Source organism: Caballeronia sp. LjRoot29 (genome assembly GCF_964252755.1).
Taxonomy (GTDB): Bacteria; Pseudomonadota; Gammaproteobacteria; order Burkholderiales; family Burkholderiaceae; genus Caballeronia.
Genome location: NZ_CAXUPU020000014.1, coordinates 112,858 through 157,497 on the forward strand (window position 1 = coordinate 112,858; position 44,640 = coordinate 157,497).

39 protein-coding genes and 1 other RNA gene (1 of these 40 only partly in view) are annotated in these 44,640 nt (G+C 59.7%); 32 read left to right on the forward strand and 8 right to left on the reverse strand.

Going from position 1 to position 44,640, the window contains the following annotated elements; all coding sequences use genetic code 11:
- The 4 genes in view from queF to ACSQ83_RS17480 are tightly spaced (at most 49 nt apart) and all read right to left on the reverse strand, a layout consistent with a single transcriptional unit that may run on beyond the window.
- Nucleotides 1-530, reverse strand: the 5' portion of a protein-coding gene (gene queF / locus ACSQ83_RS17465; RefSeq protein WP_436228994.1) for an NADPH-dependent 7-cyano-7-deazaguanine reductase QueF. 301 nt of this gene lie to the left of the window's left edge; the window shows 530 of its 831 coding nt (coding positions 1-530); its start codon is at nt 528-530; the stop codon falls past the left edge of the window.
- Complete coding sequence (locus tag ACSQ83_RS17470) at nt 527-1,435, reverse strand: 5'-nucleotidase (protein ID WP_414969033.1); 909 nt, start codon at nt 1,433-1,435, stop codon at nt 527-529. The genes queF and ACSQ83_RS17470 overlap by 4 nt, the downstream gene beginning before the upstream one ends.
- Nucleotides 1,436-1,441: 6 nt before the next feature.
- Nucleotides 1,442-2,965 carry a threonine ammonia-lyase, biosynthetic gene (gene ilvA, locus ACSQ83_RS17475; RefSeq protein ID WP_436228995.1) on the reverse strand — a complete coding sequence of 508 codons (1,524 nt, stop codon included), beginning with the start codon at nt 2,963-2,965 and terminating at the stop codon, nt 1,442-1,444.
- Between the two features lie 49 nt (nt 2,966-3,014).
- A complete protein-coding gene (locus ACSQ83_RS17480; protein ID WP_436228996.1) occupies nt 3,015-3,326 on the reverse strand; it encodes a hypothetical protein in 312 nt (103 codons plus the stop codon).
- 268 nt (nt 3,327-3,594) lie between these two features.
- Between ACSQ83_RS17480 and ACSQ83_RS17485 the strand changes: the two genes are divergently transcribed.
- From ACSQ83_RS17485 to ACSQ83_RS17575, 19 genes are all read left to right on the forward strand, one after another.
- On the forward strand, nt 3,595-7,686 hold the full coding sequence (locus ACSQ83_RS17485; protein ID WP_436228997.1) for a DUF3683 domain-containing protein: 4,092 nt from the start codon (nt 3,595-3,597) through the stop codon (nt 7,684-7,686).
- A 36-nt stretch (nt 7,687-7,722) separates the two neighbouring features.
- Nucleotides 7,723-8,151, forward strand: a complete 429-nt coding sequence (locus tag ACSQ83_RS17490; RefSeq protein ID WP_414949673.1) for an HIT family protein — start codon at nt 7,723-7,725, stop codon at nt 8,149-8,151.
- A 64-nt stretch (nt 8,152-8,215) separates the two neighbouring features.
- Entirely contained in the window at nt 8,216-8,626 is a 411-nt protein-coding gene (locus tag ACSQ83_RS17495) for a gamma-butyrobetaine hydroxylase-like domain-containing protein (protein WP_436228998.1), read from the forward strand.
- A gap of 97 nt (nt 8,627-8,723) precedes the next feature.
- Nucleotides 8,724-9,455: a bifunctional demethylmenaquinone methyltransferase/2-methoxy-6-polyprenyl-1,4-benzoquinol methylase UbiE gene (gene ubiE, locus ACSQ83_RS17500; protein ID WP_436228999.1), complete on the forward strand. Its 732-nt coding sequence runs from the start codon at nt 8,724-8,726 to the stop codon at nt 9,453-9,455.
- A gap of 25 nt (nt 9,456-9,480) precedes the next feature.
- Nucleotides 9,481-10,500 carry a Tim44 domain-containing protein gene (locus ACSQ83_RS17505; protein WP_436229000.1) on the forward strand — a complete coding sequence of 340 codons (1,020 nt, stop codon included), beginning with the start codon at nt 9,481-9,483 and terminating at the stop codon, nt 10,498-10,500.
- Nucleotides 10,501-10,670: 170 nt separating this feature from the next.
- Nucleotides 10,671-11,372, forward strand: coding sequence for a ubiquinone biosynthesis accessory factor UbiJ (locus tag ACSQ83_RS17510; RefSeq protein ID WP_414949469.1), 702 nt, complete (start codon nt 10,671-10,673; stop codon nt 11,370-11,372).
- Between the two features lie 11 nt (nt 11,373-11,383).
- Nucleotides 11,384-12,961, forward strand: coding sequence for a ubiquinone biosynthesis regulatory protein kinase UbiB (gene ubiB / locus ACSQ83_RS17515; protein WP_436229001.1), 1,578 nt, complete (start codon nt 11,384-11,386; stop codon nt 12,959-12,961).
- 7 nt (nt 12,962-12,968) lie between these two features.
- Nucleotides 12,969-13,607: a methyltransferase domain-containing protein gene (locus ACSQ83_RS17520; protein ID WP_436229002.1), complete on the forward strand. Its 639-nt coding sequence runs from the start codon at nt 12,969-12,971 to the stop codon at nt 13,605-13,607.
- A 181-nt stretch (nt 13,608-13,788) separates the two neighbouring features.
- Nucleotides 13,789-14,211 carry an FmdB family zinc ribbon protein gene (locus ACSQ83_RS17525; protein WP_414949466.1) on the forward strand — a complete coding sequence of 141 codons (423 nt, stop codon included), beginning with the start codon at nt 13,789-13,791 and terminating at the stop codon, nt 14,209-14,211.
- Complete coding sequence (locus tag ACSQ83_RS17530; protein WP_436229003.1) at nt 14,208-14,342, forward strand: hypothetical protein; 135 nt, start codon at nt 14,208-14,210, stop codon at nt 14,340-14,342. Before ACSQ83_RS17525 ends, ACSQ83_RS17530 begins: the two co-directional genes overlap by 4 nt.
- Nucleotides 14,343-14,409: 67 nt before the next feature.
- Entirely contained in the window at nt 14,410-15,066 is a 657-nt protein-coding gene (locus tag ACSQ83_RS17535) for a DUF502 domain-containing protein (protein WP_414949465.1), read from the forward strand.
- A gap of 77 nt (nt 15,067-15,143) precedes the next feature.
- Nucleotides 15,144-16,946, forward strand: a complete 1,803-nt coding sequence (aspS, locus tag ACSQ83_RS17540; protein ID WP_414949464.1) for an aspartate--tRNA ligase — start codon at nt 15,144-15,146, stop codon at nt 16,944-16,946.
- 807 nt (nt 16,947-17,753) lie between these two features.
- Nucleotides 17,754-18,230 carry a dihydroneopterin triphosphate diphosphatase gene (gene nudB / locus ACSQ83_RS17545; RefSeq protein ID WP_414949463.1) on the forward strand — a complete coding sequence of 159 codons (477 nt, stop codon included), beginning with the start codon at nt 17,754-17,756 and terminating at the stop codon, nt 18,228-18,230.
- Nucleotides 18,227-19,507 (forward strand): phospholipase D-like domain-containing protein, encoded by a 1,281-nt coding sequence (locus tag ACSQ83_RS17550; RefSeq protein ID WP_436229004.1) that lies wholly within the window; start codon nt 18,227-18,229, stop codon nt 19,505-19,507. Before nudB ends, ACSQ83_RS17550 begins: the two co-directional genes overlap by 4 nt.
- 204 nt (nt 19,508-19,711) lie before the next feature.
- Nucleotides 19,712-20,311: a TetR/AcrR family transcriptional regulator gene (locus ACSQ83_RS17555; RefSeq protein ID WP_158937231.1), complete on the forward strand. Its 600-nt coding sequence runs from the start codon at nt 19,712-19,714 to the stop codon at nt 20,309-20,311.
- An 87-nt stretch (nt 20,312-20,398) separates the two neighbouring features.
- A complete protein-coding gene (locus ACSQ83_RS17560; RefSeq protein ID WP_436229005.1) occupies nt 20,399-22,186 on the forward strand; it encodes an acyl-CoA dehydrogenase C-terminal domain-containing protein in 1,788 nt (595 codons plus the stop codon).
- A 76-nt stretch (nt 22,187-22,262) separates the two neighbouring features.
- Nucleotides 22,263-24,698, forward strand: a complete 2,436-nt coding sequence (locus ACSQ83_RS17565) for a 3-hydroxyacyl-CoA dehydrogenase/enoyl-CoA hydratase family protein (RefSeq protein WP_436229006.1) — start codon at nt 22,263-22,265, stop codon at nt 24,696-24,698.
- A 24-nt stretch (nt 24,699-24,722) separates the two neighbouring features.
- Nucleotides 24,723-25,922 (forward strand): acetyl-CoA C-acyltransferase, encoded by a 1,200-nt coding sequence (locus ACSQ83_RS17570; RefSeq protein WP_436229007.1) that lies wholly within the window; start codon nt 24,723-24,725, stop codon nt 25,920-25,922.
- Nucleotides 25,923-26,010: 88 nt separating this feature from the next.
- Nucleotides 26,011-26,775, forward strand: a complete 765-nt coding sequence (locus ACSQ83_RS17575; protein WP_436229008.1) for an enoyl-CoA hydratase — start codon at nt 26,011-26,013, stop codon at nt 26,773-26,775.
- A 58-nt stretch (nt 26,776-26,833) separates the two neighbouring features.
- Here ACSQ83_RS17575 and fdhD read toward each other — a convergent pair whose 3' ends face one another.
- On the reverse strand, nt 26,834-27,682 hold the full coding sequence (gene fdhD, locus ACSQ83_RS17580) for a formate dehydrogenase accessory sulfurtransferase FdhD (RefSeq protein WP_436229009.1): 849 nt from the start codon (nt 27,680-27,682) through the stop codon (nt 26,834-26,836).
- A 194-nt stretch (nt 27,683-27,876) separates the two neighbouring features.
- Here fdhD and ACSQ83_RS17585 point away from each other — a divergent pair, with 194 nt between their 5' ends.
- Nucleotides 27,877-28,353: a nitrate reductase associated protein gene (locus ACSQ83_RS17585; protein WP_414949454.1), complete on the forward strand. Its 477-nt coding sequence runs from the start codon at nt 27,877-27,879 to the stop codon at nt 28,351-28,353.
- A 311-nt stretch (nt 28,354-28,664) separates the two neighbouring features.
- Entirely contained in the window at nt 28,665-31,868 is a 3,204-nt protein-coding gene (locus tag ACSQ83_RS17590; protein ID WP_436229010.1) for a sensor domain-containing protein, read from the forward strand.
- On the opposite strand, the gene ACSQ83_RS17595 is transcribed toward ACSQ83_RS17590, so the two are convergent.
- Nucleotides 31,814-32,209: an acyl-CoA thioesterase gene (locus ACSQ83_RS17595; protein ID WP_165086138.1), complete on the reverse strand. Its 396-nt coding sequence runs from the start codon at nt 32,207-32,209 to the stop codon at nt 31,814-31,816. The two genes, ACSQ83_RS17590 and ACSQ83_RS17595, sit on opposite strands and share 55 nt — an antisense overlap.
- Nucleotides 32,210-32,504: 295 nt before the next feature.
- On the opposite strand from ACSQ83_RS17595, the gene ACSQ83_RS17600 reads away from it, so the two are divergent.
- The 7 genes from ACSQ83_RS17600 to ACSQ83_RS17630 all read left to right on the forward strand — a co-directional run bounded on the left by ACSQ83_RS17600 (nt 32,505) and on the right by ACSQ83_RS17630 (nt 40,272).
- The gene (locus ACSQ83_RS17600) at nt 32,505-34,400 is read left to right on the forward strand and encodes an ABCB family ABC transporter ATP-binding protein/permease (protein WP_436229011.1); all 1,896 of its coding nucleotides are present in this window, start codon (nt 32,505-32,507) and stop codon (nt 34,398-34,400) included.
- Between the two features lie 84 nt (nt 34,401-34,484).
- Nucleotides 34,485-35,453, forward strand: coding sequence for a LysR family transcriptional regulator (locus tag ACSQ83_RS17605; protein ID WP_436229012.1), 969 nt, complete (start codon nt 34,485-34,487; stop codon nt 35,451-35,453).
- Between the two features lie 109 nt (nt 35,454-35,562).
- Complete coding sequence (locus ACSQ83_RS17610; RefSeq protein WP_436229013.1) at nt 35,563-36,885, forward strand: Glu/Leu/Phe/Val family dehydrogenase; 1,323 nt, start codon at nt 35,563-35,565, stop codon at nt 36,883-36,885.
- Between the two features lie 284 nt (nt 36,886-37,169).
- Complete coding sequence (locus ACSQ83_RS17615) at nt 37,170-38,063, forward strand: glutamate/aspartate ABC transporter substrate-binding protein (RefSeq protein WP_414969044.1); 894 nt, start codon at nt 37,170-37,172, stop codon at nt 38,061-38,063.
- Nucleotides 38,064-38,132: 69 nt separating this feature from the next.
- Nucleotides 38,133-38,873, forward strand: coding sequence for an amino acid ABC transporter permease (locus tag ACSQ83_RS17620; RefSeq protein WP_414949445.1), 741 nt, complete (start codon nt 38,133-38,135; stop codon nt 38,871-38,873).
- On the forward strand, nt 38,873-39,550 hold the full coding sequence (gene gltK / locus ACSQ83_RS17625; RefSeq protein ID WP_414949443.1) for a glutamate/aspartate ABC transporter permease GltK: 678 nt from the start codon (nt 38,873-38,875) through the stop codon (nt 39,548-39,550). The genes ACSQ83_RS17620 and gltK overlap by 1 nt, the downstream gene beginning before the upstream one ends.
- Nucleotides 39,547-40,272 (forward strand): amino acid ABC transporter ATP-binding protein, encoded by a 726-nt coding sequence (locus ACSQ83_RS17630; protein ID WP_299718117.1) that lies wholly within the window; start codon nt 39,547-39,549, stop codon nt 40,270-40,272. Before gltK ends, ACSQ83_RS17630 begins: the two co-directional genes overlap by 4 nt.
- A 149-nt stretch (nt 40,273-40,421) precedes the next feature.
- Here ACSQ83_RS17630 and ACSQ83_RS17635 read toward each other — a convergent pair whose 3' ends face one another.
- Complete coding sequence (locus tag ACSQ83_RS17635; RefSeq protein WP_436229014.1) at nt 40,422-40,775, reverse strand: YegP family protein; 354 nt, start codon at nt 40,773-40,775, stop codon at nt 40,422-40,424.
- 71 nt (nt 40,776-40,846) lie between these two features.
- A complete protein-coding gene (locus ACSQ83_RS17640; RefSeq protein WP_436229015.1) occupies nt 40,847-41,749 on the reverse strand; it encodes a class II glutamine amidotransferase in 903 nt (300 codons plus the stop codon).
- 108 nt (nt 41,750-41,857) lie between these two features.
- Here ACSQ83_RS17640 and ACSQ83_RS17645 point away from each other — a divergent pair, with 108 nt between their 5' ends.
- The 4 genes from ACSQ83_RS17645 to rnpB all read left to right on the forward strand — a co-directional run bounded on the left by ACSQ83_RS17645 (nt 41,858) and on the right by rnpB (nt 44,605).
- A complete protein-coding gene (locus ACSQ83_RS17645) occupies nt 41,858-42,145 on the forward strand; it encodes a hypothetical protein (protein ID WP_436229016.1) in 288 nt (95 codons plus the stop codon).
- Nucleotides 42,108-43,190, forward strand: a complete 1,083-nt coding sequence (gene pyrC / locus ACSQ83_RS17650; protein ID WP_436229017.1) for a dihydroorotase — start codon at nt 42,108-42,110, stop codon at nt 43,188-43,190. Before ACSQ83_RS17645 ends, pyrC begins: the two co-directional genes overlap by 38 nt.
- A gap of 143 nt (nt 43,191-43,333) precedes the next feature.
- A complete protein-coding gene (locus ACSQ83_RS17655; RefSeq protein WP_436229024.1) occupies nt 43,334-44,128 on the forward strand; it encodes a DUF3025 domain-containing protein in 795 nt (264 codons plus the stop codon).
- Between the two features lie 59 nt (nt 44,129-44,187).
- Nucleotides 44,188-44,605, forward strand: an RNA gene (gene rnpB / locus ACSQ83_RS17660) — RNase P RNA component class A.
- Nucleotides 44,606-44,640 lie beyond the last annotated feature (35 nt).

Consider the following 44,640-nt stretch of genomic DNA (forward strand, 5'->3'; position numbering starts at 1 on the left):
TTGGAAAACAGCGTTTCATCCACCGGCGATTCGCCAAAAGACGCCCGTAATAGCGATGGATCCGGTGAATAAACTTCAGCATCCAGATCCAGCCGATCCAGCGATAACCCCTCAAACTCCTCCATCTTCAGCTTCACGCCAAACTCATAAGGCGCGACAAGCTGCACGGAAACATTCGCCCCGCACACCGCGGAAACGTCCTTGCGAATGGCCGCTCGAACATCATCGATAGAATCAAACGCGGTCTGCGAGAAAGATCCCAGATACAGCTTGAACGACTTCGACTCGACAATATTGGGCGAATCCGCTGGCACGATAAAAGTCGCCACCGCGATCTGCGGTTTGCCCTTCTTGTTCAGCCACGAGAGCTCGTAGGCATTCCAGATATCGGTGCCGAAGAACGGCAACGCGCCGGTGAGTCCGAGCGCGTCGCGCCCCGGCCTTCTATCGATGAGAAAGAGCAGCGCCGGATCGTACCGTTCGGTGTACTGGACCGGCTTGCCAAGAGGAGAGTGTTCGGGCGTATTCATGATGAGGCGTTCGATATGCCACTCGGAACATGCCCCGTCGCTGTCACAACGCGAGCCGATTCAATATGGCCAATTTGGTCGTCGAAGAAAAAGTCGGGTTCGAACTTGCCCAGGAACGGGCCTTTGTTCAATCCACCGAGGAACATCGCTTCGTCGATTTCGATGTTCCAGGCCATCAACGTCCGGATCGCCCGCTCGTGCGCGGGCGCCGATCGCGCCGTGACAAGCGCCGTGCGAATCCGCATCCGCGATGTGGCATGGCTAAGTTTTTGCAGCTTGTGAAGTGCTTCCAGCAACGGCTTCAACGGCCCGTTCGCCAACGCCAGGTCCTTCTTGCCGACTTCATGCTCCACAAACGCCGGCAAGCCCTGCGCCTGGAACACCTGCTCGGCTTCGTCGGAGAAAAGCACGGCATCGCCGTCGAAAGCGATTCGAATTTCGTCAGGATACCGGCTCGCGGCAAGCGGCGCTCGCGGCACGACCGTCGCGGCGGGAAAGCCGGCGGCGAGGGCATCGCGGACATCGGCTGAATTCGCCGACAAGAATAACGACGCGCGAAACGGTTCCAGGTAGCCAAACGGTGATCGGCCACGCGTGAACACCCCGCGTTCGATCACCAGTCCATGCTCCTTGCACGAACTGAACGCCCGCAGACCGCTGATAGGATCGCTGCGCGACAGGATCACGACTTCCACGCGACGTTCGCCGTCCACGTTCAACGCGAGCAACTTCTCGATCAGCGAGAACGCAATGCCGGGTTTAGCCGGAACATGAAGCCGCGAGCGCTGCAGCGCCTCGTATTCGCGCGAGTCGCCGGCTTCGTAGACTTCGTTTTCTTCTTCGAAATCAAACAGCGCGCGCGATGAAATCGCGACCACCAGCTTGTCGTCCAGCGTGAAGGCCATGCGGCGTCAGGCCAGGAATAGCTTGTAGACGGGGTTCGCACCTTCGTCCCACCACGGATAACCCAAGGTCGCGAGGAATTGCCCGAAGGCCGCGTTGTCCGATGCCGGGACCTGGACGCCAACGAGAATTGAGCTGGTGTCCGCGCCCTGGTTCCGGTAATGGAACAGGCTGATATTCCAGTTTGGCGCCATCGACGAAAGGAATTTCATCAGCGCGCCCGGACGCTCGGGGAATTCGAAGCGCAGCAGGCGTTCGTCTTGCGCGAGCGGCGAATGGCCGCCGACCATGTAACGAATATGTTGCTTCGAGAGTTCGTCGTGGCTGAGATCGACCGTAGCAAATCCATGTTCGATAAACGCATTCGCCATCTGCACCGCTTCGCCGCGCGTCTTGATCTGCACACCGACGAAGATATGGGCGGCGTGGGCATCGGCTATCCGGTAGTTGAATTCGGTCACGCTGCGTGTGCCGACCAGTTCGCAGAAGCGCTTAAAACTGCCGCGTTCTTCCGGAATGGTCACCGCGAACACCGCTTCGCGCGCTTCACCCACTTCTGCCCGTTCGGCCACAAAACGCATGCGGTCGAAGTTCATGTTCGCGCCGGACGTCACGGCGACCAGCGTCTTTGCTTCGAGCCCGTCGCGCTCGGCGTAGAGTTTTGCACCCGCAACCGCCAGCGCGCCCGACGGTTCCAGCACGCTGCGCGTGTCCTGGAAAACGTCCTTGATTGCGGCGCAGAGGGCGTCGGTATCTACCGTAATGACTTCGTCGAGCAACTCGCGGCACAGCCGGAATGTCTCCTCGCCGACGAGTTTTACCGCCGTGCCGTCGGCAAAGAGACCGACTTCAGCCAGCGTGACGCGCTCGCCTGCCTCGATGGATTGCTTCATCGCGCACGAATCGATGGCTTGCACGCCAATCACGCGAATCTCCGGGCGCACGGCCTTGACGTACGCTGCAACGCCTGCCGCGAGCCCGCCGCCGCCGATAGGAACAAAAATGGCGTGGATCGGGCCTTGATGCTGGCGCAGGATTTCCATCGCGACGGTGCCCTGGCCGGCGATCACGTCGGGGTCATCGAAAGGATGAACGAAGGTCAGGCCGCGCTGTTCCTGCAACTTGACGGCGTGGCCGTACGCGTCGCTATAGGATTCGCCGTGCTGGACGATCTCCACGGTCGGGCCGCCGAACGCACGCATGGCGTCAATCTTGACCTGGGGCGTGGTGACCGGCACGACAATGACGGCCTTGCAGCCAAGCCGCGTGGCCGAATAAGCGACGCCTTGCGCATGATTTCCCGCCGATGCCGTGATCACGCCGCGTGCCAGCACGTCAGCGGAAAGCTGCACCATCTTGTTGTACGCGCCGCGAATCTTGAACGAGAAAACCGGCTGGTTGTCTTCGCGTTTCAGGTAGACCGAGTTGTGCAGCCGCGCGGACAAATTGCGGGCGGGTTCGAGCTCGCTTTCGCGGGCGACGTCGTAGACGCGCGCGGTCAGGACTTTCTTGAGGTAATCGGGGTGTGTCATTCCGGAGCCGTTCGCGCGGCTGTGCGCGCCATTTTTGAGAGCGAAAGCATCAATAATAGCGCAGGGGGTCGGTGGAACGGGTTTCCGGCGTTCGATGGCTGCTGGTACGCCGGAACGGGCAATCGGCCATCGGTCCCAACTGCCCACAAGAAATCCGGCCGCCGCGCTCCGGCCCCAATGCCCGCGAAATCCCCAATCCGCCGGCGAAAAAACCATCAAAAATGCGTCGAAATTTGGCAGGCATAAAGCCCTTCAACCCGCTACCGCCTGCGAACGGCAAACATCCTGATGAGTTAGAATTCCTTTTTCGATACAGGATCGGAAGATGCAACGGCAGTCCCGGACCGGCTTTTTGACGCATGTTCCCCGCGACGCTCTACGCGAGTGCTGCGCGCTCTGCTGCGCTACCCACGCGGCTTCGGAACGACATGCGCGTCATCAGCGATCGTGGCGCTGATTCCGGCCTCTCGAAGGTTTTGCATCGCTCGCCACCCTCTGTCACTTCCTGCCGGCGAGCACCTTCACAAAAAGTATCACTCGAAAATCTGCGCCTCCCCGCGCAATGCCGGCTATAGCGCTGCTCGTGATCTCATTGTCAGCGTAAGCGCCGGCTCACCGAACTGTCGAATATGAACGCACCCCAAGCCTTCGATCCGAACGGCGCCGCGCATGCCGTGGCCCTGGATACCGAGCCGCGCCTGCGCGAAATTCCCTATAACTACACCTCGTTTTCCGATCGCGAAATCGTCATTCGCCTGCTCGGCGAGGAAGCTTGGGCAGCGCTGGCCATTCTGCGCAGCGAGCGCCGCACGGGCCGCTCGGCTCGGATGCTCTATGAAGTCCTCGGCGATATCTGGGTCGTGCGCCGTAATCCGTATCTGCAAGACGATCTGCTCGATAACCCCAAACGCCGCGCATTGCTGATCGAAGCGTTGAATCACCGTCTGGGCGATATCGAAAAGCGCCGCAAAGCGGATCTTTCGCAACATCAGGACGATGCCGGCCGGGATCGCGCGGCGCGGGTGGAATTGCTGATCAGCGCCGCTTGCCGCGCGGTCGAAGATTTCAAGAAAGAGTTCGAGCAAACCTACGATCTGCGCAAGAAGGCATCGAAGGTCTTGGGAAAGGTCACTGAAAAAGACAACATCAAGTTCGATGGCCTGTCGCGCGTCTCCCACGTGACCGATGCAACGGACTGGCGCGTCGAATACCCGTTCGTCGTGTTGACGCCGGATACCGAAGCGGAAATTGCCGGGATGATCAAGGCGTGCTTCGAACTCGGGCTGACCGTGATCCCGCGCGGAGGCGGCACGGGATATACCGGCGGCGCAATTCCGTTGACGCCGTTCGCGGCCGTTATCAACACCGAAAAGCTCGAACAGCTTGGCCCCGTCGAAATGACGGATCTGCCGGGCGTCGACCATAAAGTCGCGACCATTTTTTCGGGCGCGGGCGTGGTTACGCGGCGGGTGACCGAAGCCGCCGAACACGCTGGTTTCGTGTTCGCGGTCGACCCAACGTCGCTGGATGCATCGTGTGTCGGCGGCAATGTCGCGATGAACGCCGGCGGCAAGAAGGCCGTGCTGTGGGGCACGGCGCTCGACAATCTGGCCTGGTGGCGCATGGTCGATCCGCAGGGCGACTGGCTCGAAGTCACGCGCCTGGATCACAACTGCGGCAAGATTCACGACATCCCCGTGGCGCGTTTCCGGCTCGACTGGTTCGACGGATCGCGTGCGCCGGGCGAGAAATTACTGCGTACCGAATCGCTCGATATTGCCGGCAGCAAGTTCCGCAAGGAAGGGCTTGGCAAGGACGTGACGGATAAATTCCTGTCGGGTCTGCCGGGCGTACAGAAGGAAGGGTGCGACGGGCTGATTACATCGGCGCGATGGATCCTGCACAAGATGCCCGCGCATACGCGCACCGTCTGCCTCGAGTTTTTCGGCCAGGCGCGCGATGCCATTCCGAGCATTGTGGAAATCAAGGATTACTTGTTCGAGACATCGAAGCAGGGCGGCGCGATTCTCGCCGGCCTTGAACATCTCGATGAACGCTATCTGCGCGCGGTCGGTTACGCGACCAAGAGCAAGCGCAACGCGTTTCCGAAGATGGTGCTGATTGGCGATATCGTCGGTAACGATCCAGATGCTGTGGCTCAAGCGACGTCCGAAGTCGTCCGCATGGCGAACGGCAAGAGCGGCGAAGGGTTTGTCGCGGTGAACGCCGAAGCGCGCAAACGCTTCTGGCTCGATCGCTCGCGCACGGCTGCTATCGCCAAGCATACGAACGCGTTCAAGATCAACGAAGACGTCGTGATCCCGCTGAACCGTATGGGCGAGTACACCGATGGGATCGAGCGGATCAATATCGAGTTGTCGATCAAGAACAAGCTGAAACTTGTCGATGCGCTCGAAACGTTCTTCAAGACGGGCAAGCTGCCGCTCGGAAAGAGCGATGACGCCAACGAGATTCCCAGCGCCGAATTGCTCGAAGACCGTGTGCAGCATGCGCTTGAGCTGCTTCAAAAAGTGCGCGAACGCTGGACGTTCATCGGTGAAAAGCTGGATCTGCCGTTGCGGGAAGCGCAGCACTACATGGTTCAGCTTGGCTACGAAGGACTGGCCGAGAAGATGGCGGATCGCGTGGATTCGCAGCCGGGCGTACGTGTGTTCGACGTCGCGCAAGACCGCATTATCCGTATCTCCTGGAAGCAGGAAATCCGCGCCGAATTGCGGCACATTTTCAGTGGCGGCGAGTTCAAGCCGATCCTCGAAGAAGCGCAGAACATTCACAAAGCAGTGCTGCGCGGCCGCGTGTTTGTCGCGCTGCACATGCACGCGGGCGACGGCAACGTCCACACGAACCTCCCGGTCAACTCCGACAACTACGAGATGCTGCAGGACGCGCACGTCGCGGTCGCACGCATCATGAAGCTGGCGCGCGATCTGGACGGCGTGATTTCGGGCGAACACGGCATCGGCATCACGAAGCTGGAATTCCTGACCGAAGACGAGATCTCGGAATTTCGCGAGTACAAACAACGCGTTGATCCGGAAGGCCGTTTCAACGCGGGCAAGCTGCTCGCGGGCGCCGATCTGCGCAACGCCTACACGCCGAGCTTCGGTTTGATGGGTTATGAATCGCTGATCATGCAGCAGTCGGATATTGGCGCGATCGCGGATTCCATCAAGGACTGTCTGCGATGCGGCAAGTGCAAGCCGGTCTGCGCGACGCATGTGCCGCGCGCCAATCTGCTATACAGCCCGCGTAACAAGATTCTCGCGACATCGCTGCTGGTCGAAGCGTTCTTGTACGAAGAGCAGACGCGGCGTGGAGTATCCATCAAGCATTGGGACGAATTCAACGACGTCGCTGACCACTGCACCGTCTGTCACAAGTGCGTGACGCCGTGCCCGGTGAAGATCGATTTCGGCGATGTCACCATGAACATGCGCAACCTGCTGCGCAAGATGGGCAAGAAGAAGTTCAACGCGGGCAATGCGGCCGGCATGTTCTTCCTCAACGCGACGAATCCGCAGACCATCAACCTGGCCCGCACGGCGATGATGGGCGTCGGCTACAAGGCGCAGCGGCTGGGCAATGAAGTGCTGAAGAAATTTGCGAAGAAGCAGACGGCGAAACCACCGGCAACGGTCGGCAAGCCGCCGGTGACGCAGCAAGTCATTCACTTCATGAACAAGAAGATGCCGGGTAACTTGCCGAAGAAGACGGCGCGGGCGTTGCTCGACATTGAGGACAACAAGATTGTCCCGATTATCCGTAATCCGAAGACGACGACATCGGATACGGAAGCCGTCTTCTACTTCCCGGGCTGCGGCTCGGAGCGCCTGTTCTCGCAAGTCGGCCTCGCCACGCAAGCCATGCTGTGGGAAGCGGGCGTGCAGACGGTGTTGCCGCCGGGTTACCTGTGCTGCGGTTATCCGCAACGCGGCGCCGGGCAATTCGATAAAGCCGAGAAGATCGTCACCGATAACCGCGTGCTATTCCATCGCGTGGCCAATACGCTGAACTATCTGGATATCAAGACGGTGGTGGTGTCGTGCGGAACTTGCTACGACCAACTGGCCGGATACGAGTTCGAGAAGATTTTCCCGGGCTGCCGGATTATCGATATCCACGAATTCCTGCTGGAAAAAAACATCAGGCTGGAAGGCGTGACCGGGACGCGTTACATGTATCACGACCCTTGCCATTCACCGATCAAAACAATGGACCCGATCAAGCTCGTGAATGAAATCATGGGTTCGGCGAACGACGGCTACAAGATCGAGAAGAATGACCGATGCTGCGGCGAATCAGGCACGCTCGCCGTCACGCGTCCGGACATTTCGACGCAAGTCCGATTCCGCAAGGAAGAGGAAATCCGCAAGGGCGCGGCGAAGTTGCGCGACATTCCGCTGGTGGGCGAGGCGGGCTCGAACGCGGTGAATATGGCGAACGCGTCGGCGGGAACGGCGGGTGCTGCACCAGGTTCGGTGCTAAAAGCAGGTGATGGCGTTCAATCCGCCGGAACCGACGTCAAGATTCTCACGAGCTGCCCGTCCTGCCTGCAGGGTTTGTCGCGCTATAACGAGGACGCGAACATCGAAGCGGACTATATCGTCGTGGAAATCGCCCGCAAGGTGCTCGGCGCGAGCTGGATGGAAGATTACGTGGCGCGCGCTAACGATGGCGGTATCGAGCGCGTGCTGGTGTAATAGCGGAATCGGGGCTTGTTTCGCTAGAGGAAAATGATGGACTGTGTTTTTTGCCGTGAAGACGGCGGAGAGGTCTTGTGGTCGGACGACGCGGTGCGCGTCGTCCTCGCCGACGAGCCCGAGTGGCCGGGCTTTTGCCGCGTGATCTGGCATGCGCACGTGGCGGAAATGTCCGATCTCGACAACGCCGCGCGCCTCAAGTTGATGACGGCGGTGAACGGGGTGGAGCGCGCGATCCGTCGAATCCTCGCGCCGGCGAAGGTCAATCTCGCCAGTCTCGGCAATCAGGTCCCTCACGTTCACTGGCACGTCATCCCGCGCCACTCCAACGATTCCCGTTTTCCGCTGCCCATCTGGGCGCCGCGCCAGCGCACGGTGTCGCAGGCGCTGCTGTCGAATCGCCGGGCGCAGGCCACCTTGCTGCGCGAAGCAGTACGCGCCGAGATGGCGCTGGCGTTCGGCTGAGACGCTGAAGCTGAACCTTCCAGCCAAGCCGCCCGGGCTAATGACACTCTGATAAAGGCTCACTATGAGCGGACTGACCAAACAAACGCCGATTCCGACGGGCATTGTCGTGCATTCGAAAACGCGCGCACTCGAACTGCAATACGGTAACGATCAGACGTATCGGATACCGTTTGAGCTATTGCGCGTATATTCGCCGTCGGCGGAGGTCCAAGGTCACGGTCCCGGACAAGAAACGCCGCTAACGGGCAAGCGGGACGTGCTGATCAACGCCATCGAGCCGGTCGGCCACTACGCATTGCAACTCGTTTTCTCCGATGGCCACAATACCGGCCTGTATTCCTGGGACATCCTGCATGACCTCGCGGTCCGCCAGGATGAACTCTGGGCCGACTATCTCGCCAAACTGGAAGCGGCGGGCATTGACCGCGATACGCCAATGACGCCAAAAGCGTCCGGTGGACATCGCCACTAACCGGCTTTTACTTCGCAGCGACAATTTGCCACTGCCATCGGCCGACAGCCCGTATCAGGGCGCAGCCAACAACACGAACAAGATGAGGACGAACGCGATGAGCAAGACCCACTTCGGTTTTGAAACGGTCGACGAACAGGAAAAAGCGAAGAAGGTGGCGGGCGTTTTCGATTCGGTCGCGAGCAATTACGACTTGATGAACGACCTGATGTCGGGCGGGCTGCATCGCGCGTGGAAGTTTTTCGCGATCGGCCAGGCGAAGGTGCGTCCAGGCTACAAAGTGCTCGACCTGGCAGGCGGGACGGGCGATCTCGCGAAAGCGTTCGCGAAACAGGCGGGCGAAAAAGGCGAGGTCTGGCACACGGATATCAATGAATCGATGCTGCGCGTCGGCCGTGATCGCCTGATTGACCGGGGTGTGATCACACCCACCCTGATCTGCGATGCCGAGAAGATTCCGTTCCCCGACAATTATTTCGATGTCATTACAGTTGCCTTTGGACTTCGTAATATGACGCACAAAGATGGTGCGTTGACCGAAATGTATCGGGTATTGAAGCCGGGCGGCCGGGTACTGGTTCTGGAGTTCTCGAAGGTATGGGAGCCGTTAAAGAAAGCGTACGATCTCTACAGTTTCAAGTTTTTGCCGTGGCTTGGCGACAAATTCGCGAAAGATGCGGATAGCTATCGCTATCTCGCAGAGTCGATCCGGATGCACCCGGATCAAGAAACTTTAAAAGAAATGATGGAACGCGCGGGATTGGATCGAGTCGAATATTACAATTTGTCAGGTGGCGTGGTAGCGTTGCACGTCGGGACAAAATTTTAGTGTTCCACTTTTATAAGGATTCGAAATGTCCGATACGCGCTTACCCCAAACTCGGGGTTTCCTGAAGTCGTTATTCAGGAAAGCCGGGGTCGTTGCGCTGGCTGGCGTGATCATGGCCGGTGCTTTGATTGCTGAAGATGCAGAGGCACGCCGCATGGGTGGCGGCCGCAGCATGGGCCGTCAGTCAACGAGTGCCGCTCAGCAGAATCAAGCGACGCCGCCGTCGCAGTCCATGCAGCCGGGTCAGGCCGCTAACGCACAGCGTGCGGCACCTGCAGCAGCGCCCGCTGCTGCGGCCGCGCAACCTGCGCGTAACCGCTGGATGGGCCCGCTCGCCGGTCTCGCCGCCGGTCTTGGCATTGCGGCGTTGCTGTCGCACTTCGGTCTTGGCGGCGCGTTCGCTGGCGCAATGGCCAACATGATCATGATCGCGTTGATCGTAATGGCCGCTGTCATGGTGTTCCGCTTCATCATGAACCGCAGGAAAAACGCCCATACGCCAGCGTATGCAACTGGCGGCGGCGCGGGTTCACCGTTTGGCGGATCGGCACGTACCGGGTTTAACTCGCAAGAACCCAGTTATGTACCGCCGTCGGCGTCGGGTGGTTTTGGTCCGTCCGCGGCTGCGCTGAACAGCGCGAACACGATCGAGGCCGCACCGCAGATCGACGTGCCCGCAGGTTTCGACAGCGAAGCGTTCGTGCGAAACGCGAAAGTTTATTTCGTGCGCTTGCAGGACGCGTGGGATCGCGGCAATTCCAACGATATCCGCGAATTCACCACGCCGGAAATGTTCGCGGAAGTGAAGCTGGATATCGATGCACGGGGCACGCAGCCGAACCGTACCGACGTCGTGCAACTCAACGCCGACATCCTGGGCGTCGAGGAACGCGGCACGGAAAGCCTTGCCAGCGTGCGTTTCCACGGTTTGATTCGTGAAGCGGAAGGCGCTGCCGCCGAGCCGTTTATCGAGATCTGGAACTTGTCGAAGCAGAAGTACGGCAACGAAGGCTGGTTGCTGGCCGGGATCCAGCAGGTCAGTTAATTGATCAGCGCGACAGGCTGAAAAAGCCGGTCGTCCCGGCGTTGATAGGCAGGCCTTATGGCTAACGTGATGTTGGCGGTGCTGTGGGGCAAACGACAACGCCAGTTGCAAAGGTAGAATAGAAACCCGCGCGAGTGACCGCTTGCGCGGGTTTTTTCATCTCAGAGCCGATGACGCACGCAGACGAATTCGCCCAACCCGCCGCACCTTCAGCCACTCAGGCCGCAGCCAGAACCGCATCGAAAGCATTCGCGGCGGCTGTGAACCACGTGCTCGCGCGCGAATCCTGGGCCCGCGAGCGGCTTACGCCTTACGCCGGCAAGACCGCGCGGCTGGCGCTCTCGCCGTTCTCGCTGTTGCTGATGGTGCAGCCTGACGGGCTGATTGCCGCCGTCGACGAAACCGAAGCACGCACATTCGACGTCACGCTGTCAGTCCCCGCGGACGCCGTTCCGGCGTTCCTGCAAGGCGGCCAGGCCGCTGCGATGAAACACGTCCGCATAGAGGGCGACGCGGAGTTCGCGACCACGATCGCAAAACTGGCCGAACATCTGCGATGGGAGCCCGAGGAAGATCTGGCGCGCGTCATTGGCGACGGTCCCGCTCACCGCATTGGCTCGACCGTGCGCAAGGTGGGTGAACAAGCCCGCCGCTCAGGACGCAATCTGGTTGAATCGGTGGCCGAATACCTGCTCGACGAACAACCTCAACTCGTGCGCCGCAGCGCTCTCGACACGTTCAATGCCGAACTGTCAGTAGCCCGGGACGCGCTCGCGCGCGTCGAAAAACGCATCGAGCGACTTGAACAAAAAGCCGAAGCCCGAGGCGCGTCAGCGTCCGGCGCCGCGTCAGCGCGCGGCACGAGCAAGTAACGGGCTGAACCATGCGTCTTCTGCGTTTCCTCAAGATTTTTTTCACCGTAGTGCGATTCGGGCTCGACGAGCTGGTGATGAGCGGCATTCAGGACCGGCGCGTCCGTTTGCTGATGCGCGTCACCACGTTCGGCCGCAAGTTCGACGTCCCACGCGGGGTGCGGCTGCGTCTCGCGCTCGAAAGCCTTGGGCCTATCTTCGTGAAGTTTGGGCAGGTGCTGTCAACGCGCCGCGATTTGCTCCCTGTCGACATAGCCAACGAACTCGCCAAGCTTCAGGATCAAGTGCCGCCGTTCGACTCGGATGTCGCTATCGGCCTTGTGGAGAAGGCGCTGGGCTCGTCCATTGACGTCCTGTTCGACGACTTTGAGCGTGTGCCGGTGGCGAGTGCATCGATTGCGCAGGTGCATTTCGCCAAGATCAAGACCGGCGCCCACGGGGGCAAGGCAGTGGCGGTTAAGGTACTGCGGCCGAACATGCTGCCGGTGATCGATTCGGATCTGGCGTTGCTGCGCGACATTGCGTACTGGACCGAACGGCTGTGGGCGGACGGCAAGCGGCTGAAGCCACGCGAAGTGGTCGCCGAGTTCGATAAATACCTCCACGACGAACTCGACCTCATGCGCGAGGCTGCGAACGGCAGCCAGTTGCGGCGCAATTTCGCGGGCCTCGATTTGCTGATGGTGCCCGAGATGTACTGGGACTATTCGGCGCCCACCGTGCTGGTGATGGAGCGCATGGTCGGCGTGCCGATCAGCCAGGTGGAAGTGCTGCGAGCGGCGGGCGTGGATATCCCGAAACTGGCGCAGGAAGGCGTCGAGATATTCTTTACGCAAGTATTCCGCGACGGCTTTTTCCACGCCGACATGCATCCGGGCAACATCCAGGTGAGTCTCGCAGAGGAGACGTTCGGGCGGTATATCGCGCTGGATTTCGGGATTGTCGGCGCGCTGTCCGACTTCGATAAAAACTATCTGGCGCAGAATTTCCTGGCGTTCTTCAAGCGCGACTATCACCGTGTGGCCACGCTGCATCTGGAGTCGGGCTGGGTGCCGCCGAGCACGCGCGTCGAAGAGTTGGAAAGCGCTATCCGCGCCGTCTGCGAACCGTACTTCGACCGGGCGTTAAAAGATATTTCGCTGGGCCAGGTGCTGATGCGGCTCTTTTCCACCTCGCGGCGTTTCAACGTCGAGATTCAGCCGCAACTCGTGCTGCTGCAGAAAACGATGCTGAACGTGGAGGGGCTCGGTCGATCGCTCGATCCCGAACTCGATCTGTGGAAGACGGCCAAGCCGTATCTCGAACGCTGGATGAATGAGCAGGTCGGTTGGCGCGGCTGGTACGAAAGGCTAAAACTGGAAGCGCCGCAGTGGAGCAAGACGCTGCCGCAGTTGCCGCGCCTGATCCATCAGGTGCTGGCTGACCGTCATGACCAGCCCGGCGGCGGCAATGACGAGCTCATGCGCATGATCCTGATCGAGCAGAAACGTACGAATCGTTTGCTGCAAGCCTTGTTGATCTTCGGGCTTGCGGTAGGCGCGGGCGCGGTCCTTGTCCAGTTCTGGCAGGTGTTTGCATACGGAGGGTGAGGGCGCCATGATCGACACCAGCAAGCCCGCTTCTCCTCCCAGCTTCCAGGCTCGCGACCCGAACTCACCCGAGTTCTGGAACGAGCGCTTCGACCAGCGTTTTACACCCTGGGATCAGGCCGGCGCGCCTGAAGCGTTCAGGGCGTTTGCCCTCGCGCATCGGAACACGTCGGCGAACGTCCTGATACCCGGCTGCGGGAGCGCGTACGAAGCATTGTGGCTGGCGCGAGAAAACTGGCCGGTCAGAGCTATCGATTTCTCTCCGAGCGCCGTTGCGGCCGCGCGTGAGCAATTGGGCGAACACGCCGGCGTGGTTGAGCAAGCCGATTTCTTCGCGTACCAGCCGCCGTTTGAAACGAGTTGGATCTATGAGCGCGCGTTCCTGTGCGCCTTGCCGCGCGACCGGTGGCAGGACTATGCAGTTCGGATGGCCGAACTGCTGCAGCCCGGCGCGATGCTGGCGGGTTTCTATTTCCTCGGCAATACCCCCAAGGGCCCACCGTTCGGCATCGAGCGCGATGCGCTCGATGCGTTGCTGACACCGTACTTCGAACTCGTGGAGGAGCACGAAGTGACCGGTTCCATCGACGTCTTCGCAGGACGCGAACGCTGGCTTACCTGGCGTCGGCGTGGACCGAAAGCTTAGTCCGGCGTCTGAATCCGCCTGCGCTTGCATAGCCTGCGTTTCGACAAAAGAAACCTGCGCAAACTGGCCGCGTCCCCTTGAAACCAAGGCCTGCCAGCCCAAAATTAAGGGTTGGCCGATGGTTTGAGGCTATAATTCAGGGCTTTGCAAGCGCCGAAACGTTAATCGTAGGAAGAGTGACATGCCGATCTACGCGTACCGCTGCGAGTCCTGCGGCTTCGAAAAAGACGCGCTCCAGAAAATGAGCGACGCACCGCTCACGCACTGTCCGCAGTGCGGGAAAGACACATTCGTCAAACAGGTAACGGCCGCGGGCTTTCAGTTGAAGGGCTCAGGCTGGTACGTGACCGATTTCCGCGGTGGCAACAACGGCGCCCCTGCTGCCAAGAAAGAAGACGGCAGCAAGAAGGACGAAGGCGCCAAAGCCGAAACGAAGAGCGAAGGCGCATCGGATTCCGGCAGTTCGAGTAAAGATTCGGGCAATCAGTCGTCGAAGACCGATTCCTCCGCTGCAAGCACGCCAGCGGCAGACAGCTCGAAGTCGAGCGGTACGTCGTCGGCAGCGGCGTCATCGAGCAAACCGGCTTCGCCTGCATCGAATTGACGTTCGTCGTCGGGGTGAAGCGCGAAGCCTGCAATGCAGTCGTGCTCAGCCCGTGCCGCAAGCGCGTCCAGTTGCACGATCTGCTCGATCTGTCCGATCGCACGCAAGAAGATGACCGCCCGAAGCCGTGAATGTGCGCTGGGCGGCAAACCAGCCAAACCGTTGAAGCTCGAACGGGGCGGCCTTCCGGCTGTGTAAATGACGACCAAAAAGACTACGTTGAAATCCGTGTTTGCGACCGGCCTGCTGGTGCTGGTTCCGCTCGCCATCACGCTGTGGGTGATCGGGCTCGTGATCGGGACCATGGACCAGACGCTCCTGCTGTTGCCGGAATCCTGGCAACCCGAGCGGGTCTTCGGCTTTCACCTGCCGGGCCTCGGCGCTGTGCTGACGCTCGCTTTCATATTCGTCGTGGGCTTGCTCACGCAGAACTTCGTCGGCCAGAAGCTGGTCGAGTGGTGGAATGTGATCGTGCGTCACATTCCCGTGGTCGGGCCGCTGTATACCAGCGTCAAACAAGTGTCGGACACGTTGCTCTCCAGCAGCGGCAACGCGTTTCGCAAGGCACTGCTGATCCGTTACCCGCATTCGGGGTCCTACACCATCGGTTTCCTGACGGGCGTTCCCGGCGGCGACGTGGTCAATCACCTGACTGAAGAACATGTGAGCGTCTACGTGCCGACCACGCCGAATCCCACCTCGGGTTTCTTCCTGATGGTGCCGAAAAGCGAAGTCATCGAGCTCGACATGTCCGTCGATGCTGCGTTGAAGTACATCGTATCTATGGGAGTAGTCGCGCCGTCCATGCCGCAAGCGCAGGCCGCGCCGCGTCGCCCCGTCGATCCGCCGCTGTAATGCCGGCGCGCTGCGAACAACGCTTTGAGCTTGTGCGCGCGCACCGTTGATCAATGAATAACGAAAGACACAACATCATGTCGATGAGATCCGAATACTGCGGTCTGGTGACCGAAGCCCTGCTGGGCCAAAGCGTTTCGCTGTGCGGCTGGGTTCATCGCCGGCGAGATCATGGCGGCGTTATTTTTATCGATTTGCGTGATCGCGAGGGCCTGGTCCAGGTCGTTTGCGATCCCGATCGCGCTGAGATGTTCAAGATTGCCGAAGGGGTGCGCGGCGAGTTTTGCGTGCAGGTGAAAGGCGTCGTGCGCGCCCGTCCGGAAGGCACGGCGAACGCCGGTCTGACGAGCGGCAAGATAGAAGTGCTGTGCCACGAGCTGAATGTGCTGAACCCGTCGGTGACGCCTCCGTTCCAGCTCGACGACGACAACCTCTCCGAAACCACGCGCCTCACGCATCGTGTGCTCGACCTGCGCCGTCCGCAAATGCAGCAGAACCTGCGTTTGCGTTATCGCGTGGCGATTGAAGTGCGCAAGTATCTGGATGCGCAGGGTTTTATCGATATTGAAACGCCGATGCTCACCAAGAGCACGCCGGAAGGTGCGCGCGATTACCTCGTGCCGTCGCGTACGAACCCGGGTCAGTTTTTCGCGCTGCCGCAGTCGCCGCAATTGTTCAAGCAATTGCTGATGGTGGCGAACTTCGATCGTTACTACCAGATCGTGAAATGTTTCCGCGACGAAGATCTGCGCGCGGATCGTCAGCCGGAATTCACGCAGATCGACTGTGAGACGTCGTTCTTGACGGAACAGGAAATTCGCGATCTGTTCGAAGCGATGATCCGTCACGTCTTCAAAGAGACCATCAACGTCTCGCTGGACGAAAAATTCCCGGTCATGCTGTATTCCGAAGCCATGCGCCGTTTCGGCTCGGACAAGCCGGATTTGCGTGTGAAGCTGGAATTCACTGATCTGACGGACGCCGTTCGCGACGTCGATTTCAAGGTTTTCAGCACGCCGGCCAATTCCAAGGACGGCCGCGTGGCGGCGATCCGCGTGCCGCGTGGCGGCGAGATGACGCGCAGCGAGATCGATGGCTACACGGAATTCGTGCGCATCTATGGCGCGAAGGGTCTGGCCTGGATCAAGGTGAATGACATCGCGAAGGGCCGCGACGGTTTGCAAAGCCCGATCGTGAAGAACCTGCACGATGCAGCGATCGCTGCGATCATCGAGCGGACCGGCGCGCAGAACGGCGACATCATTTTCTTCGCGGCGGATCGTTCGAAGGTTGTGAACGACAGCTTGGGCGCGTTGCGTCTGAAGATCGGCCATTCGGAGTTCGGCCGTGCGAACGGCTTGTTCGAAAAGGGCTGGAAGCCGCTGTGGGTGACGGACTTCCCCATGTTCGAATTCGACGAAGAAGACAACCGTTACGTGGCTGCGCATCACCCGTTCACGAGTCCGAAGGACGAGCATCTGGAATATCTGGAAACGGACCCGGGCCGCTGCCTCGCGAAGGCATACGACATGGTGCTGAATGGCTGGGAAATTGGCGGCGGATCGGTGCGGATTTATCAGGAAGAAGTGCAGAGCAAGGTGTTCCGCGCGCTCAAGATTGGCGCCGAAGAAGCACGTCTCAAGTTCGGCTTCCTGCTCGACGCGCTTCAGTACGGCGCGCCGCCGCATGGCGGTATCGCCTTCGGGCTGGATCGTATCGTCACAATGATGGCCGGTGCCGATTCCATCCGCGACGTTATCGCGTTCCCGAAGACGCAGCGCGCGACCGATTTGTTGACGCAAGCGCCGAGCGAAGTGGACGAGAAGCAGTTGAAGGAACTGCACATTCGTTTGCGCGCGCCGGAGCCGAAGCCGCAGTAAGCTTTAGCAGCATCACGGGTTGAAACGAAAAAGGCGCCGCAGGCGCCTTTTTCGGTTTATGCGGTACTAATTTTCGGCGAAGCTGTGCGCCGTAAATTCTCTTCGCCCGATTCTGAATAGCCGATAGCCAGAATCATGTCCAGGCTATAAAGCTTGGTGCGGTACTACTTGCCGTCCGCGGCAGTTGTCAAGGAATTCTTAACAACTGCGCTTTCGACCAACTCGGCGCCTTCCAGCACGTTTTATACGTGCAGACTGACATTCTGCTTAGTGGTCAGAAACAGCTCTGCTATTTCCAGTTACGACAGCCAGACGTTTCCGTCCAAGGCTCGAAGTTTTACCTGTGCTAGTCCGTCTTCGGTCTGGTACAGGATCAATTCACCGCTCATGTACTACCGTCCCTTAAATGGCTATAACTTTTGATCAGCCCAACAACTTTTGCGTCGGCGTCCGGCCGCACTGCTCGAATTAGAGGCGCGTGGATCTATGGGCGCCGTGGGCAAGTGACCTTTGTAACGGCTGATAAATACCCCATACGATAAGGCAGCATTTTCGCCCACAGGGTCGTTTTGCGATGGTTTTTGACCGTTGGAGCACGATTGCATCGATAAAATCTCACCTCGTCCAAGGCCTTCTGCTGCAAATCGCCCACGACAAGTACTCAGAGCCGACTGAGGGAGTGCGCGAGTTCCCCAACCCTTCCCCCATTTGCAACATCCGAAACGAAACCACCTCCCGGTGCGCCTTTTCCCATTTTTAGGTTACATTCTTCGGCCAGCCTCTTAGAAAGGCCGCAACGTTCCAATCATGTCCAAGCCGCCGAAAATTCCTGAGTCTGTCCTCGTTGTCATCCATACGCCCGAAATGGACGTGCTCGTCATCGAGCGCTTCGACCGGCCAGGTTTCTGGCAGTCCGTGACGGGTTCAAAAGATCACATCGACGAACCGTTGGCCCTGACGGCGGCACGCGAAGTCGCCGAGGAAACCGGGATCGTGGTCGGCAGCCCGGGCGTGCCGGAGCGTTCTTTGATCGACTGGCATCATCGGATTGAATACGACATCTATCCCGAGTGGCGGCATCGGTATGCCGAAGGCGTCGTGCGAAATGTCGAGCATCAGTTCAGCCTGCTCGTCCCGCATTGCGTGGAAGTGAAGCTTGCGCCGCGCGAGCACACCGCGTTTCTCTGGCTGCCGCTCCGTGAGGCGGCGGCGAAGTGTTTTTCATCGTCGAATCGTGAGGCGATCCTGCAATTGCCCGAGCGTCTCGCGGAGCACAGCCGGTGATCGGTTTCGGTACGCCCAAACGCCGGTTCGCCCGACTCAAGCTAGCGCTCTTTGGCGGACGCCGCCCGATACGCCTGTGCTTCACCATCAACAACACGGTGCGGTTGTTCAAATCCGGCGTGGAATTTTTCCCGGCGCTGATCGAACGCATTGACGCCGCGAAGCACGACGTCTCGCTTGAGACCTATATCTTCTGCGACGACGAAGCGGGCCGTGCCGTTTCCACGGCACTGATGAACGCGGCCCGGCGCGGCGTGCATGTACGCGTGATTACGGACGGCATAGGCACCGCGAAACTTCCGCTCTTCGACGAATGGGCGCAGGCTAACGTCGAGCATCGTGTGTACAACCCGCATCTGTTCGGCCAGCTTGGCTTCTCGCGGACGCATCGCAAGCTGGTGGTGATCGATCATCACATTGCGTTCTGCGGCGGCATCAATATTGTCGATGACTTCGACCAGAACGGCGTTCATCTCGACAACCCGCGCTGGGACTTTGCGCTGGAAGCGCAGGGTCCGGTGGTCAAGGATGTCCGCGAAGCCTTCGATCTCCAATGGCAGCGGATTCGACTCGGCGTGAAGCCGCTGACGCCGCGGCCACAAGATCAAGAGCCTACGCCGGGGGCATCGTCGAGAACGAACCGCCGTGCATTGAGAGCACGCCTGCGAGCGCGACGGGGCCTGATTCACGCAGTCGACCAGCCGTGCGTGGCTTTTGTCGCCCGCGACAACCTGCTCAACCGGCGCGCAATCGAAAAGGCGTACCTCGCCGCGATTTCGCACGCGGAAGAAGAAGTGATGCTGGCGAATCCGTATTTCATGCCGGGGCGCAAGCTGCGCCGCGCGCTGGCGCGCGCCGCGCAGCGTGGTGTTCGCGTCACGCTGGTGATCGGGAGAAAAGAGTTTGTCGCGCTCGATTACGCAACACCGTTCTTGTATCGCAATCTTCTGAAGTACGGCGTGCGGATCGCGGAATATGAGAAAACAATCCTGCACGGCAAGGTGGCCGTAGTAGATTCGAACTGGGCGACGGTAGGATCGTCGAATCTGGACGCATTGAGCCTGGTGCTGAACAATGAGGCGAACATGGTGCTGGTGAACCATGAAAACGAGATCGTGAAGCTGCGCGACGCGATCCTGGCTGCCTTTCACGACGGCCGGCCGATCACGGTCGAGCAATATGCAGCGCGTCCGGCTGGTGAGCGTTTGCTTAACTGGCTCGCCTACAACGCGTATCGCACGATGATGAAAATGCTCACCATCGGCCGCTACGATTGAGGCGTAAAAACCGCCGCGCGGTCAAACCCGGACAGCCCCGACTGGCTGTTCGCCCACAAACCGGGACCAACTGAGACTCATCCTATAGATGTAGCCAGAAGTTAGACCCCGGTTTCTAATAAAAAGCTTGTTTCATGAGCGGCTAGCTATAACAATAGTACGGCCGTTCGATTTTATTTTGATTCAATGAAAACGGTAAAGATCATGCGAAAAGGCGAACAGACACGTGTCGCGATCCTCGATGCTGCGCTGGACCTGGCAAGCCGCGACGGACTTGAGGGTTTGACGATCGGCTTGCTGGCCGAACGGATGCAAATGAGCAAGAGCGGCGTCTTCGCGCATTTCGGCTCGCGCGAGGATCTTCAGGTGGAAGTGGTGAAGGAATATCACCGTCGCTTTGAAGATGAAGTGTTCTATCCGAGCCTGCGCGAAGCACGCGGGTTGCCGCGTTTGCGTTCAATGCTGGCGCGCTGGATGGAAAAGCGCATCGAGGAAGTGACAACGGGCTGTATCTACATCAGCGGCGCGGTGGAGTACGACGATCGTGCCGACAGTGCGGTCCGCGAGCAGCTGGTGCACAGCGTGACCACCTGGCGAGCGGCGCTCACGCGCGCGATCAACCAGGCAAAAGATGAAGGGCATTTGCGCTCGGACACCGATCCGGCGCTGATGCTGTTTGAACTTTATAGCTTCACGCTCGGCCTGCATCATGATGCGCGTTTCCTGCACTTGCCGGAGGCGGTGCAACTGACGCGGGACGCGCTGGAAAAAACGATTGTTTCATATCAAAGCAACGGTCATTAGGCGTCAGGCGGATCAGCAGAGGGCAAGCTTTACGGCAGATTCGGCGGCGACCAAGGCCCAAGCTTCCTGGACACTTGGAGAAGAAAAATGGGACAGTACACAGCGCCGCTGCGTGACATGCAATTTGTCTTGCACGAATTGCTCAATGTGGAAGCCGAGGTCAAGAACATGCCAAAGCATGCCGACCTCGACGCGGATACCATCAATCAGGTTCTCGAAGAGGCCGGCAAGTTCTGCGCCGAGGTGCTTTTTCCGCTGAACCAGATTGGCGACCGTGAAGGCTGCACGTACGAAGGCGATGGTGTCGTGCGCACGCCGGCAGGGTTCAAGGAAGCCTACAAGCAATACGTGGAAGCGGGCTGGCCGGCACTGGGTTGCGATCCGGAATACGGCGGCCAGGGCTTGCCCGCGTTCGTGAACAACGCGCTGTTCGAAATGCTGAACTCGGCGAATCAAGCATGGACGATGTACCCCGGCTTGTCGCACGGCGCGTATGAATGTGTTCACGCGCACGGCGCGCCGGAGTTGCAAAAGATGTACTTGCCGAAACTCGTCGACGGCACCTGGACCGGCACCATGTGCCTGACCGAGCCGCATTGCGGCACGGACTTGGGGCTGCTGCGCACGAAGGCCGAACCGAACAGCGATGGTTCGTACGCCATCAGCGGCACGAAGATTTTCATCTCCAGCGGCGAACATGACCTGGCTGAGAACATCGTGCATCTGGTGTTGGCTCGTCTGCCGGGTGCGCCCATTGGCACGAAGGGCATCTCGCTTTTCATCGTGCCGAAGTTCATTCCGACGGACGCCGGCGCTCCCGGCGAACGCAATGGCGTGAAGTGCGGTTCCATCGAACACAAGATGGGCATTCACGGCAATTCCACATGCGTCATCAACCTGGACTCCGCGAAAGGCTGGCTTGTTGGCGAGGCGAACAAGGGCTTGAACGCCATGTTCGTGATGATGAACGCCGCGCGTCTGGGCGTCGGCATGCAAGGCCTGGGGCTGACGGAAATCGCCTATCAGAACTCGCTCGTGTACGCGAAGGAACGTCTTCAAATGCGTTCGCTGACCGGCCCGAAAGCGCCGGAAAAAGCCGCTGATCCGATCATCGTGCATCCGGATGTTCGCCGTATGTTGCTCACGCAGAAAGCCTATGCCGAAGCCGGTCGCGCTTTCACGTACTGGGCTGCGCTGAACATCGATAAAGAACTGTCCCATGCCGATGAAGCCGCGCGCAAAGACGCCGCCGACCTCGTCGCGCTGCTCACGCCGGTCATCAAGGCGTTCCTGACGGACAACGCGTTCGAAGGCACCAACATGGGCATGCAGATCTACGGCGGCCATGGCTTTATCGCCGAATGGGGCATGGAGCAATACGTGCGCGATGCTCGCATCAACATGATCTACGAAGGCACGAATTCGATTCAGGCGCTGGATCTGCTCGGCCGCAAGATTCTCGGCGACATGGGCGCGAAGTTGAAGAAATTCGGCAAGCTCGTGACCGACTTCGTGGAAGAAGAAGGCGTGAAGCCGGAGATGCAGGAGTTCATCAACCCGCTCGCGGATATCGGCGATAAGGTCCAGAAGCTGACCATGGAAATCGGCATGAAGGCGATGCAGAATCCGGACGAAGTCGGCGCCGCTTCCGTGCCGTATCTGCGTACCGTCGGGCATCTGGTGTTCTCGTATTTCTGGGCGCGCATGGCACGCATCGCGCTGGACAAGGAAGCTGAAGGCGATCCGTTCTACAAGGCGAAGCTCGCCACTGCACGTTTCTACTTCGCCAAGTTGCTGCCTGAAACGGCATCGACGATTCGCGCCGCGCGCGCCGGATCGAAGACGCTGATGGACTACGACGAAGCCTTGTTCTAGGCCTCTTTTGCACTGCGCCGCATCTTTCACAGGATGCGGCGCATCGTCATATCGAAACCCTCTCCCGGAGACACACGTGAGCAATCTGAACATACGCAAGGTGGCCGTACTCGGCGCCGGCGTGATGGGCGCGCAGATCGCTGCGCACCTGATCAACGCCCAGGTGCCAGTCCTGCTGTTCGACCTGCCGGCAAAAGAAGGTCCGAAGAACGGCATCGCGTTGAAGGCGATCGAAAATCTGAAGAAGCTGTCGCCCGCGCCGTTCGGCGTGAAGGACGACGCGCAATACATCCAGCCCGCGAATTACGACGATGACATCGAGAAGCTGAAAGAGTGCGATCTCGTGATCGAAGCGATCGCCGAGCGCATGGACTGGAAGCACGACTTGTACAAGAAGGTCTCGCCGTACATTGGCGAGAAAGCGATTTTCGCGACCAATACGTCGGGGCTGTCGATCACGGAGTTGTCGAAGGGTTTCTCCGATGAACTCAAGGCGCGTTTTTGCGGCGTGCACTTTTTTAATCCGCCGCGCTACATGCATCTGGTCGAACTGATTCCGACCGATACCACGCAGCCGCAGATTCTCGATCAACTTGAAACGTTCTTGACGAGCGTGGTGGGCAAGGGCGTCGTGCGGGCAAAGGACACGCCGAATTTCATCGCAAATCGCGTGGGCGTGTTTTCGATTCTTGCGGTGATTGCAGAAGCCGAGAAGTTCGGACTGCGTTTCGATGAAGTCGATGACCTCACGGGCGCACGTCTTGGCCGCGCGAAATCGGCGACGTTTCGCACGGCGGATGTGGTCGGTCTCGACACCATGGCGCACGTCATCAAGACGATGCAGGACAACCTGCCGGACGATCCCTTCTTCGCGTTGTATGAAACGCCGGCTGTGCTCGCCGGTCTGGTGAAGAACGGCGCGCTGGGGCAAAAATCGGGCGCTGGGTTCTACAAGAAAGAAGGCAAGGCAATCAAGGTGCTGGACCCGAAGACGGGAACCTACGTCGATGGCGGCGGCAAGGCGGATGAACTCGTCGGCCGTATCCTGAAGCGTCCACCGGCTGAACGCCTGAAGTTGCTGCGCGAATCGGAACATCCGCAGGCTCAATTCCTGTGGTCCATTTTCCGCGATGTGTTTCATTACATCGGCGTGCATCTTGAGTCCGTTGCAGACAACGCACGCGATATCGACCTCGCGATCCGCTGGGGTTTTGGCTGGAACGAAGGTCCGTTCGAAGGCTGGCAAGCGGCTGGCTGGACGCAAGTGGCGAAGTGGGTGCAGGAAGATATCGATGCGGGTAAGGCGTTGTCGAAAGCGCCGTTGCCATCGTGGGTGTTCGACGGTCCTGTGGCCGAGAAGGGCGGCGTGCATACGGCTGAAGGATCGTGGTCGGCTACAGCTTCCAGGTACGTCCCGCGTTCATCGCTCGATGTTTATAAGAAGCAGGTATTCCGCGCACCGTTGATCGGTGAAACAGGTGTCGATCCGAAGACCTACGGCAAGACGCTGTTCGAAACCGACGCCGTGCGTGCGTGGGTCGATGACCGCGCGGGCGAAGACGATGTCGTGATCGTGTCGTTCAAGAGCAAGATGAACACGATTGGACCGTCGGTGATCGAAGGTTTGACGAAGGCGATCGAACTCGCTGAAGCCGAGTACAAGGGCGTCGTCATTTGGCAAACGTCCGCGTTGAAACTCGGTAATCCGGGCGGCGCGTTCTCGGCCGGTGCGAACCTTGAAGAAGCGATGCCCGCGTTCATGATGGGCGGCGCGAAGGGTATCGAACCGTTCGTGAAGAATTTCCAGCAGGGCATGTTGCGCGTGAAGTACGCGAGCGTGCCGGTGGTGGCGGCGGTGTCGGGCATCGCGCTCGGCGGCGGTTGCGAACTCGCGCTGCATTCGGCGAAGCGGGTTGCGCATATCGAAAGCTATATGGGGCTGGTGGAAGTCGGTGTGGGTCTGGTGCCCGCTGGCGGTGGTTTGAAGGAAGCGGCGTTGCGCGCAGCGACCGCGGCCAGCGCCGTGAATGCAACCAGCGATCTTCTGAAATTCGTGCAGAAATCGTTTGAAAACGCCGCGATGGCGAAGGTGTCGGCATCGGCGCTGGAAGCTCGCGCGATGGGGTATCTCAAACCCTCCGACACGATCGTTTTCAACGTGCACGAATTGCTCGATATCGCCAAGAAGGAAGCGCGCGCTTTGAGCGCTGCAGGTTATCGCGCGCCGTTGCGTGCCGTGCAAATCCCCGTTGCGGGACGCTCGGCAATTTCGACCATCAAGGCGTCGCTCGTGAACATGCGCGATGGCCGTTTTATCAGCGACCACGATTTCCTGATCGCTAGCCGTATCGCGGAAGCGGTGTGCGGCGGCGATGTGGAAGCAGGCAGTCTCGTCGACGAAGAATGGCTGCTGGCGCTCGAGCGTCGTGCGTTTGTCGAGTTGCTCGGCACCGCAAAGACGCAAGAACGGATCATGGGCATGTTGCAAACCGGTAAGCCGGTTCGTAACTAACGCGCGCACCTTTTGGAGCTGCAAATGAGCAAACAAGTGCAGGACGCATATATTGTCGCCGCGAGCCGGACGCCTATCGGCAAGGCGCCGCGCGGCATCTTCAAGAACACGCGGCCGGACGAACTGCTCGTCCACGCGATCCGTTCAGCCGTCGCGCAAGTGCCCGGGCTGGATACGAAGCTGATCGAAGACGCAATCATCGGTTGCGCGATTCCCGAAGGCGAGCAAGGCCTGAACGTGGCGCGTATCGGCGCGTTGCTCGCAGGCCTGCCGAACTCGGTTGGCGGCGTGACCGTGAACCGCTTCTGCGCATCGGGCGTGACCGCATTGGCGATGGCCGCTGACCGCATTCGCGTCGGTGAATCGGACGTGATGATCGCAGGCGGATGCGAGTCGATGAGCATGGTGCCCATGATGGGCAACAAGCCGTCGCTGTCGCCGCATATCTTCGATCGCGACGAGAACGTCGGCATTGCTTACGGCATGGGCTTGACCGCCGAACGCGTGGCCGAGCGCTGGAAGATCAGCCGCGAAGCGCAGGATGCGTTCTCGGTGGAATCGCATCGACGCGCATTGGAAGCGCAACGCACCGGCGAGTTCAACGATGAAATCGCCGCCTTCACGCTGAACGAACGTTTCCCGGATCTTGCCTCAGGTGAGATTCGCGTGAATTCGCGCGAGATCAGGAACGACGAAGGCCCGCGTCAGGACACGACAATGGAAGGGCTCGCCAAATTGCGTCCCGTCTTCGCGGCAAAAGGTTCGGTCACGGCCGGCAACAGCTCGCAGACTTCCGACGGCGCGGGTGCGTTGATCGTGGTCAGCGAGAAGATCCTGAAGCAATTCAACCTGACGCCGCTCGCGCGTTTCGTGAGTTTTGCGGTGCGTGGCGTGCCGCCGGAAATCATGGGTATCGGGCCGAAGGAAGCCATTCCTGCAGCGTTGAAAGCGGCGGGATTGACGCAGGACGATATCGACTGGATCGAACTCAACGAAGCATTCGCTGCGCAATCCTTGGCTGTGATTCAGGACCTCGGACTCGATCCGTCGAAAATCAATCCGCTTGGCGGCGCGATCGCGTTGGGTCATCCGCTGGGCGCGACGGGCGCCATTCGTGCCGCCACGGTCGTGCACGGCTTGCGCCGGCGCAACCTGAAGTACGGCATGGTGACCATGTGCGTGGGAACGGGCATGGGCGCGGCGGGCATTATCGAACGGATGTAATCACGTATTAGCCAATGCAAAACGACGGTTCGCGCACCACCCGGTTCGCGGACCGTTTCTTCATTCAGGATTCGTTCAGGAGACAGGAATGGACATCATCACCGAACACGTCGATGGCGTGCTGAGCATCACCATCAACCGTCCGGCCCGGAAGAACGCGTTAACCGCCGCGATGTACCAAACAATGGCCGACGCTTTCTTCGATGCCGAAAACGACCCCGCCGTGCGCGTCGTGCTGATTCGCGCAGTCGGCGATACGTTCAGCGCGGGCAACGACATCGAGGATTTCATGAAGGCGCCGCCCGCGAAGCAGGACGCGCCGGTGTTCCAGTTCTTGCGCCGCATCAGCACCGCGCAGAAGCCGGTGGTGGCAGCGGTAAGCGGCGGGGCGGTGGGTATCGGTACGACGATGCTGCTGCATTGCGACCTGGTCTACGCAGCGTCGACGGCCAAGTTCGCGCTGCCGTTCGTGCAGCTTGGGTTGTGTCCCGAAGCGGCGTCGAGTGCGCTCTTGCCGCGCATTGCGGGTTATCAGCGCGCGGCGGAGAAACTTCTGCTGGGCGAATCTTTCGATGCCGCTGAGGCCGCAAATATGGGGATCGTGAACCGGGTTTTATCGGCGGACGAAGTGGACGCGTTTGCTATGAAACAGGCGAAGAAACTCGCGGCGTTGCCGCCGGCATCGTTGAAGGCGACCAAAGCGTTGATGAAGGGCGGTCAGGCTGGAGAAATCAGCGCGCAGATGGCGGCAGAGGCGGAGCACTTCGCCCACATGCTGACCGCGCCCGAAGCGAAGGAGGCGTTCACGGCTTTCTTTGAGAAGCGCAAGCCGGATTTCAGCCGGTTCAATTAAAGCTTGGGCTCTCGGATAAACCGAGGGCTCAAGTGGCAAGAAGTGCCAAGGGCCACGCTTAACGCGTGGCGCTGTCCACGCAGCTGTAGTCCACAAAGCCGTTTTCCCGCGCAAAACTCACCAGCCGCAACCCCGCCTTTTCCGCGATGGAAATTGCCAGCGACGTAGGCGCGGAAATGGTGACGAGCATGGGCACACCGACCCGTGCCGATTTGCGCACGAGTTCGTAGCTTGCCCGGCTCGAAAGGAATACGAAACCTTGCGTAGTGTCCACGCGTTGCAGCACCAGATGCCCGATCAATTTGTCGAGCGCGTTGTGGCGGCCCACGTCTTCGAATGCGTATTTGACCGCGCCGCTTTCATCGCACCAGGCGGCTGCGTGCAATCCCCCCGTCAGCTTCGATAACTGCTGGTGCGCCGGCAATTCACGCGCGGCGTGAGCAATGGCGTCGCTCGCAAGACGCTTCAAAAAGCCGGTATCGGGCACGCGTTCAGGCTGCAGATCGAGCAAGTCGATACTCTCGATCCCGCACACGCCGCAGCCCGTTCGTCCGGCCAATGCCCGGCGTTTTTGCTTCAGCGCGACAAATGCCTGCTGCACCACCTGCAGATGCACTTCAGCGTGTGGCAAGGTGTCGCCGGCAGGGGTATCGTGGAAAAATACCTCGATGTCGTGAATGTCACTGCCGCGCTCCACAATGCCTTCGGTCAGCGAAAAGCCCACCGCGAACGCTTCCAGGTCGCGCGGCGTGCACATCATGACCGCGTGCGAAACGCCGTTGTACACGAGCGCGACGGGCCATTCCTGGCCGACGTCATCGGCGGCGTCGCGTGTTTCGCCCAGCCGGTGCCGCCGCACGGGGCGCTGTACGTAGCCCGGTTGATCGTCGATGTCTGTGTCATTCATTGCATGGCTCACTTGCTGATTGCTTTCGATGTCGCGTTTTAGCCGCTACTCATGAGTATTATCGAGATAAATTCGGGCACACCGCTTGCTCCTTTATGGGGCAGCAGACACACTATAAAGCCGTTCAAGGCCCTACGATAACCTACCGCGGCCTCACCCGCTTTCCCTGTCCAATCACGCCAACGAGGCACCTCATGGCACTTTACGACGCTCCGCGCCTGTTCGGATTCGAACTGGAGTCGACTGAGAATCTGAGCTTTATTCCGCTCGTCGTGCGCTTTAACCTGGACCGCTTCGGCCGGATCATTTCGCTCGATCAGTGGAGACGACTGCCGTACAGCGACCGGGAACTGCTCGCGCGCTTTCCGGTTGAAGACGACGCCGCGATCGAACCCAATTTCGACCAGGCGCTTGCCGAGATGCTGCGAACGCACGCCGACGCGAAGCCGGAGACCTTCGAACCCGATAGCGATCCAATCTGGGCGCATACCGACGTCGTGCCTGAAACCGTGATTCGCCAAAGCAGTTTGTGCGGGATCAACTCGCCGAGTCTTGGCCGGTGGTCGGAGCTGTCGCGGTTCCAGCGTTACGCGCTGGCGAAGTTATCGCGTAAGGCCGATGTCAACCACGACTTCGTTCCGGCGATGCGGGAGTTCGGTCTCGCCGACTAAAAGCTTCGTTGAGCATGTGGGGCTGCCTGTGGTGAAAACCGACCGGCTGCTTTCCGCGTGCGTGAACCGGATCCCCGGCGAGCGGGTCCGGTCGAGGCTTGCGCTGCGCCCCAAACCTGACAAACCTGTCAAACGCGCCACGTGTTTCGCTTGCGCCACGCACGCGAAACCCCTCAAAACCGCGTCTTTTAAGCGTCCACCCTAAATTCCCCCGAACGCCTGCCGATAATTAGCCATCGATACACGGAAATCGATGCGAAGACGTGCCCCCGTCTTCCCGGCCCCGCCGCCCGGACGGCGATCGAACCCACATGAACTCATTCTTTTCCCGCCGCTTGTTGGTGAACCTGGCCGTCGTACTGATCGCCATGGGGGCGAACGCGTTCGTTGCCTACCAGCAAATCGATCGCCAAAGCGATGCGGACGCGCGCACGGGGCGCTCACTCAACCTGATGCGCGACCTGGACGCGTATCGCAGCGCCCTGGGTGAAATCCTCCCGGAAATAAGCTGGTACGAGGCAAGCGGGGTACTCACACCAGTCGATGTGCGCGAGACGCGTACAGAGCATATCAACGCGTTGGAAAGCGGTCTGCGGGCCCAGATCGATTACGAACCCGACATGAAAGGCGCGTTCTACCTGCTCGGCGAAAGCGCGCGCATCGCGAAACGCGACGCTCAATCGGCGTTCGAACGCGCCGCCATAGACCAACCCGGCGGGTCCCGCGGCTGGGCCGAGCAAGCGGTCCGCCGTCTCACCGAAGACCAGCAATCACTCGATGTCGAACTGACGGTCCTGCGTGCAAGGGAAGCCGATTCGCTCGCGGTGGCGCTCAATGAATCCGCGCTGGCGTCCAGCCGCGCGGTGATCCTGCTGATCCTGACCATGCTCGCCGGCGGCGCCGCGCTGATCTACACCTTCGCGCGCCACGAGAAATCGGCGCGCGACAAGCTGCGGATTGCCCGGGCGATGCAACGCAGCAACGAACGTTTCCGCGATCTGTTCGACGCGCATCCGGTGCCCATGTGGATTGTCGAAGCCGCGACGTATCGCTTCGTGGCGGTGAATCCGGCCGCGCTCGCGCATTACGGCTACAACGAACTCGAATTCATGTCGATGAGCGTGCGCGACCTGCACGCCGACGACGACTTCGACCGGTTCGCCACCGTTCTCGCACGCCACGCAGGCATGCCCGTCGGCAATCAGCCGCGACAGACGGGCGCACAACGGCCGGCGAGTGTCTGGCGGCACAAGCGTCGCGACGGTACGCCGGTGAGCGCTGACATCTCGTCACACGGGCTGACCTATTCGGGGCATCCGGGCATTTTCATGCTCGCCAACGATGTCACCGACCGTATCAATGCCGAGACCGAGGCACGGCGTTCGAAGCAGATGCTGGAATCGCTTATCGACAATATTCCACAGCGGATCTTCTGGAAGGATCGGGACTCGCGTTATCTGGGCTGCAATTCCGCGTTTGCCCGCGATGCCGATCTCACCAGCAAAGAACAGGTCGTTGGCATGACCGACGCCGATCTGCCCTGGTGGCGCTCGGCCGCGCAACTTCGTGAGGATGACTGCCGGGTTATCGCGACGGGCGAGCCGCTGATGAACCTGGAATGCGACGTCGAGCGCGACAGCGAAGTGCGCGCGTCGATCACCAGCAAGATGCCGCTGCTCGACGGGGCGGGGCGGATTATCGGCGTGCTGGGTTCGTACGATGACACGACCGAGCGCAAGCGCGCTGAACTGGCGCTGCGCCTGCAAAGCCGTGCGCTCGATGCCTGCGTGAACGCCGTGCTCATTACTGGCACGAGCGCCACGGGCAACGTGATCGAATATGCAAATCCGGCGTTCAAACGCATTACGGGTTACGACCCGGCGGACATTGTGGGCCGCGATTGCCGGTTCCTCCAGCGCGACGATCTCGACCAGGAAGGCCTTGAAGCAATCCGCACGGGTCTGGCCGCGAACCGAGAAGCGAGCGCGGTGCTGCGCAATTATCGTAAGGATGGCGTGCTGTTCTGGAATCAGCTGTTCATCGCGCCCGTGCCGGATGCGCAGGGCCGCACGACGCATCACGTCGGCGTAATTAACGATGTCACCGAAGTGGTCCGTTATCAGGAGCAGCTCGAATATCAGGCTAACTACGACCCGCTGACGCGGCTGCCCAACCGCAATCTGCTGCGTAACCGGCTACAAGACGCGATTGACCGGGCGCGTCAGGAGGGGAGCTCGCTGGCCGTAGTTTTCGTCGATCTCGATGGCTTCAAGAACGTCAACGATAGCCTTGGCCACAGCGTAGGTGACCGCTTGCTCGCGGTGGTCGCCGAGCGGCTGGCGCGTTGCGGGCGCACCGGCGATACGGTCGCGCGCCACGGCGGCGACGAGTTCGTGATCGTGCTTCCCGACATGGCCTGCGAAAGCGCGCTGATCGCCTGGATGGAGCGCGTGCGGACCGCCATTTCGGACCCCGTATGGCTCGATGGCACGGAGATGTATGTCGGCTGCAGCATGGGAGCGAGCCTGTTCCCGCAAGATGGCGATGACGCTGAAACCGTGCTCAAGAAAGCCGATATCGCGATGTATCGAGCGAAGGACATGGGGCGCAACACGTATCAGTTCTATCAGCCCGAAATGAATGCGAGCGTGGGGGCGCGGATGGATGTCGAACGGCGTTTGCGGCGGGCGTTGCGCGACGCCGAATTCCTGCTGCACTACCAGCCGCAAGTCGATCTGAGCACCGGCGAGATTGTCGGCATGGAAGCGCTCGTGCGCTGGATGGACCCGGAGTTCGGGCTGGTCTCGCCGGGCGCATTTATTCCGGTGGCCGAAGAATGCGGGCTGATTGGGCCGTTGTCGGAGTGGGTGCTGCGCGAGGCGTGCCGGCAAAACAAGGCGTGGCAGGATGAAGGATTGCCGCCGGCGCGGATGTCGGTGAATCTGTCGGCGCGGCAATTCCAGCAACGCGATATCCGCGTTCTCGTGACATCCGTGCTGGCGGAAACGGGGCTTGCGCCGCATTACCTGGAAATCGAGCTCACCGAGAGCGCGATCATGCACAACGGGGAAGACACCGTGACCACGTTGTCGGAGCTGGCGGCGCTTGGCATCAGCATTGCCATCGACGATTTCGGGACCGGGTATTCAAGCCTCAGCTACCTGAAGCGCTTCCCGGTGGACCGGTTGAAGATTGATCGCTCGTTCGTTGCGGATATCGGCTCGCCGGGCGGCAATGAAACGATTACTTCAGCGATCATCGCGCTTGCTCACTCGCTTGAGTTGCGGGTGATCGCGGAGGGCGTGGAGACGGCGGCGCAACTGGACTTTCTCGTTGCCCGCGATTGCGACGAGATGCAGGGATTTTTCTTCTCGCAGCCGCTGCCGGCGAGCGACATTCCCGCGATGCTGCTGAACAGCCGGGCCACCCTGCAACTCGATGTGCGCGAGAGTCCAGCCGGTCAGTCGAGCGCGGGCAGTGCGCGCGGACGGCGGTCGCTGTCGGTGGCCACGTAGGTCAGCGTGGCTTCCGTCACCTTCACCACGTCTTCGGTCAGGCTCATGCGCTGTGCATAGACCTCGACCGATACCGTCACCGACGTATTGCCGGTCTTCACAATATCCGTATAAAAGCTCAGCAAATCGCCGACGAACACCGGTTGTTTGAACACGAACGAATTCACCGAAATGGTCGCCACGCGGCCATTCGCGCGCCGGCTGGCAGGGATCGATCCGGCGATGTCCACCTGCGCCATGATCCAGCCGCCGAAGACATCGCCGTGGACGTTGGCATCGGACGGTTGCGGCACTACGCGCAGCGCGACCGGTTTGTTGGGGAGTTGCAGGGATTGGGTCACGAGCGGATTTCCATGAAAGAGTGACGGGATGCCAGCGGGTCAGCGCGCCGTGGCACCTTCTGCGACAATGCAGGATTAAACGATGTTGCTGGCGCTCGGGCGAGTCTAGGTCTTTCACCCCGTTCCAGCGTGTTTTTACGGCGTCTATCGAGTGGCTTACCGAGCATTCCCGATGCCGGGAAACATCGAATTGTACGGGAAAGCCCGCATTTTGAGACGGGCGCCCGCCCCGCGATACCTCGCTCGTCCGAGCCCGTTTTTTAATGCGGCGCGGACCTCTGCAGACCTTGAATCCATGCGCCGCAATTCTCCTTCCGAACCGGTTCCCGTCGCCAAAGGCCCGCGCAACGACTGGCAGACCGTTCTCTCGCTGCTGCCGTACCTGACCACGTACAAATGGCGCGTTGGTTTCGCGCTGACATGCCTGATCGGCGCGAAAGTCGCGAATCTGGGCGTGCCGATCGTGATGAAAAAGGTCATCGACAGCCTCAGTTCCATCCAGCACCTGACCGCGCTCGGACGCGCGCAGGATTCCGCTGCGATCATCCTGGTGAGTGGCGTGGGTTTGCTGGTCGTGGCGTATGCGGTCGTGCGCCTGTCTACGTCGTTATTCACCGAATTGCGGGAAATGCTGTTCGCGAAAGTCACGGAAAGCGCGGTGCGGCAACTCGCGTTGAAAGTGTTCCGGCATTTGCATTCGCTCTCGCTGCGGTTTCATCTCGACCGGCAGACGGGGGGAATGTCGCGGGACATTGAACGCGGCACGCGCGGCATTCAGCAACTCGTTTCGTATTCGCTCTACAGCATCCTGCCGACGCTCGTTGAAGTCGGCCTCGTGCTCGGATTTTTTGTTGCGAAATACGAGGCGTATTACGCGATCGTCACGCTGATTGCACTGGTAACGTATATCGTTTTCACGATCAAGCTCACCGAATGGCGCACGCACTTCCGCCGCACGATGAACGAGCTCGACTCGAAGGCGAATTCGCGTGCCATCGATTCATTGTTGAACTACGAAACCGTGAAGTATTTCGGCAATGAAGAGTGGGAAGCACAGCGTTACGATGAAAACCTGCGGCGCTATCGGACGGCTGCTATTCGTTCGCAGCGTTCGCTTTCGGTGCTTAACTTTGGGCAGCAATTCATCATTGGCACGGGGCTTGTATTTATTCTTTGGCGCGCAACGCAGGGCGTGATTGCCGGGCATCTGACGCTCGGCGATCTCGTGCTGATCAACACGTTCATGCTGCAGTTGTATATCCCGCTGAATTTTTTGGGCGTGGTGTATCGCGAGCTCAAGCAGAGTCTCACCGACATGGACCGCATGTTCACCTTGCTCGGCGCCGGGCGTGAAGTGCCGGATGTGCCGAACGCGCCGCCGCTGATCGCAAAGGGCGCTGAGGTCCGGTTCGAGAACGTGAGTTTTTCGTATGAGCGCGCGCGGCCAATCCTGCATGGCGTGGACTTTACGATTCGCGCCGGGACCACGACGGCGGTTGTCGGCCATAGCGGTTCGGGCAAATCGACGCTTGGCCGTCTGCTGTTTCGTTTCTACGATCTCGACCGCGAGCAAGGCGGGAGGATTTTGCTGGATGGCCAGGATATCCGCGATGTCGCGCAGGATTCGCTGCGTGCGGCGATTGGTATCGTGCCGCAGGATACGGTGCTCTTCAACGATTCGATCTACTACAACATTGCGTACGGTCGGCCTTCGGCTTCACGCGATGAAGTGATCGCGGCGGCGCGGGCAGCGCATATTCATGAGTTCATCGAAAGTCTGCCGGCCGGGTATGAGACGCCGGTGGGTGAGCGCGGGTTGAAGTTATCGGGCGGAGAGAAACAGCGCGTGGCAATCGCGCGGACGTTGTTGAAGAACCCGCCGCTTCTCATCTTCGATGAAGCCACGTCCGCTCTCGACTCAAAATCCGAACGCGCGATTCAGCATGAGCTGGATCTGATCGCGCAGGAACGGACGACGTTGATCATTGCGCATCGGTTGTCGACGGTCGTGCATGCGCAGCAGATTATCGTGATGGATCACGGGCGGATCGTGGAGCGCGGTACGCACGCGGAACTGGTGCGAGCCGGTGGACTGTTTGCGCAGATGTGGGCGTTGCAGCAGCAGAAGGCAGCGGAGCCGGAAGAGGGTGGGAGCGACGCGGTGGAAGTGGGCGAGTCGGCACGGGCTTGAAACGTCGCGGCGAAGTCCTCGCGAGCACAACGGTAAAATGCGGACTTGTTCAGGGAGCATCCCCAATCAGGCCGAAGGAGCCGCATGGAACTGAAATGGCTCGAAGATTTCGTCTCGCTGGCGGAGACGCGCAGTTTTAGCCGCTCGGCTGAACTGCGGCACATTACGCAGCCGGCTTTCTCGCGCCGGATTCAGGCGCTCGAAGCGTGGCTGGGCACGGATCTTATCGACCGCTCGGTGTATCCGACTCGTCTCACGCAAGCCGGTCAGGTCTTCTACGAGCAGGCGCTCGCGATGCTTTCGCAGTTCCACGAAGCGCGCACGCTATTGCGCGGGCAGACCGGCGTGCCCGATGCGACCATCGACTTCGCGGTTCCCCACACGCTCTCGCTGACCTATTTCCCGCGCTGGCTTCACCACATAGAAGCGCGGCTTGGGCGCATCAACACGCGTTTGCGCGCGCTGAACGTGCACGACGCCGTGTTATCTCTAGTGGAAGGCGGCTGCGACCTCGTGATGGGTTATCACCATCCGAGCCATCCGATGGCGCTCGATCCTGCCCGTTACGACATGCTCACGCTCGGCACCGAACCCATCAGCCCGTTCTCATCGGTGAACAAGGGGGGCCGCGCGCGCTACACGTTGCCCGCTACCGCCGATGCCCCCACGCCGTATCTCTCGTACACCCCTAACGCTTATCTCGGTCGCATGACGGAGGTGATCATCGCGACATCGGCGGCACGTCTTTATCTCGACAAGGTTTATGAAACCGACATGGCCGAAGGTCTCAAAGCGATGGCGCTGGCCGGTCACGGCGTCGCTTTCCTGCCGCACAGCGCGGTGGCTAACGAGGTCGAGGAAGGCCGCTTGATCCGGCTCGATCGGGGAACGCGCGGCACGCCGGCAGGTCAGTTCACGCTCACGATGGAAATCCGTTTGTACCGGGACAAAATGGCATCGAAGGGAGACGATCCGCGGCAAGCCCTCATGCGTAATCTTTGGGAAGCGGTGGGCGAGGAGGTATCGAGGCCTGTGGAAACCCAATCTACATAAGCCTTCCAGCCGTTATGCAAGATAAACATAACGCAATGATGAAACGGCATTGGATTTCAATAAGCGAATTTTCGACAATGAAGCCATTCCACATAACGCTGGGGTTTCGATGTCATCGCCGCAACAAGACCGCACCGCTTCTGCTGTTCCCGTCGTTCAACACGCCATTCCCTCCTACCTCGATTCCACGCACCTTGGCCCTTGGGGCAACTATCTCCAGCAGGTTGATCGCGTGGCGCCGTATCTCGGCTCGCTGTCGCGCTGGATTGAAACTCTCAAGCGCCCGAAGCGCATTCTGATCGTCGATTGCCCTATCGAGCTCGATAACGGCACGGTTACGCACTTCGAAGGTTATCGGGTCCAGCACAACATGTCGCGCGGTCCGGGCAAGGGTGGCGTGCGCTATCACCAGGACGTTACGCTTTCCGAAGTAATGGCGTTGTCGGCGTGGATGTCCGTGAAGAACGCGGCCGTGAACGTGCCGTACGGCGGCGCAAAGGGCGGTATCCGCGTCGATCCGCGCACGTTGTCGCGGGGTGAACTCGAGCGCCTGACACGCCGATACACCAGCGAAATCGGCATCATCATTGGACCGAACCAGGACATTCCCGCGCCCGATGTCAACACGAACGAGCAGATCATGGCGTGGATGATGGACACGTACTCCATGAATATGGGCCAGACGGCGACCGGCGTTGTGACCGGCAAGCCGATCTCGCTCGGCGGTTCACTCGGGCGTAAAGAAGCAACCGGCCGTGGCGTGTTTGTCGTTGGCTCGGAAGCAGCACGCCGGATTGGCTTCGATATTGAAGGCGCGCGTATCGCCGTGCAGGGTTTCGGTAACGTCGGCGGGATCGCTGCACGCTTGTTCCAGGAAGCCGGCGCGAAAGTGGTTGCGGTCCAGGATCACACTGGCTCGTTATACAAGTCGTCAGGTATCGATGCAGTCGCATTGTTCGAGCACGTCGGCAAGCACGGTGGCGTGGCGGGTTTTGAAGGCGCGGACCCGGTATCGAAGGACGAGTTCTGGACCATTGAAAGCGACATCCTGATTCCGGCCGCACTCGAAGGCCAGATCACAGAAGAGAACGCGCCGAAGATCAAGACGAAGATTGTCGTGGAAGGCGCCAACGGCCCGACCACCACGGCAGCCGACGACATTCTCCATGACAAGGGTATTCTCGTGATCCCCGACGTGGTCGCGAATGCGGGCGGTGTGACGGTGTCGTACTTCGAATGGGTGCAGGACTTCTCGAGCTTCTTCTGGACCGAAGACGAAATCAACCAGAGACTCGAACGCGTGATGCGCGAAGCCTTCGCGGCCGTGTGGCAAGTGGCGAGCGAACATTCGGTTTCCGTGCGTACGGCGGCGTTCATTGTCGCGTGTACGCGGATTCTGCAAGCGCGCGAAATGCGTGGCCTGTATCCGTGATTTCAGGCATCAAAAACGTTTGCGAGCGCACGCTTTCATGAAACCGCGCTAACGCGAAAAGCATCAAGACGCCCGGCGGCGTCCTTCGGGACGCCGCCGGGCTTTTCGCGTGAAAAGACCAAGAAAATTAGGGCAGAACCAGCGTCAATTGAAAGTGCTGAAAACCCCCGCTCAGCCACACATTAAAGCGGGTGTCTCAAAAATAACAACTGTGGACAACATTCATTCTTTCAAATTTATTACCCTGCTAAAATTGCGCCGTTTTCGCCAAGGAGATCAAAATTATGAAGATTAAAAAAGCTGCGCTGCTGCTTGCTGCGCTGGGACTTTTCGCATCGGGCGCGCAAGCGCAAAACAACGATACGCTCAAGAAAATCAAGGATTCAGGGAACATTTACCTGGGTTTCCGCGAGTCGTCGATTCCATTCTCGTATTACGACGACAAGCAACAGGTCATCGGCTATTCGTATGAGTTTGCTTTGAAGGTGGTCGACGCCGTCAAGGCAAAGCTCAACATGCCGAACCTGAAGATTCAACAGAAGTCGGTGACCTCGCAAAACCGCTTGCTGCTCGTGACGGGTAACCAGATCGACCTCGAGTGCGGATCGACGACGAACAACCTCGAACGTCAGCAACAAGTTGCTTTCTCGAACACCATCTTCGTGATCAGCACGCGCCTGATGACCAAGAAGGATTCGGGGGTCAAGGACTTCGACGACCTCAAGGGCAAGACCGTTGTAACGACTGCTGGAACCACGTCCGAACGCCTGCTTCGCAAGATGAACCAGGACAAGAACATGGGCATGAACATCATCAGCGCAAAGGATCACGGCGACTCGTTTTTGACGTTGTCGACGGGACGCGCTGTTGCGTTCATGATGGACGACGCGTTGCTGGCCGGCGAACGTGCAAAGTCGAGCAACCCGCAGGATTTCGTGATCGTGGGCACGCCGCAATCGCGTGAAGCTTATGGCTGCATGCTGCGCAAGAACGATCCGGAGTTCAAGAAGGTAGTCGATGACGCTATCGCCAAGGTCGAAACCTCGGGCGAAGGCGACAAGATCTACAAGAAGTGGTTTGAAAGTCCGATTCCGCCGAAGGGTCTTAACCTGAACTTCCCGGAAAGCGATGACATGAAGGCGCTTTTCAAGAACCCGAACGACAAGGCAATCGATTAATCTCGGTTCTACTTGATTGATGGAAACGGAAGGAGCACTGCTTCTTCCGTTTTCTTTTGGAGGGAGTCCATGTCCTACCACTGGAATTGGGGCGTTTTCCTAAGCCCTGTCTCGACCGGCGAGCCCACCACCTATCTCGGCTGGCTCATTTCCGGTTTCTGGGTGACCGTTACCGTGTCGCTCGCGTCCTGGATCGTGGCGCTCGTCGTCGGCTCGTTGTTCGGCATTCTTCGCACTGTGCCGAACCGCAAGCTGGCTGCCATCGGCACGGTGTATGTCGCCATCTTTCGTAATATCCCGCTGCTTGTGCAATTCTTCATCTGGTATCTCGTGATACCGGAATTGCTGCCGCCATCCATTGGTAACTGGTTCAAGCAGTTGCCTCCGAACGCGCAGTTCTATTCGTCATCCATCATCTGCCTCGGGTTGTTCACCGGAGCACGCGTGTGCGAGCAAGTGCGCTCGGGCATTGCGGCCTTGCCGCGCGGACAGCGCGCCGCCGGTCTCGCCATGGGTTTCACCGAATGGCAGACCTACCGGTACATTTTGATGCCGGTTGCGTATCGCATCATCGTGCCGCCGCTCACGTCGGAATTTTTGAACGTGTTCAAGAACTCGGCGGTGGCGTCGACCATCGGTTTGCTCGAATTATCGGCGCAGGCACGGCAACTCGTCGATTACACCGCGCAGTCGTATGAGTCGTTTATCGCCGTGACGCTTGCCTACATGCTGATCAATCTGATCGTCATGCAACTCATGAAAGTGGTCGAAGCCAAGACTCGGCTGCCCGGCTACATTGGAGGCAAGTGATGCATCATTTCAATTGGAGCAGTGTGTTGAGTTCGCTGCCTACGCTCTGGACCGGCGCCATCATCACGTTCAAGATCACGCTGCTCGCGCTCGTGTTCGGCATTCTCTGGGGCACCGTGCTGGCGCTGTTGCGCCTCTCGGGCATCAAGCCGCTCGAATGGTTCGCGAAGGGCTATGTCACGCTGTTCCGTTCGATTCCGCTCGTGATGGTGCTGCTGTGGTTCTTTTTGATCGTGCCGCAATTCCTGCAGAATGTGCTGGGGTTATCGCCTGAAATCGATATCCGTTTAGCCTCCGCCATGGTCGCGTTCTCGTTGTTTGAGGCCGCGTATTATTCGGAGATCATCCGTGCCGGCATTCAGGCAGTGTCGCGCGGGCAGGTGAACGCGGCGTTCGCGCTCGGCATGACGTACACGCAGTCCATGAGGCTGATCGTGCTGCCGCAGGCGTTTCGCGCCATGGTGCCGCTGCTGCTCACGCAGGCTATCGTGTTGTTCCAGGATACGTCGCTGGTGTATGTGATCAGCCTCGCGGACTTTTTCCGCACGGCAACGAATGTGGGCGATCGCGACGGTACGACCGTCGAAATGGTGTTGTTCGCCGGCGCTTGTTATTTCGTGGTGTGCCTGGTCGCATCCGGTCTCGTCAAAAGTCTTCAGAAAAAGGTCGCTCGATGATCTCACTCAAGAATGTTTCGAAATGGTATGGCCCGTTTCAAGTGCTCACCGATTGCACGACGGAAGTCAAAAAAGGCGAAGTAGTGGTGGTGTGCGGTCCGTCGGGCTCGGGTAAGTCGACGCTGATCAAGACCGTGAACGGACTCGAGCCGTTCCAGAAGGGCGAGATCACGATCAATGGTCAATCGATCGGCGACAAGAAGACCAACCTGTCGAAGCTGCGCGCGAAAGTCGGCATGGTGTTCCAGCACTTCGAACTGTTTCCGCATCTGACGATCGTGCAGAACCTGACGCTCGCGCAGATCAAGGTGCTGGGACGCTCGAAGGACGAAGCAACGGCGAAGGGATTGAAGCTGCTGGAGCGCGTGGGACTTTCCACGCACGCCGATAAATTCCCCGGTCAGCTCTCCGGCGGGCAGCAGCAACGGGTGGCGATTGCGCGGGCGTTATCGATGGACCCGATTGCCATGCTCTTCGATGAACCCACGTCCGCGCTCGATCCGGAAATGATCAACGAAGTGCTCGACGTAATGGTCGAACTGGCGCAGGAAGGCATGACCATGATGTGCGTCACGCACGAAATGGGCTTTGCGAAGAAGGTCGCGCATCGCGTGATCTTCATGGACAAGGGCTTCATTGTGGAAGACGACAAGAAGGACGCGTTCTTCGAGAATCCAAAGTCGGATCGGGCGAAAGACTTCTTGGCGAAGATCTTGCACTGATTGCTTGACGCGGGTTTTGGTTCGGTTAGCGCTGCCTGACCGGCTAACCCGCCGCGTTGTTTCCATTGTTTTCAAGAAGCACGCGAGGAAAAAATGGCCGTTCCGGCGTGAGCTGGAAAGGCCATTTTTTTTGTCTTCGTAGTCCAGCGTCACTCGCTGGTTGACGCTGCCTTCGTGTTGTCTTGTGTCACTGCATCGGGCGCATTTTTCTTCAGCGATTCAATCCCGGCATCTCTCGCCGCTGCGCTGCTGTACGCCTCGCTGACGCCAATAATTTCGTGATTGCCAGCCTTCAGGTTGAAATAAGGCGCGCCGCTTTTATCCGTCTTGCGCTCGTACCTTTCGTCGATCAGCGCATTCGCCTTGACAGACGCAATGCCATGTTCGGCCGACGCACGCGTCACATACGTTTCGCTCTTGAGGATCGGTTCGCCGTTGGCTGTCCGCAGGTTGAAATAGAACTGGCCGTTGCGGGCACGGTCGATGACGAATTTTCCTGACATTGCATGAGCTCCCTGGAGAGTGGAACAAGCGTGAGTTCAGGTGATCCTTCTGCCGCGAAACTACTCTCGATTCATTCGATACCTAGTTCGGTCTCCACATCCGCCGTCGTCTCGATAGTCTCAACCCGCAGCACCGATTCAACGCAAACCTTGCACAGCGGCTCGCGCGCTTTCTCCGCGACATCCGCCGGCACCGGCACATTGACCGTCTTGAGCAACGCGCCGTGCTGGAACAACGCGAGATCGCCGGGTGCGAAGCGCGTCCAGATTTCGTCGTCGGTAAGCGGCGACGTGGCGATCACCGCGACGCGATCTTCCGGCGTGGTGTATTTCGCGAAATCGATCGACATGTCGGCGTCGATCAAATGCGCCGTGGAGAACGGCCAACTGCGCACGAGGTAATACAGATGCGTGGAGCAATGCGTGAACAGCGCCTGGCCGTTCGACATCAGGAAATTGAATACGCCGAATTGCGTAATTTCGCGCGTGAGCCGCTCAAGCGCCGCGAACAGTTCGTCCAGCGGCGGCTGGCAGCCCGGGAATTCGCGTCGCAGGCCTTGCAGCAAGGCGCAGAATGCCAGCTCGCTGTCCGTGGTGCCGACCGGTTGATATTGTCCGTTCAGGCGGGGCTTGTAGTCTTGCAGGTCACCGTTGTGCGCGAAAATCCAGTGCCGTCCCCACAACTCGCGCATGAACGGATGGCAGTTTTCCAGCAGGATGTGCCCTTGCGTCGCCTTGCGGATATGCGCAATTGTGTTCTTCGATTTAATCGGATATCGCTTCACCATTTCGGCGAGCGGTGAACTGGCCGACGACTGGTGATCGATGAAAAGGCGGCACGCCTTGTCCTCGAAGAACGCAATGCCCCAGCCGTCCGCGTGATGGTCGGTAACGCCGCCACGCGCCGCGAAACCGGTGAACGAGAAGGTCACGTCCGTTGGTTCCGCGCAGTTCATTCCGAGAAGTTGGCACATTGCTGAGGCTGCAGACAGACTGGGTGAATGGAGCTAACCGTTACAATACGGCTTAACCAAAGCATAGCACCGACGAAACCGCCAAAAAATCGCGGCTTTCGACTGTAGATGGCATCGTTGTGGAATTTCCACGGTACGCGTCAGCTGGCGGGAGAAAAACTGACCGATTGGGAGGGGTGCTTTGCTGTCAGCTTCATTAAGCGCGCATTCTCGGCGCATGATTCAGTGATTCGTTCGCGCCGCGTGCCGGTGCCTCATTCACGCTTGCGTTTCCCGTCCGTGTTCATGCTTTTTGGTTTCGCGGCCGTCACTGTCCCTGCGTTTCCGTCATCCGATTATTTTCATCGCCATCACGCCAATGTCCGCTTCCACGCCTGCTTCCGCCTCTACCATTGACTCCGTTGACTCGATCACGCTTGCGCGTCCCGACGATTGGCATTTGCACGTACGCGACGGCGCGGTGCTTGCGGCCGTGCTGCCGCATACGGCACGGCAGTTCGGCCGCGCGATCATCATGCCGAACCTGCGACCGCCGGTGACAACGACCGACATGGCGGCAGCGTATCGCGGGCGCATTCTGGCGGCGTTGCCCAAAGACGGCCCGGGTGCGCGTTTCGAGCCGTTGATGACGCTTTATCTCACCGACAACACGCCGCCCGACGAAATTCGCCGCGCCCGCGAGAGCGGTTTTGTCCATGGCGTGAAGCTTTATCCGGCGGGCGCAACGACCAATTCGGATGCAGGCGTGACGAGCATCGCGAAGTGCGCGAAAACGCTGGAAGCGATGCAAAAGCATGACTTGCCGCTGCTCGTGCACGGTGAAGTGACAGACCCGGCTATCGACATGTTCGATCGCGAGAAGGTGTTTATCGATCGGGTGATGACGCCGTTGCGCAGCGATTTTCCCGCGCTGAAGGTCGTGTTCGAGCACATCACGACGAAAGACGCTGTTGATTACGTCCGCGATGCCGACGGCCCGACCGGCGCCACGCTGACCGCGCATCATCTGCTGTACAACCGCAATGCATTGTTTGTGGGCGGAATCCGGCCGCATTACTACTGCTTGCCGGTGCTCAAGCGCGAGACGCATCGGGTGGCGCTGCTCGCTGCGGCGACCTCGGGCAATCCGCGTTTTTTCCTCGGCACCGACAGCGCGCCGCATGCGAAGGGCTTGAAGGAGCACGCGTGCGGATGTGCCGGTTGCTACACGGCGCTGCACGCGCTGGAGCTCTACACGCAAGCCTTCGATCAAGCCGGCGCGCTTGATCGCCTTGAAGGTTTCGCGAGTTTCCACGGCGCAGACTTTTATGGTTTGCCGCGCTCGAAAGAGAGCGTGACGCTGCGTCGCGAACCCTGGACGCTCCCAGCGGAATTCATGGCGGGCGATGATGAAATCGTGCCGCTGGGCGGCGGTGAATCGATTGGCTGGCGCATGGAGTGACGGTTGCCGGGGCACGCTCGGGGCTTTGAGCGAAACCCCGTGCCTCTTGAGCTACTCGTATGTCCGATCGTGAAAATTCACTGAAGCCTGACAGCGCGGAAACGGCATCGCCGTCAACCGATACCCTCGCCGCGCAGCGCTTTATGGATATCGATTGGTCAAGTCCGTGGCTTGCGCCGCTAGCCGAACGTGGCGAGCGCTGGCGTCGGGCCGCGCTCACTAGCTACTCAGCCTATCTGTCGACTCTTAACGTCGATGCACACGCCGACCCGCGCGTGACCGGACGTGGCGAGCCGCTTTCGTTCATCGCTCAGGACAAACTGCCGACGGGTGCCTCGTACGAAGGGCATATTGCCGAGACGGGCTGCGTGCCCACGCGCTACAACTTGCACGATTTCTTCAATGGCTCAATGTGGTTCCAGTATCCGCGCATCAAGGCGGCGTTGAACGCCCGTCAGGCTGCGGAAATCGATGTGCTCGGCATCGGTCCCACAAGAGGCGCAGCGCGTGATGCCCTGACGCTCTTCGATGAAAACGCGATCCTCTTTGCCTGTGCAGACGCTTCGCTGGCCGCAGCACTTCGAGCCTTCGAATGGCGCACGTTGCTGGTCGACCAACGCGCCGCCTGGGGCTTTCGATGCGAGGCGCGCATCTTCGGCCACGCGCTTTTGGAAAAGCTGGTTGCGCCTTACAAGGCATGCACGGGACACGCCTGGATCGTGGAAGTAGAGCCCGCTTATTTCTCCGCCACCGATACCGGCCGCCGCGCGATCCTCGACCACGCAGTAGCTGAACAGCTTAAGAACGAAGCCATTTCCAGCCGATGCTTCACGCCGCTACCGGTGCTGGGCGTGCCGGGCTGGTGGCCTGTAAACGAAGCCGCGTCTTTCTACGATGACCCTCAGGTCTTTCGATCCGGCCGCCGGTTGCGGGCTTAGCATGTGCAAGTGCCCAACCGTGAGGCCGCGGCACCCCCCCATGCTAAAATCATCGGCGCAAAGTAGGCCAGGCAGTCGCGGCTGATCCGGTTTCGGCCGGAGAGGGCGAGGAAAGTCCGGACTCCACCAGGCAGGGTGATGGCTAACGGCCATCCGTGGCGACACGCGGAACAGGGCAACAGAAAGCAAACCGCCGATGGCCCCGGGCGCAAGTTCGGGGATCAGGTAAGGGTGAAACGGTGCGGTAAGAGCGCACCGCGGCTGCTGCAAGGCAGACCGGCAAGGTAACCTCCACCCGGAGCAATTCCAAATAGGCAGGCGCGCATCCTCGTGATGCAGGACGGTGCCTCCGTCTCGTCTGCGGGTAGGGAGCTTGAGCGCGCCAGTAATGGCGCGACTAGAGGAATGGCTGCCACGCGCGTTACGCTTTCGGGCGTGAGGCGTGCACAGAATCCGGCTTATCGGCCTGCTTTGTGAGATTCAAAAAGAAAGCCGGCGTCACTGATGACGTC

What these genes read in the sequence shown, in the direction of transcription:
- ACSQ83_RS17600 (WP_436229011.1), top strand. Translation starts at nt 32,505, where the DNA reads ATGCGCCGCAATTCTCCTTCCGAACCGGTTCCCGTCGCCAAAGGCCCG.
- ACSQ83_RS17560 (WP_436229005.1), top strand. Translation starts at nt 20,399, where the DNA reads ATGGGACAGTACACAGCGCCGCTGCGTGACATGCAATTTGTCTTGCAC.
- ACSQ83_RS17610 (WP_436229013.1), top strand. Translation starts at nt 35,563, where the DNA reads ATGTCATCGCCGCAACAAGACCGCACCGCTTCTGCTGTTCCCGTCGTT.
- ACSQ83_RS17525 (WP_414949466.1), top strand. Translation starts at nt 13,789, where the DNA reads ATGCCGATCTACGCGTACCGCTGCGAGTCCTGCGGCTTCGAAAAAGAC.
- ACSQ83_RS17470 (WP_414969033.1), bottom strand. Translation starts at nt 1,435, where the DNA reads ATGGCCTTCACGCTGGACGACAAGCTGGTGGTCGCGATTTCATCGCGC.
- ACSQ83_RS17490 (WP_414949673.1), top strand. Translation starts at nt 7,723, where the DNA reads ATGGACTGTGTTTTTTGCCGTGAAGACGGCGGAGAGGTCTTGTGGTCG.
- ACSQ83_RS17510 (WP_414949469.1), top strand. Translation starts at nt 10,671, where the DNA reads ATGACGCACGCAGACGAATTCGCCCAACCCGCCGCACCTTCAGCCACT.
- ACSQ83_RS17520 (WP_436229002.1), top strand. Translation starts at nt 12,969, where the DNA reads ATGATCGACACCAGCAAGCCCGCTTCTCCTCCCAGCTTCCAGGCTCGC.
- pyrC (WP_436229017.1), top strand. Translation starts at nt 42,108, where the DNA reads ATGTCCGCTTCCACGCCTGCTTCCGCCTCTACCATTGACTCCGTTGAC.
- ilvA (WP_436228995.1), bottom strand. Translation starts at nt 2,965, where the DNA reads ATGACACACCCCGATTACCTCAAGAAAGTCCTGACCGCGCGCGTCTAC.
- ACSQ83_RS17640 (WP_436229015.1), bottom strand. Translation starts at nt 41,749, where the DNA reads ATGTGCCAACTTCTCGGAATGAACTGCGCGGAACCAACGGACGTGACC.
- ACSQ83_RS17655 (WP_436229024.1), top strand. Translation starts at nt 43,334, where the DNA reads ATGGATATCGATTGGTCAAGTCCGTGGCTTGCGCCGCTAGCCGAACGT.
- ACSQ83_RS17575 (WP_436229008.1), top strand. Translation starts at nt 26,011, where the DNA reads ATGGACATCATCACCGAACACGTCGATGGCGTGCTGAGCATCACCATC.
- ACSQ83_RS17480 (WP_436228996.1), bottom strand. Translation starts at nt 3,326, where the DNA reads ATGCGTCAAAAAGCCGGTCCGGGACTGCCGTTGCATCTTCCGATCCTG.
- ACSQ83_RS17620 (WP_414949445.1), top strand. Translation starts at nt 38,133, where the DNA reads ATGTCCTACCACTGGAATTGGGGCGTTTTCCTAAGCCCTGTCTCGACC.
- ACSQ83_RS17645 (WP_436229016.1), top strand. Translation starts at nt 41,858, where the DNA reads ATGGCATCGTTGTGGAATTTCCACGGTACGCGTCAGCTGGCGGGAGAA.
- ACSQ83_RS17495 (WP_436228998.1), top strand. Translation starts at nt 8,216, where the DNA reads ATGAGCGGACTGACCAAACAAACGCCGATTCCGACGGGCATTGTCGTG.
- ACSQ83_RS17555 (WP_158937231.1), top strand. Translation starts at nt 19,712, where the DNA reads ATGCGAAAAGGCGAACAGACACGTGTCGCGATCCTCGATGCTGCGCTG.
- fdhD (WP_436229009.1), bottom strand. Translation starts at nt 27,682, where the DNA reads ATGAATGACACAGACATCGACGATCAACCGGGCTACGTACAGCGCCCC.
- ACSQ83_RS17535 (WP_414949465.1), top strand. Translation starts at nt 14,410, where the DNA reads ATGACGACCAAAAAGACTACGTTGAAATCCGTGTTTGCGACCGGCCTG.
- ACSQ83_RS17570 (WP_436229007.1), top strand. Translation starts at nt 24,723, where the DNA reads ATGAGCAAACAAGTGCAGGACGCATATATTGTCGCCGCGAGCCGGACG.
- ACSQ83_RS17635 (WP_436229014.1), bottom strand. Translation starts at nt 40,775, where the DNA reads ATGTCAGGAAAATTCGTCATCGACCGTGCCCGCAACGGCCAGTTCTAT.
- ACSQ83_RS17585 (WP_414949454.1), top strand. Translation starts at nt 27,877, where the DNA reads ATGGCACTTTACGACGCTCCGCGCCTGTTCGGATTCGAACTGGAGTCG.
- gltK (WP_414949443.1), top strand. Translation starts at nt 38,873, where the DNA reads ATGCATCATTTCAATTGGAGCAGTGTGTTGAGTTCGCTGCCTACGCTC.
- ubiE (WP_436228999.1), top strand. Translation starts at nt 8,724, where the DNA reads ATGAGCAAGACCCACTTCGGTTTTGAAACGGTCGACGAACAGGAAAAA.
- ubiB (WP_436229001.1), top strand. Translation starts at nt 11,384, where the DNA reads ATGCGTCTTCTGCGTTTCCTCAAGATTTTTTTCACCGTAGTGCGATTC.
- ACSQ83_RS17615 (WP_414969044.1), top strand. Translation starts at nt 37,170, where the DNA reads ATGAAGATTAAAAAAGCTGCGCTGCTGCTTGCTGCGCTGGGACTTTTC.
- ACSQ83_RS17630 (WP_299718117.1), top strand. Translation starts at nt 39,547, where the DNA reads ATGATCTCACTCAAGAATGTTTCGAAATGGTATGGCCCGTTTCAAGTG.
- ACSQ83_RS17605 (WP_436229012.1), top strand. Translation starts at nt 34,485, where the DNA reads ATGGAACTGAAATGGCTCGAAGATTTCGTCTCGCTGGCGGAGACGCGC.
- ACSQ83_RS17590 (WP_436229010.1), top strand. Translation starts at nt 28,665, where the DNA reads ATGAACTCATTCTTTTCCCGCCGCTTGTTGGTGAACCTGGCCGTCGTA.
- ACSQ83_RS17505 (WP_436229000.1), top strand. Translation starts at nt 9,481, where the DNA reads ATGTCCGATACGCGCTTACCCCAAACTCGGGGTTTCCTGAAGTCGTTA.
- nudB (WP_414949463.1), top strand. Translation starts at nt 17,754, where the DNA reads ATGTCCAAGCCGCCGAAAATTCCTGAGTCTGTCCTCGTTGTCATCCAT.
- ACSQ83_RS17485 (WP_436228997.1), top strand. Translation starts at nt 3,595, where the DNA reads ATGAACGCACCCCAAGCCTTCGATCCGAACGGCGCCGCGCATGCCGTG.
- aspS (WP_414949464.1), top strand. Translation starts at nt 15,144, where the DNA reads ATGTCGATGAGATCCGAATACTGCGGTCTGGTGACCGAAGCCCTGCTG.